The organism is Bradyrhizobium oropedii, from assembly GCF_020889685.1.
Classification (GTDB): domain Bacteria; phylum Pseudomonadota; class Alphaproteobacteria; order Rhizobiales; family Xanthobacteraceae; genus Bradyrhizobium; species Bradyrhizobium oropedii.
Genome location: NZ_JACMYO010000004.1, coordinates 1 through 57,671 on the forward strand (window position 1 = coordinate 1; position 57,671 = coordinate 57,671).

Below are 57,671 nucleotides of genomic sequence, written 5' to 3' on the forward strand. Positions count from 1 at the left end.
CGTGCCGAGCCAGATCCGGGTGTTTGCCGATTCCCAGATCGCCTCCGCCATGGATGCGCTCAAGCTGCCGTCGCTCCAGACGCCGCAGCTGCTGCCCTTCGCGCTGTCGTTGATTGCGCAGCGGCTCGCCGCGCCCTGGCAGATCATTCGCCTCGCCATCAAGATGGCGGCCTCCGACGACGAGTTGCGGGTTGCGGCAACGCCCTACGGCATCGCCGTCACGATCGCGCTGCATGATTTGTCGTTCGTCGCGGCCTGTCTCCGCACCGACATCAGGCGCGGCCATTTCGATTATGTCGGTGAGCAGCTCAAGACCCTGCATGACGGTGTCCGCGGCCTGCGCACCGAGCTCGACCTGCGCAACGACTCCACCTGGGGCCGTCAGCTGACGTCGGTGCGTGCCGATACCTCCAACGCGCTGCAATCGGAGATCGACAGCGTGCCGGGCCGGGTCCGCCGCATCCTGCGCCAGCGCGCCGACAAGGACATCACGGCCGGCGCCAAGATCGATCAGTCCGAGGTCGCGGATGCCGCCGCCCTGATCGATTTCGTCGCGGTGTGCCGCACCTATGCCAGCGAGCTCGCCATCAACGAGGTGACGCTGCGGACCTTCTCGGACCTGCAGCATTACGTCGAGCAGTCGACCGAGGGGCTGGTGCAGTCATTGCGCGGCGGCGACGCGCGGGTCCGGGCGTTCCGCCAGCAGCAGGTGAAGGCCGCGATCCGCTTCTGCGAGGTGCTGTTCGGCCATGACTACGCCTCCCTGATGAACCGGGCGGCTGAGAACGCCGTCACCGGCGAGCGCAAGTCGTCGCGCGCGGGGTAGCGCAGCCTGGGTACGGTTCGAATCGTGTTCGAGCGCTCCAAAATCCCACTTACCAAGTGGCTTGCTCTCTTCCTGATGACCGCTGAAATGGACCCCGTTTTTGGGACCGGAGGGTAAGTTGGAAAAGGGCCGCTCCGTTTGATAGACGGAGAGGGTCGTGCTCCGAGCGGAGCTTCAGAAGGAGCACGAATTGGTCGCTCCGGGAATCGTACCGTGCACTTGAGGTGCCCGGTGCGCACCCGTTAAAGAAGGCTCATGACGCGCTCGATGATGCTGTGCGCGAAGCTTATGGAATGACGAAGAAGGCGGGTGTTCTCGGTACGCTCTTGACCTTGAACAAAAAACCGTTGGCAGCAGAGGCAGCTAAGCAGCATGCGCGATAAGCCGTACCCGCAAAATGGGTCGACATACTTCTCGCAGATTTTCGGCTTGGGGTGGTTACTTACGGGGTGCTTTGCACTCGGCTTTCTCTTGCTCGGCAGCCTATACAACAGGAATCAAATCAGTCTTGAGCATGCGGTCGTAATTCTGCAAGCCTACTGGGTCGCATCTATTTTGTACTTTGCAAAAAGCATCTGCAATCATTTGCCGCGCTTCTACAGGGCGATACTCAAGAGAATGAGACTGTATACGTTCCTGAGGTGGTCCTTCCAATGGTACCTAGGATACACGCTGTTCTTCGGGTCATTTCTCATTTTTTTCTTTTCTTCGTTTAGGACCACCATCCCGCGCTTCATCGGGGATTACTCGATCAAGCTTCCTGCCGCCGCATATGGCCTCACTCTCCTCACGGTAGTGTTCCTGTTCACGATCGCGTGCAACGTTCTGGCCGAGTCGAGAGGGACGCGATGCTCGAAATAACGAGCAGTCGTCATCCTGACCGGATCACTTCCTTCACTGCGACGTAGTGTTCATGGCATTCGACGGTGAATTGGCTTCAGGCGAAGCGCCTGCACGATTTCGGAATAATGGAAGTGTGGCGCTGAGTTGCCCGACGTGTCAAGTCGTCATTCGCCTGCCGGCGGGCCGCCGGCTCCTTTGCATGGGGTTGTTTTCGATATTTTGGTCGCGTGCCTTCGCGACCGCCGGAACGGCACCGGAAAACCACCCGATTCCGACCTTCGGTCGATCCAGCAATTGTCAATTGCCGGGCTCGCCGCCGGTAGTGTAAAGCGATTCTAAGGCGGCTTGCCGGAAGCCGCCGTTCCATCCGGGAACCGCTTGATGACGCTGTGGTTTGTGTTCGCGCTGATGACGGTCGCGGCGATCTTTGCCGTGCTGTGGCCGCTCAGCCGCCGCGGGCGGGCGGATACCGGCGGCAGCGAGGTCGTGGTCTACCGGGATCAGCTCGCCGAAATCGACCGCGACATGGCCTCAGGGATCATCGGCGCCGCCGAGGCCGATGCGGCGCGGATCGAGATCAGCCGCCGGCTGCTGGCCGCCGCCGACGCGAGCGGACGTGAAGAACCGGTGCAGGGCAGTCTCAACCTGCGGCGCTCTGCCGCGATCGTGGCCCTGGTCGGATTGCCGGTCATTGCTTCGGGCTTCTATCTCGCGCTCGGCTCGCCGCGGCTCGGCGACTTTCCGCTCGCCGAGCGCAGCCGAGTGGCCGATGCCAACCAGCCGCTCGCCAATCTGGTCGCGCAGGTCGAGGCGCATCTGGAGAAGAACCCGACCGACGGCCGCGGCTGGACGGTGCTGGCGCCGGTGCTGTCGCGGCTTGGCCGCTACGATGATGCGGTCCGCGCCTATCGCAACGCCATCAATTATGCCGGAGACAGCGCCGATCGCCGCGCCGATCTCGGTGAGGCAATGATGGGGACCGCCGGCGGCGTCGTCACTGCGGAGGCAAAGGCGGAATTCGAGCGCGCGGTCGCGCTGAATGGCGACGATGCCAAGGGCAATTACTTTCTAGGCCTTGCCGCAGAGCAGGACGGCCGCAAGGCCGACGCCGCGGCGCTCTGGCAGAAGATGCTTTCGAAGGGGCCGCCCGACGCGCCGTGGCGGCCGCTAGTCCAGGCCGCGCTGGTACGGGTCGGCGGCACGGTACCCGCCGGCGTGGGCGCTCCGGCGCTGCCGGACGGTGCAATGGCCGCGGCGAAAGACATGAGCGAGGCCGATCGCGGCACCATGATCCAAGGCATGGTCGATCGGCTGGCGACGCGGCTGAAGACCAATGGCGACGATGTCGAGGGCTGGTTGCGGCTGGTCCGCGCCTATCTGGTGATGGGGGAGCGCGACAAGGCGATGAGCGCGCTCGCGGATGCCCGTCAGGCTGTCGCCAACGATGCGGACCGGTTGCGTCAGCTCAATGACGGGCTGAAGAATCTCGGGTTGGATGGATAGAGCATGACGCCGAAAAGTGCACCGCGGTTTTCGGATGATGCCATGCGCAAGGATAGGCCATGACCAGGAAGCAACGGCGTTTGACATTGATCGGCTGCGCGCTCGCCGTGCTCGCGATCGCCGCGGGCCTGGTGCTGAGCGCGCTGCGCGATTCCATCGTGTTCTTCTCGACGCCGTCGATGGTCGCCGAAAAGCATCTCGGCCCGGGCAAGCGCTTCCGCTTGGGTGGCCTGGTGGAACAAGGCTCGCTCAAGCGCGGCGACAATCTCGCCGTGACCTTCACCGTCGGCGACGGCGGCGCGACGCTGCCGGTCGCCTACAAGGGCATCCTGCCGGACCTGTTCCGCGAGGGGCAGGGCGTCATTGCGGAAGGCGCGCTCGATGGGTCAGGTGTGTTCCGCGCCGACACGGTGCTCGCCAAGCATGACGAGACGTACATGCCGAAGGACGTCGCCGACGCGCTGAAGAAGCAGGGCCATTGGAAGGACGATTACGGCGCCAAACCGGGCAACATGCCGAGCGCCTCCGCGGCGCCGACCCAGGGAGCCATGCGGTGATCGCCGAAAGCGGACATTATGCCTTGGTGCTGGCGCTCGCGCTTGCGCTGATCCAGTCCATCGTGCCGATCGTCGGCGCGCGCTGGCGCGATGCGGCGCTGATGAACGTCGCGCGCTCGACCGCGCTCGCCCAATTGCTGTTCGTCGCGGCGTCGTTCGCAGCGCTGGTGACGCTGCACGTCACCTCGGATTTCTCGGTCGCCAATGTCTACGAGAATTCGCATTCGCTGAAGCCGCTGCTCTACAAGATCACCGGCGTGTGGGGAAACCATGAAGGATCGATGCTGCTGTGGGTGTCGATCCTGGCGCTGTTCGGCGGCCTCGTCGCGGCCTTCGGCAACAATCTGCCGCTGTCGCTGCGCGCGCATGTGCTGGCGGTGCAGGCCTGGGTCGCCAGCGCGTTCTATCTGTTCATCCTGATCACCTCGAATCCGTTCCTGCGCATCGCCAACCCGCCGATCGAGGGACGCGATCTCAATCCGGTGCTGCAGGACATCGGCCTCGCGGTGCATCCGCCGATGCTCTATCTCGGCTATGTCGGTTTCTCGATCTCGTTCTCGTTCGCGGTCGCGGCGCTGCTGGAAGGGCGGATCGACGCCGCCTGGGCGCGCTGGGTGCGGCCGTGGACGCTGATGGCGTGGATCTTCCTGACGCTCGGCATCGCGATGGGCTCCTACTGGGCCTATTACGAGCTCGGCTGGGGCGGCTGGTGGTTCTGGGATCCGGTCGAGAATGCCTCGCTGATGCCATGGCTTGCCGGCACCGCGCTATTGCATTCGGCGCTGGTGATGGAGAAGCGCAACGCGCTGAAGGTCTGGACCGTGCTGCTGTCGATCCTGACCTTCTCGCTGTCGCTGCTCGGCACCTTCCTGGTGCGCTCCGGCGTGCTGACATCGGTTCACGCCTTCGCCACCGATCCGACGCGCGGCGTGTTCATCCTGCTGATCCTGTTCGTCTTCATCGGCGGCAGCCTGTCGCTCTATGCCTGGCGCGCGCCGGCGCTGAAGCAGGGCGGGCTGTTCGCGCCGATCTCGCGCGAAGGCGCGCTGGTGCTCAACAATCTGCTGCTGACCACGGCGTGCGCGACGGTGTTCATCGGCACGCTGTATCCGCTGGCGCTCGAGGTGCTGACCGGCGAGAAGATCTCGGTCGGCGCGCCGTTCTTCAATTTCACTTTTGCGCCTTTGTTCGTGCCACTGCTGCTCGCAGTGCCGTTCGGGCCGCTGCTGGCCTGGAAGCGCGGCGATTTGCTCGGCGCGGCGCAGCGGCTGATGGTCGCCGGCATCGCAGCGCTGGTTGCGATCGCGCTGGTGTTTGCGTGGACCTATGGCGGCGCGACCCTGGCGCCGCTCGCGATCGGGCTTGCGGCGTTCGTGATCATGGGTGCGCTGTGCGATCTCGCCGAACGCATCGCGCTGTTCCGGATTCCGCTGTCGCTCTCGCTGCGCCGCGCCCGCGGCCTGCCGCGCGCGACCTGGGGCACGGCCTTCGCGCATGCCGGCCTCGGCACAGCGCTGATCGGGATCGTCTGCGAGACCACCTGGAACAGCGAATATATCGGCTCCATGAAGCCGGACGACGTCGCCCGCGTCGCCGGCTACGAGCTGCGGCTCGACGGCCTGAACCCGCGGCAGGGGCCGAATTTCCGCGAGATGGTGGCGCAATTCACCGTGACCCGCGACGGCCAGACAGTCAGCGTGATGACCCCGTCGAAGCGCAACTTCACGACGCGTGGCGCCTCGACCACCGAGGCCGCGCTGCTGACCCGCGGCGCAAGCCAGCTTTACATATCGTTGGGTGATGCCTCGGCCGACGGCACGATCGCGGTGCGCATCTATCACAAGCCGCTGGTGCTGATGATTTGGTGGGGGCCGGTGCTGATGGCCTTCGGTGGCCTGTTGTCGTTGTCCGACCGCCGCTTGCGGGTCGGCGCGCCGAAGCCGGCCAAAGCCACCGCGCGCGCCTTGCAGGCGGCCGAGTGATGCGGTCGCGCGCGCTTGCAGCCGCCGCGCTTGCGGCAATTCTAATGCTCGGTGCGATGCCGGCCCGCGCCGTGCTGCCTGACGAGATCATGGCGGATCCGGCCAAGGAGGCGAGGGCGCGCGAGCTCTCCAAGGAGCTGCGCTGCATGGTCTGCCAGAACCAGTCGATCGACGATTCGGAGGCGCCGCTGGCGCGCGACCTCCGCCTGCTGGTGCGTGAACGCATCTCGGCCGGCGACAGCGACGCCCAGGTGATCGATTTCCTTGTGGCCAGATACGGCGAATTCGTGCTGCTGAAGCCGCGCCTCAACGAGCATACGCTGGTGCTGTGGCTGACCCCGCCGCTGGCGCTTTTGCTGGGCGGTTTTGCGCTCTGGCGCCTCGGCCGCCGCAAGGCAAATCCGGCCGCCGGCGGGGCTGATTCCGCGTCCGGATTGACGTCCGACGAGCAGGCGCGGCTGGAACGGCTGCTGGCGGCCGAATCCGCGCCGGACAAGCCGCTTTAGTTCCTTACTAAGTCATTTATTTGCCTGCGCTATTCTGCCGCAGCGCGGGTCGGCTCGATTACCAAAGTTTAATTCCGCAGCCAGCGCGCCGTAAGGCTGATGACCCCATGTTCAGACGCATCAGGTGCTTGCCCCGCACCGAATGATTCTGGCCCTGGAGATTTCAAGACATGACCGACCGTCCCGACCTCTCGACCCTGCCGTCCTACAAGGCGCCGAAGCGCTCGCTGTTCTCTGCCCGCAAACTCGCGCTGATGGCGTCGGTCGTGGCCGGCCTCGGAGCCGCCACCTACGGCCTCAGCCCCACGCACAATCCCGCCGACCTGTTCACGACGCCCGCACATGCGCAGGTCAACAACGAGGTCAAGAAGGTTCAGCAGCCGGTCGGGTTTGCCGACATTGTCGAGCGCGTGAAGCCGTCGGTGATCTCGGTCAAGGTCAACATTCGCGAGAAGGTCGCCAAGGACGACAGCGGCAATAACGAGGATTCGCCGTTCCAGCCGGGTTCGCCGATGGAGCGCTTCTTCCGCCGCTTTGGCGGTCCGGATGGCTTGCCCCCGGGTCTGCGCGGTGGACCGCGTGGCGGTGGCGTGGTGACGGGCCAGGGCTCCGGCTTCTTCATCTCGGCTGACGGCTTTGCCGTGACCAACAATCACGTCGTCGACGGCGCCGACAAGGTCGAAGTCACGACCGACGACGGCAAGACCTATTCCGCCAAGGTGATCGGCACCGATCCGCGCACCGACCTCGCGCTGATCAAGGTCGAGGGCGGCTCGAACTTCCAGTTCGCCAAGCTCTCCGACAGCAAGCCGCGCATCGGCGACTGGGTGCTGGCGGTCGGCAATCCCTTCGGACTCGGTGGCACCGTGACCGCGGGCATCGTCTCCGCCTCCGGCCGCGACATCGGCAACGGCCCGTATGACGACTTCATCCAGATCGATGCGCCCGTGAACAAGGGCAATTCGGGTGGTCCGGCGTTCGACGTGTCCGGTGAGGTGATGGGCGTCAACACGGCGATCTACTCGCCGTCCGGCGGCAGCGTCGGCATCGCGTTCTCGATCCCGGCCCAGACCGTCAAGAGCGTGGTTGCCCAGCTGAAGGACAAGGGTTCGGTCAGCCGTGGCTGGATCGGCGTCCAGATCCAGCCGGTGACCTCTGATATTGCCGACAGCCTCGGCATGAAGAAGGCCGAAGGCGCGCTGGTCGCCGAACCGCAGGCCAATGGCCCCGCGGCCAAGGCCGGCATCGAGTCCGGTGACGTCATCACCGCCGTCAATGGCGAGCCGGTGAAGGATGCGCGCGAACTCGCCCGCACCATCGGCGGCCTCGCGCCCGGCAATGCCGTGAAGCTGAACGTGCTGCACAAGGGTCAGGACAAGACCGTCAGCATCACGCTCGGCCAGTTGCCGAACAGCCTGGAAGCCAAGGCTGACACCGACAACAGCGACAAGGGCAATTCGTCCCGTGGCACCGACGTGCCGAAGCTGGGCCTCACCGTGGCACCTGCCAACAGCGTGGCTGGCGCCGGCAAGGAAGGCGTTGTCGTGACCGAAGTCGATCCCAAGAGTGCTGCCGCTGAGCGGGGCTTCAAGGAAGGCGACGTGATTCTCGAGGTCGCCGGCAAGTCCGTCGGCACCGCCGGTGAGGTGCGCGATGCGATCACCGCGGCGCGCAATGACAACAAGAACAGTGTTCTCATGCGCGTGAAGAGCGGCGGTTCGTCGCGCTTTGTGGCAGTGCCGCTGGCCAAGGGATAACTATCTATGAGTTGGAGAGCGTCGCCGGCATTAGTCGCCCCGCCGACGGCGCTTTCCGGGGGGCGGGCCCCTTGCTCGCTCCCTATGTTGCCTTTCGATGGAATATGCCCCCCTCCGTCGGAAGGTCTCAGGGCGGTGGAGTCCCCCAGCTTCACCGCCCACTTTTTCCCAACAATTCGAGAATACGCGCGGTCGTCTTGCATGTGCAGGCCGGCCGCGCCATGCTGACAGAGGGCCCATTCCCGTGACTGCAACCGCTCCGCAAATGCGTATCCTGATCATCGAAGACGACCGCGAGTCAGCCGACTATCTGGTCAAGGCATTCCGTGAAGTCGGCTATATCGCGGATCTCGCCTCCGACGGCGAGGAAGGGCTGTCGATGGCCGAATCCGGCGATTACGACGTGCTGGTTGTGGATCGCATGCTGCCGAAGCGCGACGGGCTCTCGCTGATCGGCAATTTGCGCGACAAGGGCAACCGGACGCCGGTCCTGATCCTCTCGGCGCTCGGCCAGGTCGATGACCGCATCAAGGGCCTGCGCGCCGGCGGCGACGACTATCTGCCGAAGCCTTATTCTTTCGCCGAACTGCTCGCGCGCGTCGAGGTGCTGTCGCGGCGCAATGTCGGGCCGGCCGAGGAGACCACCTACAAGGTCGGCGACCTCGAGCTCGACCGGCTGTCGCATCGCGTCGCCCGCGGCAAGGATGAGCTGACCCTGCAGCCGCGCGAATTCCGTCTGCTCGAGTATCTGATGAAGCATGCCGGGCAGGTGGTGACGCGCACGATGCTGCTCGAGAATGTCTGGGATTATCACTTCGATCCGCAGACCAACGTCATCGACGTCCACATCTCGCGGCTTCGCTCCAAGATCGACAAGGGTTTCGAGCGGCCGCTGCTGCATACCATCCGCGGCGCGGGGTATATGATCCGTGACGGCATTCGGTAAACTGATCCGGACCACGGCGTTTCGGCTGACGCTGGTCTACCTGTTCCTGTTCGCGCTGTTCGCCGCCTCGCTGCTGGCCTATTTCGCATGGAACACGCGGCGGCTGATCACCGAGCAGATCACGACGACCGTCAACGTCGAGATCGGCGAGATCACCGCCATCTATAATCGCCGCGGCCTGCACGGCCTGCTGACCACCATGGGCAATCGTGCGCTGCGGCCGGGCGCCAACCTCTATCTGTTGACGGCGCCGAACGGGCAGGCGCTGGCCGGCAATGTCGGCTCGCTGGCGCCTGGCGTGATGAGCGTCCAGGGCTGGAGCGAGACCGCCTATCGCCGGATCGACGACCAGGACAAGACCGATCACCGCGCGCTGGTGCGGGTCGCCGAGATGGACAACGGCTTCCGTCTGCTGGTCGGGCGCGACCTCGAGGAACGGCGGCGGCTGTTCGGCATCGTTGCCAAGGCCGCGCAGTGGTCGATCCTCGTCGTCGTCGTGCTCGGCATCGGCGGCGGTATCTTCGTCGCCCGCCGCGTGCTGCGCCGGATCGACGCCATGACCGGCACCACCAAGCGGATCATGGCGGGCGATCTGTCCGGCCGGCTGCCGGTCGGCCGCAGCGGCGACGAGCTCGACCGCCTCGCGGAAAATCTCAATGCCATGCTGGAGCGCATCGAGGCGCTGATGACGGGGCTGAAGGAGGTCTCCGACAACATCGCCCACGACCTCAAGACCCCACTGACGCGGCTGCGTAACCGCGCGGAGGAGGCACTGGCGCGGTCGGGCTCCGAGACCGACTACCGCGCGGCGCTGGAGCGGACGATCGAGGAATCCGACGGCTTGATCCGCACCTTCAACGCGCTGTTGATGATCGCGCGCGCCGAGTCCGGCCAGGCGCGCGGCAACATGGACGATTTCGACGGCGCCGACGTCGCCAACGGCATCCACGAACTGTACGAACCGCTGGCCGAGGACGACGGTATGACGCTGCAGGTGAAGACCGCGCCGGCACCGATTCACGGCAACCGCGAATTGATCAGCCAGGCGGTCGCCAACCTGGTCGAGAATGCCATCAAATATGGCAGGCCCGACGCGGGCGTCGAGCCGATGAAGGCCGATGCGCGCGAGATCCTGATCGAGGCGCGGCGCGAGGGCGATCAGGTCCTGCTCAGCGTCACCGACCATGGTCCCGGTATCCCCGAGGGCGACCGCAAGCATGCCGTGGAGCGCTTCGTCCGGCTCGAGGCGAGCCGGACCTTACCCGGTTCCGGCCTCGGCCTCAGCCTGGCCTCGGCGGTTGCCACGCTCCATGGTGGCGAGCTCAGGCTTGGCGATGCCCATCCGGGGCTGGTGGCGACCCTGGTGCTGCCGGCGCGGGCGGGCGGCAGTGACAGGCTTGCGGCTCAAACGCAGGATGTGCCACAGAAGGCGGCATGAATGCCGCCGCGCCGGGAAACGCGGACCGACATCGTCTGGCCGCGCGGTTCGCGGACGGGCCGCATGTCGCCGCTTCCTTATCCGCCGATCAGCGCCTGACCGACTGGTTCGCCGAGCTCGAGCCGGCGCAATCGGCCGCGCTCGCAGCGTTGCTGGAGCATCCGTTCGCGCGGGACATCCTGCGCGGCATCGCCGAGTTCTCGCCCTATCTGTTCGAGCTCGCACGCGCCGATGCCGCGCGGCTGATCCGGGTCCTGTCATGCGACCCGGAACAGCATCTTGCCGGCCTGATCGAGACGACCTCGCGCGAGGTGCTCGCCGCCGCCAGCGAAGCCGACGTAATGGTTCTGCTTCGCCGCATGAAGGCGGAGGCCGCGCTGATGATCGCGCTGTGCGACATCGGCGGCGTCTGGCCGGTGATGCGGGTGACCGCGGCGCTGACCGACATTGCAGTGAATTCGGTGCAATCGGCGCTGCGATATCTGTTCCGGCAGGAGGTCGCGCGCGGTCGCATGACCGCCGCCGACCCCGAACATCCCGAGATCGGCTCCGGCCTGATCGTGCTCGCGATGGGCAAGATGGGCGCGGGCGAACTGAACTACTCCAGCGACATCGACCTGATCGTGTTCTTCGATCGCGCGGCCACCTCGCTCGCCGAGGATATCGAGCCGCAGCCGTTCTTCGTCCGCGTCACCCAGGCGATGGCGCGGATGCTGCAGCAACGCTCGGGCGAGGGCTATGTGTTCCGGGTCGATCTCAGGCTGCGCCCGGACCCGGCCTCGACCCAGGTCGCGATCTCGACAGACGCGGCCTTGCATTATTACGAGCGCGAAGGCCGCACCTGGGAACGCGCCGCGATGATCAAGGCGCGGCCCTGCGCCGGCGATCCCAAAGCCGGCGAGGCGCTGATCGGCGAGCTCGCGCCGTTCGTCTGGCGCAAGCATCTGGACTTTGCCGCGCTGGCCGACGTCCACGACATGAAGCGGCAGATGCAGACCTATCGCGGCCAGAGCGAGATCTCGGTCGAGGGCCACAACGTCAAGGTCGGCCGTGGTGGCATCCGCGAGATCGAGTTCTTCGCCCAGACCCAGCAGCTGATCGCCGGCGGCCGCCATCCGGAGTTGCGGGTGCGGCCGACGCTGGAGGCGCTCAATGTGCTCGCCGACAGCAACTGGATCACCTTCGAGGCGCGCGACGAACTGACCACGGCCTACGAATTCCTGCGCCGCGTCGAGCATCGGCTGCAGATGATCGCCGACGAGCAGACCCATTCGCTGCCCGAAGCGCCTGAAGACGTCGAACGCTTTGCGCGTTTCTTCGGCTACGAGAATCGCGAGGCGTTCGCCAAGGACCTGCTTGGTCAGCTCAAGATCGTGCAGAACCATTACGGCAAGCTGTTCGAGGGCGACGATCCGACCGGAAGCGTGAAGCTGCCGGATGTCGACTACGGGGCGGGCCCCGAAGAGGGTCGCCTGATCGAGCATCTCGCCAGTCTCGGCTTCAAGAAGCCGGTCATGGTCGCCGGCACCGTGCAGCAATGGATCGAAGGTGATTATCGCGCGCTGCGCGTGGAGGCGACGCGTGCGGCGTTCCTGGAGTTCATTCCGGGCCTGATCGACGGCCTCGCGGATGCCGAGGAGCCGGACGATGCTGTCGCGGCATTCGACCGTTTCCTGGGCGCGTTGCAGCGGGGCGGGCGGCTGATCTCGCTGCTCAGCCAGAATCGCGATTTCGTCGCGCTGGTGGCCTTGATCCTCGGTGCGGCCCCGCGGCTCGGCGACATGCTGGCGCGGCAGCCGCAGATGATGGACGGCCTGGTCGATCCACGCTTCTTCGGCGCGATGCCGGACAAGAAGGAGCTGTCGGAGCGGCTTGCCGCCACGCTGCAGGACGCCTCGTCCTATGAGGACTTCCTCGATCGCCTGAGGCTGTTTGGCCAGGAGAGCCTGTTCCTGATCGGCACGCGGATCCTGTCCGGCACGGTGTCGGCGCAGCACGCCAGCACGGCCTTTGCCGATGTCGCCGAAGGCATCGTGCACACCGTGCATGGCCTCGTCACCGACCAGTTCGCCGCGCAATATGGCCGGATCAAGGGGCAGGAGACCGCGATCGTCGCGATGGGCCGGCTCGGCAGCCGCGAGATGACGGCGTCCTCCGATCTCGATCTGATCACGCTCTACGATTTCGACAGCGAGGCACCGGACTCCGACGGCGAGCGCTCGCTGCATGGCGCGCAATATTTCGCCCGCTTCACCCAGCGACTGATCAGCGCCTTCACGACCCGCACCAATTACGGCGTGCTCTACGAGGTCGACATGCGGCTGCGTCCATCCGGCCGCGCCGGCCCGGTCGCCTCGCGGATCGACGCGTTCGCCGACTACCAGGAGCGCGAGGCGTGGACCTGGGAGCACATGGCGCTGACCCGCGCCCGCGTGATCTCGTCGTCGCCGGAGTTTCGTGAGAGGATCGAGGCGATCATCCGCAGCGTGCTGACGAGACCGCGCGATGCGGCGTCGACCGCGGCCGATGTTGCCGACATGCGGCGCGCGATTGCGCTGGAGAAGGGCGAGGACGACGTCTGGGACCTCAAGCTCGCCGCCGGCGGGCTCGTCGACATCGATTTCATCGCGCAATACCTCCAGCTCGCGCACGCGTCAGCGAAGCCGGAAATCCTCAGCGTCTCCACGTTGCAGGTGCTCGAGCATGCCGCCAAGCTCGGCCTGCTCGGCCAGTCCGAAGCCGAGATATTGCGCTCGGCGGCGCGGCTGTATCATGACCTGACGCAGATCCTGCGGCTGTGCGTCACCGGCAAGTTCAATCCGGAGACGGCGGGCGAAGATCTGCTGCGTGTGATGGCGCGGGCCGGCGACACGCCGGATTTCTCCGCACTCGAAGCCCGCCTGCGCGAGACCCAAAGCGAGGTGCGCCGCGTCTTCAACGCGATCGTGGGCGGGGGGTAGGGCACCCAACGAACTGAATCCCGTCATCCCCGCGCAAAGGCTTCGCCTTTGTCGCTGGAGGTGCGAGCTCTTGCGAGCCTCGAAGGATGCACGGCCACCAGCCGGGCCGTCGACCCTTCGAGACGCCGCTCCGCGGCTCCTCAGGGTGACGGTGAAAGAGGGTTGCGCGCGTTGCTCGCTACGCCTGCTGCTTCAGCTTCTGCAGCGCGTCGAGCACATCAGGGTCGAGGCCGGCGCCGCCGGCGTCGAGATGGGCGAAGATCTGCTTGCGCATCCGCGGATCCCAGAACTTCCAGATGTGCTCGGAAATGCCCTGCACGGCGCGGTCGCGGCCCTGGCTGTGGAAGAACTTTCCGATCTGGTTCGCCATATAGACCAGTTTGTCAGGCGACGACGACATACGGGGACTCCTTGCCGGGCACCGCGCCTGTGACGCGTTCCGGATGCGTAAAGATTTCAAATCCATCGGCGCGGGCGATCGCGGCCAGCGTGATGCCGGCGGCATCTGCCATCCGTACCGCAAGCGCGGTCGGCGCCGACACGGCAGCAATCAGCGGTGCACCGATCGCGGCAGTCTTCTGCACCATTTCGACCGAGACGCGGCTGGTCAGCAGCACGATGCCGTCGCTCGCGTCGATCTTGTCGCGGGCCAGCGCACCGGCGAGCTTGTCGAGCGCATTGTGGCGACCGACGTCCTCGCGAAGCGCCACGATGCCGCGCGTGGCGGTCCAGAACGCGGCGGCATGTACGGCGCGGGTCTGGTGATTGATCTCCTGCAGCGGCGCGACCGCCGCCACCGCGGTCATCATCTCGCGCGGGGAGAAGACGCGGCCGGCAGGCACCACCGCGGCCGGCCGGACTGCTTCGCTGATCGAGTCCAACCCACAGAGGCCGCAGCCGGTCGGGCCGGCAATGTTGCGCCGCCGCTCGGCGATCCGCTCGGCCTTGTCAGGCTTGAGCCACATCCGCAGCTCAATGCCGTCGTCGAGCTCGACGATGTCGAGGGTCTCGATCTCGTCGGCCGACTGCACGATGCCTTCGCTCAGGCTGAAGCCGACGGCGAAGTCGCCGAGGTCCTCGGGCGAGCCCATCATCACGGCGTAGGTGCCGCCGTTATAGGTCAGCGCCAGCGGCGTCTCTTCCGGGATCAGGCGCGCGCCGTCGCTGAAGACGCCGTCGCGCCAGACTTTTCGGTTCGCCTTGTGGACGGGCTCGCGCATCGCTACTCCGCGGCTTCCACGACAGGCGCGATGCGGCGGGAGTGGCGTGCCTGCTCGTCATAAGCCTTCTGCCAGTCCGACGGACCGTTCGACGGCGAGATCTGCACGGCTGTGACCTTGTACTCGGGACAGTTGGTCGCCCAGTCCGAGAAGTCGGTCGTGATGACGTTGGCCTGGGTGTCCGGGTGGTGGAACGTGGTGTAGACCACACCCGGCGCCACGCGGTCGGTGATCTCCGCGCGCAGCGTGGTCTCGCCGGCTCGGCTCGCCAGTCGCACCCAGTCGCCGTTGCGCACGCCACGCTGTTCGGCGTCGTGCGGATGGATCTCCAACCGGTCCTCGGCATGCCAGACCACGTTCTCGGTGCGGCGGGTCTGCGCGCCGACATTGTACTGGCTGAGGATGCGGCCGGTGGTGAGCAGCAGCGGATAGCGCGGGCCGGTGCGCTCGTCGGTCGCGATATATTCGGTGATGATGAACTTGCCCTTGCCGCGCACGAAGCCGCCGATATGCATCACGGGCGTGCCTTCCGGCGCCTTCTCGTTGCAAGGCCACTGCACCGAGCCGAGTTCGTCGAGCCTCGCATAGGAGACGCCCGCGAAGGTCGGCGTCAGCGCAGCGATCTCGTCCATGATCTCGGACGGATGGCTGTAGTTCATCTCGAAGCCCATCGCCTTGCCAAGCATGATCGTCACTTCCCAGTCGGCATAGCCGTTGAGCGGCGTCATCACCTTGCGGACGCGCTGGATGCGGCGTTCGGCATTGGTGAAGGTACCGTCTTTCTCGAGGAAGGTCGAGCCGGGCAGGAAGACGTGGGCGTAGTTCGCGGTCTCGTTCAGGAACAGGTCGTGGACGATGACACATTCCATCGCCGACAGCGCCGCCACCACGTGCTTGGTGTTGGGATCGGATTGCAGGATGTCTTCGCCCTGCACGTAGAGCCCCATGAAGGTGCCCTCTATCGCGGCATCGAACATGTTGGGGATGCGCAGGCCCGGCTCATTGTTGAGCTTGACGTTCCACATCGCCTCGAACTGCTCGCGCACCGCGTCGCCGGCGATGTGGCGGTAGCCGGGCAGTTCGTGCGGGAACGAGCCCATGTCGCAGGAGCCCTGCACGTTGTTCTGGCCGCGCAGCGGGTTCACGCCGACGCCGGGCCGGCCGATATTGCCGGTCACCATCGCGAGGTTGGCGATCGCGATCACCGTGGTCGAGCCCTGGCTGTGCTCGGTGACGCCGAGCCCGTAATAGATCGCGCCGTTGCCACCGGTGGCATAGATCCGCGCCGCCTCACGCAGGGCCTTCGGATCGACGCCGGTCATGATCGCGGTCGCTTCCGGGCTGTGCTTCGGGTCCGCGACGAAGGCAGCCCAATCCTCGAACTCGCTCCAGTCGCAGCGCTCGCGGACGAAGGCCTCGTCGACGAGCCCTTCGGTGACGATGACATGGGCGAGCGCGGTGAGTACGGCGACGTTGGTGCCGGGCATCAGCGGCAGATGCAGCGCCTTAACGTGCGGCGATTCCACCATCTCGGTGCGGCGCGGATCGACCACGATCAGCTTGGCGCCCTGGCGCAACCGCTTCTTCAGCCGCGAGGCGAACACCGGATGGGCCGAGGCCGGATTGGCGCCGATGATCAGCACGACGTCGGTGTCCTCCACCGAATCGAAATCCTGCGTGCCGGCCGAGGTGCCGAAGGTCTGCGACAGGCCGTAGCCGGTCGGCGAGTGGCAGACGCGGGCGCAGGTGTCGACATTGTTGTTGCCGAAGCCGCCGCGGATCAGCTTCTGCACCAGATAGGTTTCTTCATTGGTGCAGCGTGACGAGGTGATGCCGCCGACCGCGTCGCGGCCATACTTCTGCTGGATGCCCTTGAACTTCGCCGCGGCGAAGTTGAATGCCTCGTTCCACGACACTTCCTGCCAGGGGTCCTCGATCCGTTCGCGGATCATCGGCTTCAGGATGCGCTCCTTGTGGGTGGTGTAACCCCAGGCGAAACGGCCCTTGACGCAGGAATGGCCGCGGTTGGCCTTGCCGTCCTTCCACGGCACCATGCGCACCACTTCCTCGCCGCGCATCTCGGCCTTGAAGGCGCAGCCGACGCCGCAATAGGCGCAGGTGGTGACCACCGAATGCTCGGGCTGGCCGATCTCGATCACCGATTTCTCGGTCAGCGTCGCGGTGGGGCAGGCCTGCACGCAGGCGCCGCAGGACACGCATTCGGAGCCGAGGAAGCTCTCGTTCATGCCGGGCGAGACACGGCTGTCGAAGCCGCGGCCGGAGATCGTCAGCGCGAAGGTGCCTTGCACTTCCTCGCAGGCGCGGACGCAGCGCGAGCAGACGATGCACTTCGAGGGATCGTAGGTGAAGTACGGATTGGATTCGTCCTTCGGCATCCAGTTGTCGTTTTCGCAGCCGTGCGCTTTGGCGAAGACGTGGTTCTCGCCCTCATAACCGTAGCGCACGTCGCGCAGGCCGACGGCGCCCGCCATGTCCTGCAATTCGCAGTCGCCATTCGCGGCGCAGGTCAGGCAGTCCAGCGGATGGTCGGAGATGTAGAGCTCCATCACGCCCTTGCGCAGCTTCTTCAGCCGATCGCTCTGGGTGTGCACGACGAGGCCATTCATCGCTGGCGTGGTGCAGGACGCCGGCGTGCCGGCGCGGCCCTCGATCTCGACCAGGCAGAGCCGGCAGGAACCGAAGGCGTCGACCATGTCGGTCGCGCACAGTTTTGGAATCTGGGTGCCGGCTTCCATCGCCGCGCGCATGATCGAGGTGCCCTCGGGCACGGTGATCTGATTGCCGTCGATGGTCAGCGTGACCATCGTCTCGGATTTGGATTTGGGCGTGCCGAAATCGGTTTCCTGGATCAGCGACATCGTGATCTCCTGTTATTCCGCGGCCTGCAATGTGGCCGGTGCGGGACCTAAATCTCCGCCGAAATCTTCCCGGAAGTGTTTGAGGGCGCTCATCACGGGGTAGGGCGTGAAGCCGCCGAGTGCGCACAGCGAGCCGAACTTCATGGTGTTGCAGAGGTCCTCGACGACCGCGAGGTTCTCCGCCACGCGCTCGCCGTTGATGATCTTGTTGATGGTCTCGACGCCGCGGGTCGATCCGATCCGGCACGGCGTGCACTTGCCGCAGGATTCGACCGCGCAGAACTCCATCGCGAAACGCGCCTGCTTGACCATGTCGACGGTGTCGTCGAACACCACGATGCCGCCATGGCCGATCAGGCCGTCGCGCGCGGCGAACGCCTCGTAGTCGAACGGCGTGTCGAACAGCGCGCGGGGGAAGTAGGCGCCGAGCGGCCCGCCGACCTGCACCGCGCGCACCTCGCGTCCGGTGATGGTGCCGCCGCCGATCTCGTCGACGAGCTCGCCGAGCGTGACGCCGAACGCGGTCTCGAACAGCCCGCCGTACTTGATATTACCGGCGAGCTGGATCGGCATCGTGCCGCGCGAGCGGCCCATGCCGAAATCGGCATAAGCCTTGGCGCCGTTGTCGAGGATGAAGGGGATCGCTGCGAACGACAGCACGTTGTTGATCACGCTCGGACGGCCGAACAGGCCCTTGTGCGCCGGCAGCGGCGGTTTTGCGCGGACGATGCCGCGGCGGCCCTCGAGGCTCTCCAGCAGCGAGGTCTCTTCGCCGCAGACATAGGCGCCGGCGCCGACACGTACTTCGAGATCGAACTCATGCGCGGAGCCACCGATCCACTTGCCGAGCAAGCCGGCGCTGCGGGCCGCGACAATGGCCGCGTTCATCGCCTCGACCGCGTGCGGATATTCCGAGCGGATGTAGATGTAGCCCTTGGTGGCGCCGACCGTGATACCCGCGATCGTCATGCCTTCGATCACGACGAAGGGGTCGCCTTCCATGATCATGCGGTCGGCGAAGGTGCCGCTGTCGCCTTCGTCGGCGTTGCAGACGATGTATTTGCGGTCGGCATTCGCCTGCGCCACGGTCTTCCACTTGATTCCGGTCGGGAAGCCGGCGCCGCCGCGGCCGCGCAGGCCCGACGTGGTGACATCGGCAAGGATCTGGTCGGAGGTCAGCGTCAGCGCCCGTTCGAGGCCCTTGTAGCCGCCATGGGCGCGGTAGTCGTCGACCGAGCGCGGATCGACCACGCCGCAGCGAACGAAGGTCAGCCGGGTCTGGCGCTTCAGCCAGGGAATCTCGTCCGTGACACCAAGCCGCAGCGCGTGCTGGCCATTGCCGGCCATCGCATCGAGCAGGGCAGGGACGTCAGACGTGGTCACCGGGCCGAACGCGATGCGGCCCTGCGCGGTCGAAAGCTCGACCATCGGCTCCAGCCAGCACAGTCCGCGCGACCCGTTCCTGACGATCTCGATGGCTGCGCCGCGCGCGGATGCGGCCTGCGCGAAGGCGAGGGCGACATCGTCGGCGCCGACGGCGACCGCCGCGGCATCGCGGGGAACGTAAATTCGCATCGTCATCGCTGCGCCTCCGCGACCAGCGCGTCGATCCGCGCTTCATCGAGCCGGCCGACCACGCGGCCATCCAGCATCGCCGACGGCGCGGTGGCGCACAGCCCGAGGCAGTAGATCGGCTCCAGCGTCACGCGCTCGTCCGCCGTGGTATTGCCCAGGGCAACGCCGAGCTTGGCCTCCGCGCGCGCCGCAAGCCGATCGCCGCCGGCAGCCTGGCAGGCCTCGGCGCGGCAGAGCTTGAGGACGTGGCGTCCGGCGGGCGCCTTGCGGAAGTCGTGGTAGAAGGTGAACACGCCGTGCACCTCGGCGCGGGACAGGTTGAGCGCCTCCGCGACCATCGGGATCGCGGGCTCCGGCACATAACCGAACGCCTCCTGCAGCGCGTGCAGGATCACCAGCGTGGCGCCTTCAAGCCCGGCATGCTCGGCGATGATCTCAGCGCCGCGCGCCTTGTCCCAAGGTTCGTATCCCACCGTCATCAGCGCTTCTCACGATCAGTTTTTTGCTTCGCGCATGAGAATTGGAATCCTCCGAAACATCAATAAAGCTGTCTCATGCGGCGATTGCGAAACGCGATTAATAGCGTTGCCAAATCGGTCGATCCGGGATCGCAATAATGTTCTGAAATCACGCACTTCCGGGCTGCTTTGGATTTCGGGATCGCACCCTGATCGTGCTACCTATGGACACGCCGGGCTGCCATTTGGGGCACCGTTTTCCGAGGGGGTTTGAACCTTGATCGACAAGCTCGAACTTCTGCTGGCGCTGGCCAAGGAACGGCATTTCGGCCGGGCTGCGGAGGCCTGCGGCGTCACCCAGCCGACCATGTCGACCAGCCTCAAGCAGCTCGAGGAGATCCTCGGCGTCATGCTGGTGCAGCGCGGATCGCGCTTCCAGGGCTTCACACCGGAAGGCGAACGGACGCTGGACTGGGCGCGGCGCATCGTCGGCGATGCACGGGCGATGAAGCAGGAGATCAACAGCCTCAAGGACAAGCTGTCGGGCGAGATCCGGATCGCCGCGATCCCGACCGCGCTCGGCATGGTGGCCTCGCTCACCACGCCATTCCGCGCGCGCCATCCCGACGTGCGCTTCCGCATCCAGTCGTGCACGTCGGCAGACGTGCTCGGCCTGCTCGAAAATCTCGAGGTCGATGCCGGACTGACCTACATCGAGAACGAGCCGATCGGCAAGGTCCGCACCATCCCGCTCTACAATGAGAGCTATCGTCTGCTGACCGCCCCCGATGCGATGTTCGGCGACCGCAAGCAGGTGACGTGGAAGGAAGTCGGCACCGTGCCGCTGTGCCTGCTGACGCCCGACATGCAGAACCGCCGCATCATCGATCGCGCGCTGACCTCGGTCGGCGCGGAAGCGACGCCGTCGCTGACGTCGAACTCATTGCTCGTGCTCTACACCCATGTGAAAACCGGACGCTGGGCCAGCGTGATGCCGGCCAAGCTCGCCGAGACGCTGGGCCTCGCCGATGCCGTGCGCAGCATTCCGATCGTCGATCCGGTGGTGGACTACAGCATCGGCCTGGTGATCCCGCAGCGCGATCCGATGACGCCGCTGATCGCAGCCCTGGTGCAGGTCGCGCGCGAGGTCGCGCCGAAGCTGGAGAGCGCGTAGCGCGGGGCTAGGCCGCTTCGGGCAGCCTGGTTTGCAAGGAGCGGGGATCGCGGGGCAGGGTGATGCGGACGACGGTGCCGACGCCGAGCTTGGAGCGCAGCTTCATCGAGCCGCCATGCAGGTTGGTGAGCGAGCGCGCGATCGCAAGTCCGAGGCCCGAGCCCTGGTAGCTCTTGGTGAGCTGGCTCTCGACCTGCTCGAACGGCTTGCCGAGCCGCCGCAGCGATTCCGGCGCGATGCCGATGCCGCTGTCGGCGATCAGCAGCACGATCGAGTCGTCCAGCATCTGACCGCGCACCAGCACGCGGCCGTTGTCGGGCGTGAACTTCACGGCGTTGGAGAGCAGGTTGACGATGATCTGCTTGACCGCGCGACGGTCGGCGACGACCGAGATCGTGCTTTCGATATCCGATTCCAGCGACAGCCCCTTGTGCTCGGCGCGGCCGGAGACCACCCGCAGCGACTCCGCGAGGATGCCGGAAAGGTCGAGCGGCTCCATGTCGAACTTCATGCGGCCGGCCTCGATCTTCGACATGTCGAGAATGTCGTTGATGACCTCGAGCAGGTATTTCCCTGATGTCAGGATGTCGTGGCAGTACTCCGCGTACTTGTCCGAGCCGAGCGTTCCGAACAGACCGCTGCCCATGATCTCGGAGAAGCCGATGATGGCGTTGAGCGGCGTGCGCAGCTCATGGCTCATATTGGCGAGGAATTTCGACTTCGCGGCGTTGGCGTCCTCGGCGCGGGTCTTTTCCTGCGAGTACTTCTCGGCGAGGTCGGCGAGCTCGACGGCCTGCCGCTCGAGCTCGGATTGCGAGCTCTGCAGGTCGATCACGGTGGCGCGCAGGCGCAGATCGTTGTCGACCAGCTTCTGCTCGTGCGCCTTGATGCGGGTGATGTCGGTGCCGACGGAGACGTAGCCGCCGTCCTTGGTGCGGCGCTCGCTGATATGCAGCCAGCTGCCGTCGTCGAGCTGGGCTTCGAAGGTGCGGGCGCCGGGCGCCGGCACGCCGCTTTCGTGCAGGCGGGTGCGCACCTCGGGCATGCTGCCGACCTCGATCACGGTCTCGTAGGAGGTGCCGGGGCTGACGGCGCTATCAGGCAGCTTGTGCAGCCGCTGGAAGTGCGAGTTGCAGAGCACAAGGCGGTCGTCGGAGTCCCAGAGCACGAAGGCTTCGGGAATAGTCTCGATCGCGTCGCGCAGCCTGAGGTCGGCTTCCACGGACTTTTCGGCGAGGCTCTTCTGCTCGGTGATGTCGACCGCGATGCCGATCAGATGCAGGCCGCTGTCGGCGGCGGCGTGGCTGAGCTCGCAACGCACGCGCAGCCAGATCCAGTGGCCGCCGACATGCCGCATCCGGAAGCTCTGGTCGATGTGATCGATCCTGCCCGAGATCAGCTGGTCGGCGATGTCGAACAGGTTGATGTCGTCGGAATTCACCAGCGCGTTGACCTCGCCGAAGGTGAGGAGGTCGTTGCGGGTGTCGAGGCCGAGCAGGGTGAACATCGACTGCGACCAGAAGATCCGGCCGCGCGACAGGTCCCAGTCCCACAATCCGCAACGGCCGCGATTGAGCGCGGTGTCGATCCGGCCGCGCACGGCGTCGTTGATCAGGTCGCCCTCGCGGGCGCGGGTCGATTGCCAATGGAAGGCGAAGCCGAGGATCAGCACCACGAAGCTCGTGGTCGCCGACAGCGTCACCGAGAGCGCGGCGTCCGATCCCCAGATCGGCTCGTTCATCTCCTGGATCACGACGACCTGGCCGGGCAGCGACTTGACGAGCTGCGAGATCGCCAGCGCGCCGGTGCCGCCCGGCAGCGTCATGTCATTGACCGCACCCTGCTGGCCCGGTGCGATCAGGAGCTGCGCGGTGGAGACGATGTCGAGGACGCGGTCGTTCTCGCCGGCGCCGTCGATCGGCACACGCGCCAGCACGCGATGATCGGCGCTGGTGATGATGACGTGGCGGCCGTAGGCGATGCCCCAGGACGGAATGAGATCCGGCAGCAGTTCCTGCATTCGCTCGATGTTGGCGAGCCGGTCGCGACGCACCGAGGTCAGGCGATCGAGGCGTTCGGCGAGGATGTCGGAGAGCGCGGCAAGGTCGCGCTTCATCGCGCCGCGCTTCTGCCGGTTCTGATCGATCACCTGGACGAAGGCGCCGAGGCAGATCGTGATGAGGAAGGCGATGATGAGGGTCGGCACAGCGCGGCGCAGTGCAGGCTCGGCCGTCAAGAGCCTGTGATAGGCCGGTTTCGCGATCGACTGCGCCAATCCTTTGATCGAATCGGATTGGACGCACGCGTTCGCTGCATGCGCGCGCGCCATGCCTTAGACCCCCGCTCTAAGCTGATTTTTACCCGGTTCGGATGCTCCCCACGATGCATCCGAATCATGATGATTTGAATCCAGATTTCTCGGGCTGTCGAGAGTCAACGATTCGTTAATGCGAAATAATTCTTGTCAAAAATAGAATCGGGATGCGCAAAGTGAGTCCGAAAGGGGAACGGCTCCGTAGAATTACGCGCGCTCGGGCTCTGCGTGACTGATCACACGTTTCACGGTCGGAAATGCGCGGCGCATCTTGCGTTCGATCTCGTCGACGCCTTCGTGCACCTTGATCACACTCATCGTGGGCGCGGCGCGGCAATGGAAGTTGACGATCTCGCCGGCGTCGGTGTTGCGGACCCGCACATTGTGGATGTCATGGATCGCGCCGCCATCGGCAAATCCGGTCAGCGCGGTCTTGATGGCGTCGACGCGGTCGGGCGCGGCGTCGGTTCCCCACGGCAGTTCCGGCTCGAGCGGTTCGATATGGGTGTCGACCTCGACATCCTCGCCAAAGTCCTCGCGGATCGCGCGCTCGAGCTCGTGGGCGATGTCGTGCGCGGCGTCCAGCGCCATGTCGCTGTCGACCTCGAGGTCGATGCTGACGATCAGCTTGCCGCCGATATCGTGCACCGTGACGTGGTGGATGGCGAGGCCGGAATTGCGCGCGATCACCATGATGCGCTCGCGCACGCTCTCATTGTCGCGCGCCACCGGCACCGCGGTGAAGGTGAGATCGGCGTCGCCGAACGCCTTGGTCACGGCCTCCTGCGCCCGGCGCTTGATGTCCTCGACACGGTCGATCGGATAGGTGCGCGGCACGGCGGCGATGGCGTCGATGAAATGCGTTGCGCCGACCATGCGGACCCGCAGGCGCTCGACGTCGACCACGCCAGGCACGGCCTTGATGGCGGCGGTGGCTTTCTCCAGCGCGCCTTCGGGCGCGCGGTCGAGCAGGGTCTCGACCGTCTCCCGCGCCATGCGCAGGCCGAGCAGCGCGATCATCACCGCGACCGCAATCGCCGCCGCGGCGTCGCCCCACCAGAAGCCGAGGCCCGCCAGCACCAGCCCGACGATGACGGCGGCCGAGCCCATCACGTCGGAGGCGAAATGCAGCGCGTCGGCGGCCAGCGCCTGGCTCTTGGTGTCGCGCGCGGCGCGATGCAGCGCGCGGGCGCGCCACAGATTGACGCCGATATCGATCACGAGAACGATGAAGGGAATGGCCGAAATCGATGGCGGCGGCGCGCCTTCCCGCAGATGGCTGTAGGCCTGCACCAGGACGCCGCCGGCAAGCACATAGAGCAGGGCGATGATGAAGAGCGCCGAGACGCTCTCGAACTTGCCGTGGCCGTAATGATGCTCGGCGTCGGCCGGCTGGTCCGATACCCGCACCACCGCCCAGGTGATGATGGTGGCGACCAGGTCGATCGTCGAGTGCAGCGCCTCTGATATCAGCGCCAGCGATCCGATCGCGATGCCGACGACGAATTTTGCCAACGCCATGGTGCCGCTGGCGAGGATCGAGATCGCGGCGACGGAGGTCTTGGAGGAGGGTGCGCGGGTCTTGGAAGAGCTCATGGGCGGCGGTTTAGCAGGGAGTCCGTGAACATCAAGTGTCACGCGTCGTTCGCCTTGCGCAATCGCAACTCACTTGCAAGAGCGCGTCTCAGCCGCGGAGTTCTTGCGAATTATTCCGAGTCTCAAGACGTGCCGCGCAAGTCCATCAGTCGCATTCAAACATCGATCCGCGTTCCTGCGGCGCATTTCGCCCGAGCTATCCACCCGTCATTCCGGGACAGCCCGCAGGACTGAGCCCGGAAACCACTGAGCTGCGTAACGAGTGGCGGAATAACGGAAGGCGAGGTGGTCCGCCCAGAACACGCGCTTCGCTTGACCCGTCACCGGCTACGGGCCGCCCGCCCGACGGGGACTTGCAATTTCAAGACCGATTGGTCTATATATCGGTAATGAGCCGCCAGATGCCCGTGCAGCCTTCCCGTGGCCGTCCTCGAAGCTTCGACATGGAAGCCGCAGTCGAGCGCGCGATGAATGTGTTCTGGTCGCGCGGATATCACGCCACGGCGCTCCCGGACCTGCTTCGTGCGACGAAGCTCTCGCGCGGCAGCCTTTATGCCGCTTTCGGCGACAAGCATTCGCTGTTCCTGCGCGCGCTCGATTGCTACATTGCCGATGCCCTGGCCCGGATCGACGTCGAGCTCGATCCCCGGCGAGCGCCCGTTGACGGCCTGCGAGCTTACCTCGCTGGCTACGTGGAGCGGACGCGCGGTGCCAATGGCCGGCGCGGATGCCTATTGGTGGCGACAGCGATGGAGCTGGCCGGCCAGGATGCTGAAGTCAATCGTCGCGCCGCGGGCTTTTTCAGAGCCATGGAGGCCAGGATGGCAGACGCACTGTCCCGGGCGGAGGCCGCGGGAAAATTGGCCGATGGCGTCGAGCCTGCAAGCGCCGCTCGAATTCTGGTCTGTTTCGTCGAAGGGCTGCGCGTGGTCGCCAAAACCGCGTCGACACAGACCACGTCGCAAGCCACCGCTGACGCGCTGCTCGACCGCTTCATCAGATAAGTGAGGTTAGAACGTCCTTGTTTGGACGGTTCTACGGTTGGCGTCTCGATATATGGACCGATCGGTCTTGAAAGGAAGGATACCATGTCTGCCATCCAGATCGTCTGCGCGTTGGCCGTTCCCTTGCTCTGGGGTTATCAGTTCGTGGTCATTAAAGTGGGCGTGACGGAATTTCCGCCGCTGTTCTTCCTCGCGCTGCGTTTTTTGGCGATGGCGCTGCTGCTTGTCCCGTTCGTCAAAACGCCGACGCGCCAACAACTCGGCCCGATCGCGGTCATCTCGCTCTTTCTCGGCGGGCTGAACTTCGGGTTGTTTTATGTCGGCCTCCGGCTCGGCTCGGGAAGCATGTCGGCCATCGCCTATCAACTCGCGCCGCCCTTCACCGTGCTGCTGGCCTGGCCGCTGCTCGCGGAGCGGCCGTCGCTCGTCACATCTGCCGGTGTGGTGCTTGCGTTCGCCGGCGTGGTGCTGACAGCGGAGCCCGGCCCGTCCGCGAACGCCTTGCCGCTGCTGCTTGTGGTAGGAGCCGCCTTCGCATTCGCGGTGTCCAACGTCCTGACCAAACGCTACGGCCCGTTTGATCCGCTGATGTTGATGGGGTGGTCGTCGTTGCTCACCGTGCCGCAGGTGATGCTGATGTCACTGCTGCTTGAGTATGGACAAGCGGCGAGCCTTGTCACGGCGGATGGACGCGGCTGGCTGGCGCTCGCCTACACCATCTTCATCGGCGGGATTGTCGGGTTCGGCCTCTGGTTCTGGTTGATCGCGCGATGCTCGATGGACCGCATCGCCCCCTTCGGCTTGCTGATTCCTGTGTTCGCCTTGATCTCGAGCGTGTTGTTTCTTGGTGACCGCGTGACGCCGAAGCTGGTCGTCGGTGGGCTGCTCGCGATCTCTGGCGTCGCCATTACACAGGTAAGACCGAGTCGAGCGTGAGGCGGGTTGGCCAACCGCGTCCGCGCGACGCGCGGCCCGATGACAGCTCCGGCGTAATCGTCGGCGAATTTGTAGATCAGGTCGATCAGCGGCTGCAGCTTGCGCGCTTCGACCGCGGGCCAGATGTCATTGCGCACCTCGTCGAAGATCGTGCGGATCTCCTCGATCGAGCGGGTGCGGAAAGTGACGCCGAGTCACTGTAGACGCGCTGTCGAAGACCTTCTGTTCAGTCATGTTGCTGACGCATTCTCTGTCTTAGTCGGGCGAGAACTAAAAACACTGTGTGGGACCGCTGCGGTTCCCACAATGGTTCCGTCGCCGGAATTGGCACGAATCCGCAAAGAACTAGCCCGAGTTAACGCCTCCACGTTCACTCGACCATGTTTTGCGGAATCGGGAACCGAACGATCGAGAAAAATCAGTCAAGGAGTTGTGATGCTGTTCGGCTCGAGCGCCGTAGTTTGCGGCGCCGTAGTTGCGCTCGCCATTTTTGGCCCGGCTGCTGGAAGTGAAATTGGTGCGGTTCATTCAAGCGAGGTCGTCAATGCCGCTTGTGGGGATGCGATCGTTGGCGCGGCATCCATGTACAATCCGTTCGAGCCCGGCAAGGAAGAGGGCGGTCCGAGCACAGCCTCCGGCGAGCGCTATGATCGCTCGGTCTGGTCGGCAGCCATCAAGACAAGCCTGCGTCGGAAATTTGGTGGGGTCCAATTCGGCGCGAGGCCGAAATATGCCCTGGTCGAGGCTGTCGGCAAGAAGGTCATCGTGAAGATAAATGATGTGGGGCCGCTCAGGCCAGGCCGCATCATTGACCTCAATGAGCGGACGATGCGCTATTTCGATCCAAGCCTGGAGCTCGGAGTCATTAGCGATGTAAAAGTCAGTCCGCTTGCGGGGGATTATTGGGTTCCCGGACCGGTCGGCTGAAGATCGCACGCGGAAGAGGCGGGCGGATGAACGCTGCGCTAATCCGCCCTCCGCACCGCCCGGCTACAGCGTTACCACGATCTTGCCGAGGTGCTTGTTGGCTTCCATGTGTTCGAATGCCTTGCCGATGTCGGCGAATTTGTAGACCTGGTCGATCGGCAGCTGCAGCTTGCGCGCTTCGACCGCAGGCCAGATGTCCTTGCGCACCTCGTCGAAGATCGCGCGGATCTCCTCGATCGAGCGGGTGCGGAAGGTGACGCCGATATACTGGATGCGGCGCGCCGCGTGCAGGTCGAAATTGAAATCGCCATGGGTGCCGCCGAGCCGGCCGACATTGACGATGCGGCCCTTGACCCTGGTCGCCTTCAGATTCTGGTTCGCGACTGGCCCTGAGACCTGATCGACGATCAGATCGACGCCTTCACCATTGGTCGCCTGCAGCACCTGATCGACCCAGCCGGGATCCTTGGAATCAACAGCGAGATCGGCGCCGAATTCCTTCAGCCGGCCGCGGCGCATCGCGTCCGTCGATGATCCCACCAAGAGCTTGGCGCCCTTCAGTTTTGCGATCTGCATTGCCATCAGGCCGACGCCGGAGCTCGCGCCCTGGATCAGCACGGTCTGGCCCGGCTGCAACGCGCCATTGGTGACGACGGCGTTGTGCATGGTGGCAAGCGCGACGGGAAGCGTAGCGGCTTCGTCGAAATTCATGTTCGATGGGCTGCGAAACAGCCGGCCGTGATCGGCGAGCGTGTATTCAGCGAACGCCGCGCCGCCGGAGCCCATGATCTTGTCGCCGACCTTGACGCCCTTGGCATCGGGACCGAGCTCGGCGACCTCGCCGGCCCATTCCATGCCGAGCACAGTGCCGACGCCGCCGGCCGCGCCGTGGGCGTGGCCCTTGGTCATGCCGAGATCGGCGCGGTTCAGGCCGCAGGCGTGAACCTTGACCAGCACCTGGGTGCCCTTCGGTGTGGGCTTCGCGACGTCGGCGATCTCAGGTCCGTTGGCGCCGTATACGTAGGCTTTCATGGGCTTCTTCTCGTTTGTGTCGTCTGACGCGAGATCACTCTCAGTTCCGTCATCCCCGCGCAAAGCCCAAGCCTTGGCGGGGATGACGGATAACATTCGTTCTCCGGGCCGCTTATTCCGCAGCCTGGCGCTTGGCGCCGGCCGTCATGCGTTCCAGCCGTTCGCGGATGATCGCTTCCGCCTCGCCGACGATGCGCGAGATGAGTTCGGCGCAGGACGGAATGTCGTGGATCAGGCCCTGCACCTGGCCGGCCGACCAGATGCCTTCGTCGGCATCGCCGGTCGCGTAGACCATCTTGCCGCGGGCGCCGGCAACCAGTTCGCGGACGTCCTCGAACTTGGCGCCTTCCTTCTCCATCTGCACGACCTTGGTCGAGATCACGTTCTTGGCGACGCGCGAGGTGTTGCGCATGGTGCGGAAGATCAGCTCAGTCTCGCGCTCGTCATTGGCGACGATGCGTTCCTTCACGAGCTGATGGATCGGGCTCTCCTTGGTGCACATGAAGCGCGTGCCCATGTTGATGCCTTCGGCACCGAGCGCGAGCGCGGCGACCAGGCCGCGGGCATCGCCGAAGCCGCCCGAGGCGATCATCGGGATCTTCACCTTGTCGGCGGCGGCCGGAATCAGGATCAGGCCCGGGGTGTCGTCCTCGCCGGGATGTCCGGCACATTCGAAGCCGTCGATCGAGATCGCGTCGGCGCCCATCCGCTCGGCGGAGAGCGCGTGGCGGACGCTGGTGCATTTGTGCAGCACCTTGACGCCGTGCTTCTTGAACTCGTCGACATGCTCCTGCGGCTTGTTGCCGGCGGTCTCGACGATCTTGATGCCGCTCTCGATGATGGCCTCGCGATACTCGGCATAGGGCGGCGGCTTGATCGCGGGCAGGATGGTCAGGTTGACGCCGAACGGCTTGTCGGTCAGCTCGCGGCAGCGCGCGATTTCCTTGCGCAGATCGTCCGGCGTCGGCTGCGTCAGCGCGGTGATCATGCCGAGCGCGCCGGCATTGGCGACGGCGGCAACGAGCTCCGCGCGGCCGACCCATTGCATGCCGCCCTGCACGATCGGGTGGTCGACGCCGAACATTTCGGTGAAGCGTGTCTTGATCATTCTGCCCTCGTTTCCATCAGGATTTTCCGTGTCGCGGACGGCAGCGCACGGTGTTGTTATGGGATGTCGAGGAGAAGGATGCCGTCCGGTCAGGCAAATGTCTACCAGCGACCTGGGGCGCGCCCATGCGGAAATGACGGGGCGCGGCGGTCAGGCGAGGGCGGCGCAGACAGTTTCGGTCAATTGCTCAGGCGCTGCTGATCGAGCACGCAGCGCCTGGCTGAGAGCGTAACGGATATCGAGCTGCGTGTTACGCCGGCACGGCTTGCCTGTTCAACGCGGAGGTCTCCTCGTCGAACGCGGCCGCGATGTCGCGCATGCTGACGACGCCGATCAGGCTGTAGTCGTCGATCACGGGCACATGCCGAATGTGGTGCTTGGTCATGAGATGGCGGATGTGCTCGAGTGTGTCGCTCGATGTGCACGACACCAGCTGCTGTACCGAGACGAACTGCGACACCTTCATGCTGGCGCCGGCTGCACCGTGTTCGGCGATCGCGCGCACCACGTCGCGCTCGGTGAACATGCCGGCGCAGGTGTTGCCCTCGGTGCGAACGACGTCCTTGACCACGAGCGCGCTGATATTGCTGGCACGCATCAGTTGCGCGGCGATCGCGACCGTCTCGTTCATGCGAACCGTGGCGACGCGAGGGGTCTTCTTGCGCAGGATATCTCCGACTTGCATGGCAACCTCCTTGGGGTCATCGATGAAGCGAGTCTGGTATACAAAATGCCAATTGTCAACGGGCTGTCATGGAAATCTACCACCGGGGAACAGCTTAAATAGGCAGGTTTGCTGACGTTTCGGACGATTGTGAGCGGATTTGAGCGGTCGGCTGGACCGACCATCTGTTGCGAATTGGTATCTGGTATGCCTGCGTGCGACAAAAAGAAAGAGGCGCACCGAAGTGCGCCTCTTTGGATTCAGCATGAAGATATCGGGATCAGGCGGTCTTATCAGGCTGTCTTATCAGGCTGTCTTGGCGCCCGGCGCGGTCTCGGCGGCGGCAGCCTCGTTGCCGTGGATGAAGGCGCGGCGCATCGGCTTGATCACGAATAGCGCCATCAGCGCCGCGGTGGCATTGAGGGCGACCGCGATCACGAACACCGCCTGCCAGCCATAGCTGGCGGCGACGATGCTGGCGGCCGGCACCAAGAGCGCAGCGGTGCCCTTCGCCGTGTAGAGCATGCCGTTGTTGGTGGTCGCGAACTTCGAGCCGAAGGTATCGCCGCAGGTCGCCGGGAACAGCGAGTAGATCTCGCCGAACACGCCGAAATAGACCGCAGTCGCCAGCACGAACACCAGCGGATTGTGGCCCCAGGTCGACAGCGTCAGCAGCATCAGCGCGCCGGTGCCGAACGCGATGAACATGGTGTGCTCGCGGCCGATATTGTCGGAGACCCAGCCGAAGAACGGCCGTCCGAACCCGTCGAAGATGCGGTCGAGCGAGATCGCGAAGGTCAGCGCGGCCATCTGGAAGCCGGCGAGCGAGACCGGCGTCGTCGCGATCTTGTAGTCGTGCGCGATCGGCGCGATCTGCGCCGCCGCCATCAGGCCACCGGAGGCGACCATCACGAACACCAGATACATCACCCAGAAGATCGGGCTGCGCAGCACCTGCGGCGGGGTGAAGTCGATCTTGGTCTGCGGGAGATTGAGCTGCTTCTTCTTCGGCGGGAGCGTCACCGCGGGCTTCTGGATGAAGAAGGCGAGCAGGAACACGATCAGGCCTTGCCCGATGCCGAAATCGAAGAACGCGGTCTGATAGCCGCTCGAGGCGATCATGTTGGCGATCGGCACCACGGTCAGCGCAGCACCCGCGCCGAAGCCGGCAGCAGTTGCGCCGGCGGCGAGGCCGCGGCGATCGGGAAACCATTTCAGCGCATTGCCGACGCAGGTGCCGTATACCGAGCCGGCGCCGATGCCGCCGACGACAGCCGCGGCATAGAGCACGGTGAGTGAAGAGGCGTAGGAGTTCAGCACCCAGGCGAGCGCGATCATGACGCCGCCGAACATGATGACGATCCGCGGACCGTATTTGTCGACGAACCAGGCCTCCACCGGCACCAGCCAGGTCTCGGTCACGACGAAGATCGTGAAGGCGAACTGGATTGACGCGCGGCCCCAGTGATGCGCGCCGTCGATCGGATCGACGAACAGCGTCCAGCCGTACTGCAGGTTCGCGATCATCGCCATGCAGACGATGCCCATGACGAGCTGCAGCCAGCGGAAGCCACTGGACGAAGGTTGAGCTTGTGTGACGGCAGTATTGCTGGAAACCATCAAATCCTCCCGAGCGCGCCTGGTCTTCGTGAGACCCAGTGTCGCAATTATTGTGGCGTATCGTCGCAAGCGCTTCGGCGGAGCTTGGTATACTATATTCCAGAAAGCAAGCCGATCTTTCTGTTGCGTCGCAACAAATCTGGCATGCTTTGGGTCGATCCGGGTTCGTGGTGGATGCCGAAAAATGAAAAACGCCCGGCGTTTGGCCGGGCGTTTTCGTCAGCGAGAGAAAGGCGACTTGCTTACGCCGGCGCCGATTTCGCGACCACGATCTTGCGCCACGGTTTGAGCACGGCGATCGCGAGTAGCGAGGCGAGGATGTTGGCGCCGGCTGCGATGATGAACACGTTGTCCCAATTGCCCGACGACTGCTGCATGTAGTTGGCGATCGGCACCAGGAGCGCGGCGGTGCCCTTCGCGGTGTAGAGCAGGCCCGCATTCGTCGTTGCGAACTTGGCGCCGAACGTGTCGGTGCAGGTCGAGGGGAACAGCGAATAGATCTCGCCCCAGGCGAAGAACACGAAGCCCGAGAGCAGCACGAACCACACCGGGTCGTGGCCCCAGAGGTAGAGCATCCAGATGCCGAAGCCTTCCATGCCGAAGGCGATGAACATCGTGTTCTCGCGGCCGATCATGTCGGAGATCCAGCCGAAGAACGGACGCGTCAGACCGTTGAGGACGCGGTCGATGGTGGCCGCGAAGGTCACGGCCGTCATCGTCACCGCCATCAGCGTGACCGGCACGCTGTCGACCTTCCAGTCGACCGCGATCGGCTTCAGGTTTGCCGTCACCATCAGTCCGCCGGCGCCGACGATCACGAACATGAAGTACATCAGCCAAAAGATCGGCTGCCGCAGCACTTCGGTCGGCTGATAGTTGCGTCGGGTCTGGATGATGTTGGCGTTCTGCACGACGGCCGGGACCTGCCCGGCCTTCGGTGAGAGCAGGAAGAAGGCGAGCAGCACGATGATGATGCCCTGGCCGAGACCGAAATAGAGGAAGGTGGTCTGGAAACCGGAGTCCTTGATCATCGCCTGGATCGGCGCAACCGTGAGTGCCGAACCCGCGCCGAAGCCGGCCGCGGTGATGCCCGCGGCAAGGCCGCGCTTGTCGGGAAACCATTTCAGCGCATTGCCGACGCAGGTGCCGTAGACGCCGCCGGCGCCGATGCCGGCGATGATCATGCCGAGATAGTAGCCGTTGAGCGAGGTCGCGTGCGCGTTGATCGTCCACCCGATCGCGCAGAGGATGCCGCCGATCAGCACGACGAGGCGCGGACCGTATTTGTCGACGAACCAGCCTTCGACCGGCACCAGCCAGGTCTCGAACAATACAAAGAGCGTAAAGGCCCACTGGATCGACGCGCGATCCCATCCAAACTTCTTCTGGATGTCGGGGACGAAGAACGTCCATCCGTATTGATAATTTGCGATCATCACCATCGCGGCGACGCCGATCGCGAGTTGCGTCCAGCGATAGGTGTCGCTGACCCGTGCGGCCGCGGGGGCCGCAGTTGCCTGAACCATGTCCGACATTAATCCTCCCAGTGCGCGCTTTGTCGTCATTCTGGTTTTGGCGCGCGCGCGCGATCATCTTGGTATCCGATATGCCAACGTTCAAGCTGTCGCAGGGTCTGCGTGCGCTTATGCCGCAGAAGTCTCGCATGTGTGCGCACGCTGGTTCAGCGCGCAAAAAAATGGCCCCGAAAAATCGGGGCCATTGGTCGAAGGTTTAGTGTCAGGTCGCATCTTGCGCCGGAACAGTCTCGGCGGAGTGCGTCTGGAATCCTTGTGCCTTAGAGGCCGACGCGCGGCAGGTCGCCATTGCGGTTGGAGATCTCCGCGCTCTTCATCAGCAGGCGGTCGATCGAGGCCAGCAGGCGGCCGAGCAGGGTGGAGGAGGGCGCGAGCGCGAATGCGGTGGTCTTGGACATTGGTGTCCCCTTTCACTGGAGGGCCAGCAATGGGCCGGCTCATCATCTGCAGCCAAACTATGTATACCAGATGCCAGATACAATGAGTTTGTTTGCATGGCAGCATAGGCGACTGTGCAATGCAGCAAAATGGGCGGATTGGTATCCCAGATCACGGGTAAGGCCCTGAATCCGGGTCCCGGACCGGTCGCGGGCCTCCGGTCGATCGGCGCGTTCACCAGCCCGGGAATCCCTGTGCTCAGACGGGAGGGCGGCCGGGTCGGCAGGGCACGGCCGTCATAAAGAAGGCCGCCCAAATGGGGCGGCCTTGAGTTAACGGGTTTGCTTTTCTTCTTGGCCGGAGAAGGGTCGGGGCCAGATCCCTTCACCGCGTCCAGTCTTCCCCCGCGCACAGCGTTCCCATGCAGCCGCGCACGTTCAGCGTGCCGGCTGAAACCAGCGTTACCGAGCTCTCATAGGTCTTGCCGTCATCGGCGTTGTATATCCGGCCGGCCCATTTGTTCGGGCCCGCGGGCTGCATGTTGATGAAGAGCGAGATGCCCATCACCGGCCGCGTCCGCTGCGCGGGATCGGCGTTCTTGTCGTCGGGCTGCGGCTTGCCGGTGGTCTTGTCGGTCGGCTCCTTCAGCCAGACGACGCGGCCGCACAGCGCGCTGCCGCAGCGGTTGACCTTGATCCTGGCGTCGCCGGATTGGGTCAGCCAGACGCCGGCCGGATCGCTGGCCTTGTCGGTGGCTTTGGCGGCATCGGCGGCACTGCCGAGCAGCGGGATGTGGAATGCTGCCACGATCAGGCGGCGCGTCAGGTGAGCGCGGATCAACTGCTTCAGGGCCTTACGAAGGCCGTCTTGGTCTGGGAGTGCCGTCATCATCCACCTTCTTCATGAAAAATTTCATGATAAACAGGAAATAAATCACGTTTTAGGTTGAGTCAACAACATTACCGCAGCATGATGCAGCGCGGCCGTAACGGCCTTGTTCGGCAAAAATTTTTGGATGGATGTGATGGTGAGATCGGTTCGTGAGCAGCGCCAGCTTTGGTTTCGCCGGCTCGATCGGGCGTTCTGGATGATCTGGGCCGCATTGCCGGTCGTGCTGTGGCTGGCCTATTACCGCACCACCACCGCCTCGGCCGCGATCGCTGAAAGTCTGATCGGCGAGCAGGCCAAGTGCGCCAGCATCGTCGCCAACCCGCTCACGATGTCGACCTTGGGCAAGATGCTGTTCTGGTCGCTGTTCGCGCCTGGGGTATCGTTTTACGCCGTGCTGATCGGCATCCTTCATCGCATGGTCAACCGATTCGCCAACGGGCGGATCTTCGTGTCCGAGACGTTACAGGGTGTCTGGTGGATGGGGATCTTTCTGGTGGTCTGGCCGTTCGTCGATACGATCACGACCAATGCGGTGCTCTATGTCTTGTATCGAACCGGCGACATCAAATTCTTTCTGCCGAGCTACAATGTCGACGTCGGCACCATCGCAGGCGGCGTTTTCCTGATGGCACTGAAATTCGCGCTCGATCACGCCATCCTGTTGCAGTCCGAAAACGACCTGACGATCTGAGGGTGATGCTCGTGCCCATCGTGGTGAACCTCGATGTCATGCTCGCAAAGCGCAAGCGCCGCCTCGGAGATCTTGCGGACGCGATCGGCATCTCGATCCAGAACCTGTCGATCCTGAAGACCGGCAAGGCGAAGGCGATGCGCTTCTCGACGCTGTCGGCGATCTGCCGCGAGCTGGACTGCCGGCCGGGAGACATTCTGGAGTACGTGCCGGGCGATGAGGGCGGCGAAACCGAGAGCGGCGAGGGCGGTTGATCAGAGGCGCGATCCAGTAACGCGGACCGCCCGGCTCAATTCATCCAGCGCGGCAGCGGCAGATTTTTCTTGCGCAGGAAATCCGCATTGAAGAGCTTGGACTGGTAGCGTTGGCCGCCGTCGGCGAGGATGGTGACGATGGTTTTGCCGGGACCGAGGTCGCGTGCAAGCCGCATGGCTCCCACGATGTTGATCGCGCTCGAGCCGCCGAGCACCAATCCCTCATGTTCGATCAGGTCGAACAGGACGGGGAGCGCCTCCTGATCCGTGATCCGGTAGGCGATGTCGATCGGCGCGCCCTCGAGGTTCTTCGTGATGCGGACCTGACCGATGCCCTCGGTGATCGATTCGCCTTCTGTCGTCAGCTCACCCTTCGTGAACCAGTTGTAGAGGGCGGCGCCCATGGGATCGCTGAGCGCGATCTTCACATCGGGATTGCGTTCTTTTAGGGCGCGCGCAACGCCACCCAAAGTCCCGCCGCTGCCGACGGCGCAGGTGAAGCCGTCGATCTTTCCGTCGGTCTGCTGCCAGATCTCGGGGCCGGTCGTGCGATAATGGCCATCGCTGTTCGCGATATTGTCGAACTGGTTGGCCCAGAATGCTCCCAGTTCCCCAGCGAGGCGGCCGGAATAGCGCGCATAGTGGCGAGGATCGGAATAGGGCACGGCGGGGACCAGGCGCAGATCGGCGCCGTAGAGCCGCAGCATGTCCTGTTTCTCCTGACTTTGCGTGTCGGCCATCACGATCACGGAACGATATCCGCGCGCATTTGCCACGAGCGCAATGCCGATGCCGACGTTGCCGGCGGTGCCTTCCACGATGATGCCGCCCGGCTTCAGTTCGCCACGCTGCTCGGCGTCGTTGATGATCGCCAGGGCCGCGCGATCCTTGATCGAGCCGCCCGGATTGAGAAATTCGGCCTTGCCGTAGATGTTGCAGCCGGTGGCTTCCGACGGTCCGCGGAGCTTGATCAGCGGCGTATTGCCGATCGCTTCCAGAAGACCCGAGCGAACGTTCATGGTGCCCCACCCTTTGTTTTCACGACGATCTTACGCCGGGCCGGTCAGCATGTTGGTGCTGTTATTGTGGTGATTTGGGAAGCGTCCCTATCGTTTGCGTGGCGACGCCGGCGATTTCGTTCTTTTTGAAGGGGCGGGAGTCACGCGAGCAGAGGGCAAGCCAGGCGCCATAGCTCCAGACGGAATGCCGCCGTTCAAGCGGCGGCATTCCGCTGCTCGCGTGCTATTTCAGCTTATAGGTGCCGGCCTGGTGATTGCAGTCCTGAAATGTTCCGGCCTTGATGAGCGGAAAGGGCCCGAGCGGCTGGACCGTGCCGCTTGCAACCATGCCTTCGTATTTTCCGGTGCCGACGACATTCTCGCGGGTGACCTTGCCGTCGCTCCCGAGAGCAAAGGTTGACAGGCGCTTGTCACCATCTGCATCAATGGCCTCGCACACCGTGGATCCGGTGTTCTTGCCGTCGAGCGAAGCATTCATCCCAACGCAGCGGAACGTATGCTTGTCAAACATGCCGCCGGGCGTCGTGCTTCGGATAGCACCCGTCATTTCGTAGCTTGCTGCGGTGTGGGTCTTGGAGAAGGTGATCATATTGTTCGTGCCGGACCAGCACGCGGTGTAGTCGTAGTTACCTTCCTTCGGCACTTCGGCCGCAAACGCAGACGAGACCGAGGTGACGATCAATAGGGGTAATACGTAAGTTCGCATGGCATTCCCCTCCTGAAAATGGATTCAAAATATCTGTCCCACGAAAACGGGACAGTGAAGGGTAGCACAGTGATCGGGGGTTTATGAGGGGGCAATTGTTGCAACGCGCCAGCGCCGTCCATCGGCCGGCTGCCGCGTCGGTTGATTGTGCCCCCTTAAAGGCAGCTCTCCGAGCGTGCACGTGCCATCGTACGAGCGTTGAAATGCCTAACAACGAGATCGATTTATCGCCTTCATCGCGCGACCTGGCCCGTACCATCCGAGAAACTCAAGCTCCTTCTTTTTGAGTGCATCCGTCGCGGTGAAGAACTTCTCCAGTTCGTCAATGGCTCTCGCTGGAAGGCTGCGGATGTCCGGCAAGTTACCAACAAACGGCGAGCGTCCCGGGACTGCGAAAATCCGATCGTTTCTCTTCCTCTTGCGCCCGGTGACCTGAACGACTTCGAGAATACCGATGGGCTTACAGCGAAGCACCGTGCCGGGATACGTTGCTGCATCGTGGATCATCAGCACATCCAGGGGGTCTCCGTCATCGGCCTTCGTCGAAGGAATGAACCCCCAGTCGTAGGGATAGGCCAGTCCGGTCATCAAGGGCTTTGAGAGTATGAATGCGCGCAGCTTGCCATCGAACTCTAATTTGCAGCAACTCCCGCGAGGGGTCTCGACGACGGCGTGGATGTGCCTTTTGTCGGCCCAGGTCGGCAGCTTGAAAAGATTGGTCATCGCCCTTTGCACTCGCAACGGTTTCTTCGCTCGACGTCTTTAGAACCCGGACGCTGTTGCGAATGTTCCAACTCGAAGTGGGACGATAGATCGCAGAGTCTCCGATCGCTGCTTCTGGCCGTTGGCCGATGTGGGCGTCGATTTCATTGATGTCCGTCGCCAACGGCGAAATCGGGTGTCAGGCCCCCGCGGCGTTTCCGTCAAGCAAACAAAAATGGCCGCGGTCGCCCGCGGCCATTTTGTCGTGTTGCTTGAGCGCTGCCCTTACTCGGCCGCCTGTTTGCGCGGCGGGTCGAGGGCGCCGGAATCGTGGATCTCGGCGACCTGGTGATCTGAGAAGCCGAGCACCTCGCGCAGGATCTCGTCGGTGTGCTCGCCGAGCAGCGGCGAGCGGGCGACCTCGCTCGGCGAGTCTGACAGCTTGATCGGGTTGCCGACCGAGATGTACTTGCCGCGAGTCGGGTGATCGACCTCGACCACGGTGCCGGTCGCGCGCAGCGACTGGTCTTCGGCGATCTCCTTCATCGACAGGATTGGGCCGCAGGGGATGTCGTCCTTGTTGAGGATCTCCATCGCCTCGAACTTGGTCTTGGTCATCGTCCACTGCTCGATGCGGGCGAAGATCTCGTTGAGGCGCGGCAGGCGGGCCGGCGGCTTGGCGTAGTTCGGATCGGTCTTCCAGGTCGGCTCGCCGATCACGTCGCAGATCTTCTCCCAGACCGGGGCCTGGGTGATGAAGTAGATGTAGGCGTTCGGGTCGGTCTCCCAGCCCTTGCACTTCAGGATGCGGCCGGGCTGGCCGCCGCCGGAATCGTTGCCGGCGCGCGGCACGGCATCGCCGAACGGAATGCCTTCGCCGAACTGGCTGTATTCCTTCAGCGGGCCGTGGGCGAGGCGCTGCTGGTCGCGTAGCTTGACGCGGGCGAGGTTGAGCACGCCGTCCTGCATCGCCGCGGTGACGCGCTGGCCCTTGCCGGAATGGGTGCGGTGATAGAGCGCGGTGACGATGCCGAGCGCGAGATGCAACCCGGTGCCGCTGTCGCCGATCTGCGCGCCGGTGACCAGCGGCAGGCCGTCGCGGAAGCCGGTGGTCGAGGCGGCGCCCCCGGTGCACTGCGCGACGTTCTCGTAGACCTTGCAATCCTCATACGGACCGGGGCCGAAACCCTTGATCGAGGCGACGATCATCTTCGGGTTGATGGCCTGGATCTTCTCCCAGGGGAAACCCATGCGGTCGAGCACGCCGGGGCCGAAATTCTCGACCAGCACGTCGCACTGCTTGATCAGCGCCGTGAGCACTTCCTTGCCCTTCGGGTTCTTGGTGTCGAGCGTGATCGAGCGCTTGTTGTGGTTCAGCATGGTGAAATACAGGCTGTCCACGTTCGGGATGTCCTGCAGCTGGCCACGCGTGATGTCGCCAACGCCGGGGCGCTCGACCTTGATCACGTCGGCGCCGAACCAGGCCAGCAATTGCGTGCAGGTCGGACCCGACTGGACGTGGGTGAAATCGAGAATGCGAACGCCCTTGAGCGCCTTGGTCATATCTTTTGCTCCGTACTCTGTCTGCCCCTGCACCCGCAGGGAGTGATGGGGTTTAAGGGGTTACTTCTTCTTCTGCAGAACGCTCTGCGGATTGAGGTTGCCGATGCGGCCGCTCTCCGAGCCCGCCGCCGGATCGATCACGGCGTTGATCAGCGTCGGCTTGCCGGAATCCAGCGCCGCATTGACCGCACGCTTCAGCTCGTCCGGCGAGGTGGCGTTGACGCCGATGCCGCCGAACGCTTCCATCATCTTGTCGTAGCGCGAGCCCTTGACGAACACGGTGGTCGCCGGATCGTCGCCCGCGCTGTTGACGTCGGTGCCGCGATAGATGCCGTCATTGTTGAAGATCACGACGCAGATCGGCAGCTTGTAGCGGCAGATGGTCTCGACCTCCATGCCGGAGAAGCCAAAGGCGCTGTCGCCTTCGACCGCAAGCACGGGGAGGCCGGTCTCGACCGCAGCCGCGATCGAATAGCCCATGCCGATGCCCATCACGCCCCAGGTGCCGACGTCGAGCCGCTTGCGCGGCTTGTGCATGTCGACGACGCCGCGGGCGAGATCGAGCGTGTTGGCGCCCTCGTTGACGAAGATGGTGTCCGGACGCTCCGCGATGATCGTGCGCAGCGCGCCGAGCGCGCCGTGATAATCCATCGGCGAGGCGTTGCTCATCAGCTTCGGCGCCATCTTGGCGACGTTGTCGTCGCGCTTCTTGGCCACGGTGGCGAGCCAGTCGCTCGGTGCGGCAGACCAGTTCGCGCCCATCGCGTCGAGGAACGCGGAGACGCAGGAGCCGATATCGCCGACCACGGGGGCGACGATCTCGACATTGGAATCCATTTCCTTCGGCTCGATGTCGACCTGGATGAACTTCTTCGGGGCCTCGCCCCAGGTCTTGCCCTTGCCATGCGAGAGCAGCCAGTTGAGCCGGGCGCCGATCAGCATCACGACGTCGGCTTCCTTCAGCACGGTCGAGCGCGCCGCGCCTGCGCATTGCGGATGCAGATCGGGCAGCAGGCCCTTGGCCATGCTCATCGGCAGGAACGGCACGCCGCTCTTCTCGACGAAAGTCTTGATCGCCTCGTCGGCCTGCGCATAGGCGGCGCCCTTGCCGAGGATGATCAGCGGGCGCTTTGCGCTCTTCAGCACATCCAGCGCGCGCTTGACGGATGACGGGGAGGGGATCTGCTCGGGTGCTGCGTCGATCACCTTGACCAGCGACTTCGCCCCGGCGTCGGCGTTCATCACCTGCGAGAACAGCTTTGCGGGCAGGTCGAGATAGACGCCGCCCGGACGGCCGGACACTGCGGCGCGGATCGCGCGCGCCAGGCCGATGCCGATGTCCTGGGCGTGCAGCACGCGGAACGCCGCCTTGCACAGCGGCTTGGCGATCGCGAGCTGGTCCATCTCCTCATAGTCGCCCTGCTGCAGGTCGACGATCTCGCGCTCGGACGAGCCCGAAACCAGGATCATCGGGAAGCAGTTGGTGGTGGCGTGGGCGAGCGCCGTGAGGCCGTTCAGGAAGCCGGGTGCCGACACCGTGAGGCAGACGCCGGGCTTCTTGGTGAGGAAGCCGGCGATCGATGCCGCATAGCCGGCATTCTGCTCGTGGCGGAACGAGAGCACGCGAATGCCCGCCGCCTGGGCCATGCGGCCCAGGTCCGTGATCGGGATGCCCGGCACACCGTAGACGGTGTCGATGCCGTTGAGCTTGAGCGCATCGATGACGAGATGGAAGCCATCGGTCAGTTCCTGCTCGGTGCCCGGTGCCTCGGACTTCGTAGCGGTATTCAGCATCGGCATCGTCTCCCTGATCGTTCTTGTTCGGACGATCTGATCGTCGTCTGAAGCGTGAGTGGACTCTAAATCCTAAGTAAACAGTTCTTGACCGTGCGCCTCGACATAGGCGGCAAGGCCAAGCGTGTGATCGCGCGCGCGCTTTTCGGCGAGCTCGGTGTCGCGCGCCTCCAATGCCTCGATGATTCCAAGATGCTCGGGCAGGGAGGTCGCGGTGCGGTCCTTGCGGCCGATCGTGAGCTGGCGATAGCCGCGCACATGCAGCAGCAGGTCGTTGGTGAGATCGACCAGCACAGGCGATTCCGACAGCGAGATCAGCGCCTGGTGGAAGGCGATGTTGGCCTTGGAATACTCCTCGACGTGATCCTGCGGCAGGCGATCGTCGCTGAAGTCCTTGAAGAAGTCGCGCAGCGCCGAGATGTCCTTCTTGCGCGCGGTGGTCGTGATCAGTCGCGCGGCCATGCTCTCGAGCGCGGCCCAGGCGCGAATCATGTCGACGATCTCCGACTTGGTGCGGCGGACCACGATGATGCCGCGGCGCGGCACGGTCTTCACGAAGCCGTCCTGCTCAAGCATCGCGATGGCTTCGCGGATCGGCGTGCGGCTGACGCCGAGGCGCTCGGACAGTGCGCGTTCGTCGAGCATCACGGGCTCGGGCGTCGCGTAGATGTCCATCTTCAGGATGGCTTCCTTCAAGGCCTCATAGGCCTTGTTCTTGAAGCTTGTCTCCGGCGCGATCCGGACGATGGCGATATCTGTGTCAGCCATGGTGGGCGACGCCTTGGTCTGTTTCGGGTCAGGCACGACTCGTCTCCTCCTCTTGGAGACGTCTTCTTAGCAGAAGAAATTACCTTAGATTTTTGGCATGCCAAATACCAGAATGTCAAGCGACCTATATTTTTCGGTATTTTTGAGCACCCGGTGAGCCTGCGAGCTTGACAATTGCGTTTCTGGCATACCAAATGCCATAAAATTTGTCCCAGGAGGAAGCCGATGTCAAATTCAAAGGATGCGGTCCGCAAAGTTCTCGATGCGGTCAAGGCCGACAAGCGCACGAGCCTCACCGCGCCCGAAGGCAAGGTGGTTTGCGACGCCTATGGCATCCCGGTGCCGAAGGAAGGCGTTGCCAAGTCGGCCGCCGAGGCCGCCCGGATCGCCTCCGACATGGGCTTCCCGGTCGTGATGAAGATCGTCTCGCCCGATATTCTCCACAAGACCGAGGCGGGCGGCGTGGTGGTCGGCGTCAAGAGCGCAGCCGACGCCGAGAAGAGCTACGAGGCCATTCTCGCCAACGCCAGGAAGTACAAGGCCGATGCCAAGATCGACGGCATCCAGGTCCAGCAGATGCTGGGCGGCGGCACCGAGGTGATCGTCGGCTCGATCACCGACGGCTCGTTCGGCAAGCTGGTCGCTTTCGGCCTTGGCGGCGTGCTGGTCGAGATCCTCAAGGACATCACCTTCCGCCTCGCGCCCGCGACCAGGGACGATGCGCTGTCGATGCTCGACGGCATCCAGGCCCATGAGATGCTGAAGGGCGTGCGCGGCGGTGAGCCCGTCAATCGCGAGGCGCTCGCCGACGTCATCGTCAAGGTGTCGCAGCTGGTCAGCGATTTCCCCGAGATCGTCGAGCTCGACCTCAATCCGGTGTTCGCCACCAGCAAGAACGCGATCGCGGCCGACGTCCGCATCGTCGTCGACTTCGACTACAAGCCGCGCCCGGCGCCGCGTCCGACCGAGGAGATCGTCGCGGCGATGAGCCGCATCATGCAGCCGAAGGGCGTTGCCGTGATCGGCGCCTCCGCCGAGGACGGCAAGATCGGCAACTCGGTGATGAAGAACCTCATCAACGGCGGCTACAAGGGCGAGATCTATCCGATCCACCCGAAGGCCGAGGAGATCCTCGGCTACAAGGCCTACAAGAGCGTCAAGGACGTGCCCGGCGTGATCGACACCGCGGTGTTCGCGATCCCCGCGAAGTTCGTGGCCGGCGCGCTCGCCGAATGCGGCGAGAAGAAAATCCCCGGCGCGGTGCTGATTCCCTCGGGCTTTGCTGAAGCCGGCGCGCCCGAATTGCAGGCCGAGATCGTCGAGGTCGGCAAGAAGTACAACATCCGCCTGATGGGGCCGAACATCTACGGCTTCTACTATACGCCGGCCAATCTCTGCGCCACGTTCTGCACCGCCTACGACGTCAAGGGTCACGCCGCGCTGTCGTCGCAGTCGGGCGGCATCGGCATGGCGATCATCGGCTTCTCGCGCTCGGCCAAGATGGGCGTGTCGGCGATTGTCGGCCTCGGCAACAAGTCCGACATCGACGAGGACGATCTGCTCGCCTTCTTCGAGCAGGATCCCAACACCAACCTGATCGCGCAGCACTGCGAGGATCTGAAGGACGGCCGCGCCTTCGCGGAAGCCGCCAAGCGCGTCTCCAAGAAGAAGCCGGTGGTCGTGCTCAAGGCCGGCCGCACGTCTGCCGGTGCGAAAGCCGCGTCGTCGCACACCGGTGCGCTCGCCGGCAATGACAAGATCTACGAGGACGTGTTCAAGCAGTCCGGCGTGATCCGCGCGCGCTCGCTCCGGCAATTGCTGGAATTCGCCCGCGGCGTGCCGGTGCTGCCGACGCCGAAGGGCGAGAACGTCCTGATCATCACCGGTGCCGGCGGCTCCGGCGTGCTGCTGTCGGACTCCGTGGTCGACAACGGCCTGTCGCTGATGCAGATGCCGCCGGATCTCGATGCCGCGTTCCGCAAGTTCATCCCGCCGTTCGGCGCGGCCGGAAATCCTGTGGATATCACCGGCGGCGAGCCGCCGATCACTTACGTCAACACCGTGAAGCTCGGCCTGTCGGATGAGCGCATCCACGCGCTGATCCTCGGCTACTGGCACACCATCGTGACGCCGCCGATGGTGTTCGCGCGCAACATGGTCGAGGTGAAGAAGGAGATGGAGGCCAAGGGCTTCGTGAAGCCGATCGTCGCCTCGCTCGCCGGCGACGTCGAGGTCGAGGAGGCCGCCGAATATCTCTACCAGAACGGCATTCCGGCCTACGCCTATTCGACCGAACTGCCGGTCGAGGTGCTGGGCGCCAAGTACAAATGGGCGCGCGGCGCGGGCCTGTTGTGACCTGATCCAGCCGTAATCTGAGCCAACAAACGATGCCGCTTCGGATGCCTCCCGAAGCGGCATCAAGACCCGGTTAACGGCATCCGAGAAATCGGGGCCTAACGGATAATCCGGCTTTAACGGGGGCCGATTAAACGTCTCGTGGCTGCACGGAGGCGTTTTCCCCATATGTCAATTCAGGTCGATTCGGATTTTGCGAGCGACGATCGCGCCAGGGCGCAGATCGGCGCGGCGGTGAGCTTTTTGCTCAGGAACACGAGCGGCGTCGGCCGCGAACATGCCGTCGAGCTGATTGTCGAGATGGTGCGCGATGTGGCAAGCCGGCCGGCCGGTCCGGAAGCGCCATCGATCCAGCCGCTGATGAGCGGCGTCACCTATCGGGACTTCGTCATCGATGCCTATCGGCGCGATGTCGATCGTTGGCGCGCGACCATCCGCCGATCGAACGGCAAGAAGATCCGGATCGCGTCTCCGCCATCGGTGCGCGATGAGGCGACAACGACAGCGGACGCGATCAACGCCGAGAAGGCCATCGAGTTCGCAAGGCGGGCGATCGACCTCGGCGAGGTGATCTGACCCCGCGCAGCCGGAGGGCTGCCGCAGCGGCGAACGTCCGTCCGACCGCTGCCGAGTCTATGCCTGGGACGCGCGATGTGCTCCGATGCGGCGGCCGTGCCGGTTCCGGAGCCGTCTGCCGGAATCTTGTTCCATCGTGTCCCAGCCGAGAAATGCCATGCCATCCGAACTCCGTTCGCCCCGTCTCGCCGTCCTGATCGACGCCGACAACGCATCCGCAAAGATCGCCGACGGGCTGTTCGAGGAGATCGCCAAGATCGGCGAAGCCAGCGTACGCCGCATCTATGGCGACTTCTCCAACCCGCGATCCAGGGCATGGGCCGACATCCTGTCGAAGCATGCCATCATCCCGCAGCAGCAATTTGCCTACACGACCGGAAAGAACGCATCGGACATCACGCTGGTGATCGACGCCATGGACCTGCTGCACAGCGGCCGGTTCGACGGCTTCTGCCTGGTGTCGTCGGACAGCGATTTCACCAGGCTTGCCGCCCGCATTCGTGAGCATGGCATCGACGTGTTCGGGTTTGGCGAACAGAAGACGCCGGAGAGTTTTCGGCAGGCCTGCCGCAGGTTCGTCTATACCGAGAATTTGCGCGGCGGCGTGACGAACAATCAGGGCACGACCGCGCGCCCCCAGCCGTTGCAGCCGCCCGAGGCGGCCGCGCCCATCATCAAGAAGGTGACCAGCCAGATCGCAAGCGAGGATGGCTGGGTCACTCTTGGTGAGGTCGGACGGCAGCTTGCCAATGTTGCGTCGGATTTCGATCAGAGGACCTACGGCTTCCGCACGCTGGGCGAACTGGTACGCAGGACAAACGCCTTCGAGATCGATAACCCGAAGGGCGGTGCGATGCGGATCCGCATCAAGCCGGAGGCTGCATCGCCACCGAGCCGGCCAGCTTCACGACGGCGCGCACCGAGACCGCGAACCGATCAAAAGGCGCCGGATTGAGCGGCGCGCGGCGCGGGCCTGCTCTGAGCCAACCCTGAATCTGAACCAGCCGTGAATGCCGCTTCGGGCATCATCCGAAGCGGCATTTTCATTTTGTGCGGGAACTCAGGCGAGTTGCGGCGGAACTGGAATTTGCGCGCAAGTTGCCGCGCTGGAACTGGAACGTCTCGTTTCCAGCGATGTTGAAGGGGCGTCTTGCAACTCGGAGGAGGACAATGATGAACAAGCGTTTTGCCGTTTCCCTTGTCGCTGCTGCGTCGCTGCTCGTATCCGGTTCGGCCTTCGCGCAGTCCACGACTGCAGCGGGCGCCGCCAACGGTGCGCGGACCGGTGGCGAGATTGCGGGCCCGGTTGGCGAGATCGTCGGCGGCACGGTTGGTGCTGCGGTCGGCGCCGGCCTCGAGATTCCGAATGCGGTGATCACGTCGATCCCGCGCGGCGAGCCGTCGGTGGTGGTGCGCGAGCGTGTCGTGGTCGGCGAGCCACTGCCTGACACCGTCGTGCTGCGCCCGGTGCCGCGCTACACCGAATATCGCTATGCCGTCGTCAATGACCGCCGCGTGATCGTGGACGCGCGCACCCACCGGATCGTCAGGATCGTCGACTGATCGCGTCGAGATTCCTGACTGCGGACATCCTCGCGGGTCTGTTGCCCGCGGGGATTTTCGTGGGTCCCATGAATACCGGCATGGCATGGGCGCGCTTTTTTCATGCGGTGGCCGGTTGGCCTGACGGTCCGATCCCCTAGACTGGCCGGCAACGGACGCAGCAAGCGTCTGCCTTAACGACAGGGGTTGGAAGATGGGTCGGAAGATCGCGATCGTCGGGGCGGGTGCGGTCGGCGGCTACGCCGGCGCGCACATGGCGCAGGCGGGTGAGGACGTCACCTTCATCGATCCCTGGCCGGAGCATGTCGCGCACATGCGCAAGCACGGTCTGCGAGTCACCCACGCGATGGACGTTGCGGAATTCTCGGTGCCGGTGCGCGCGCTGCATGTCACCGACGCGCAGCAACTGGCGAAAGAGAAGCCGGTCGATATCGCCTTCGTCTGCATGAAGTCCTACGACACGGCCTGGGCCACGATGCTGATCCGGCAATATCTGGCGGCCGACGGCTATGTCGTCTCGTTGCAGAACTGTATGAACGAAGAGACCATCGCCGGCATCGTCGGCTGGGGCAAGACGCTCGGCTGCATCGCGAGCAGCATCACCGTCAATCTGCCGGAGCCTGGCCATATCCATCGTGGCACCGGCAAGGGCGGGGCGGCGCACACCGTGTTTCGCGCAGGCGAGGTGCACGGCCGCATCACCGCACGGGCGGAGGAAGTTTGCCGGTTGGTTGGCTTCTCCGACAGCGCCAAGGTGACGTCCAACCTCTGGGGCGAGCGTTGGTCCAAGCTCGTCGCCAACGTGATGGGCAACGGGCTCTCGGCCTGCACGGGTCTAGCGGGCGGCGAGGTGCTGCAAAGCGAGCCGCTGCGCCGCTTCTCGACCCGGCTCGGCAGCGAGGCGATCCGTGTCGGCCAGGCGCAGGGCTATCAGCTGGAAGAGATCCTGCATCTGCCGCCGGAGACGATCGCCCGGGCCGGCGAGGGCGACGAGGCCGCGACCCGCGCCTGCGACGAGCAACGCTTTAACGACAGCAAGCGTACCTCATCGGCACAGCGCCCGTCGATGGGCCAGGACATCCAGAAGGGCCGGCGCACCGAGATCGAGTTCCTCAACGGTTTCGTGGTGCGCGAGGGCGAGAAGGTCGGCCTCGCCTGCAATGCCAACGCCGCGCTGACCGACATCGTCAAGCGCGTCGAACGCGGCGAGCTAAAGCCGGATCCCCGGCACATCACCGAGTTGCGGGTGAATTGAGCGGCGTATGTGGTGCGACTGTTCGCGCATCAAAGGCGGATGGCTGGAAGCGGCCAGGTCGTCTTCAGGACGAGAATGTACAGGGCGAAGGTCGCGATCGTGCCAATTGCCAGCATGATCCCGTCGTGAAGGGTCAGCCGCTCGAGCTCCATGGTGCGACCCCCGCTGAGGTAGCGCTGCAGAGCGAACAGCATGAAGGGAATCCCGATCAGGAAGGATTGCAGGTAGACGGCCAGGGCGAGGCCGATCAGGATTCCGATCCAGCCCACGATCAGCGCGGACCTCCGGTTCACCGAGCCGACGAGGGCGTTGAGGATCAGCCCGCCATCCAGAGGATAGAGCGGAAGCAGGTTGCTCGCGTTGACGATCGCGAACAGCTCGGCCAGCTTCGCAAGATAGAGTTGGCCGGTGGCCTGGTAGGCGGCGAACAGGCCGAGTGTCGGAATGATGCTCAGGCCCGGACCCATCAGCGCGATGAAGCCGAGCCGGCCTTCGGTCCGATAGGCCGTCCTGGGAACGGCCGCCCCGCCGAAGAAGGGCACGAGGTAGATACCGCGCACGCCGACACCGGCCATCAGCATCGCCACGGCGTGACCGGCCTCGTGCAGGACGATGACCACGGTCAGGAGCAGCGCCGCCTTCCAGCCTACGAGATACCAGAAGCTCAGGAGGGCCACGACCGACAACAGCCATCCGTTGTTGCCGATGGCGGCGAGCCGGTCGCGGCTTCCGGCCTCCTTCTCGCACTGCCGCTTGATCAGGTTCGCCATCCGACGCTGGCCGAGCCGATAGATGATGCGATCACGCAGCGAGCGCGGGGTCAGTTCGCCGAAACTCGTGAGCCTGGTGCCGCTGTCTGTCGCCTCGACCGTGATGCCCGACTCGATACTGCGGCCGTCATCCGGCGGCATCGACAGGCGGTGCTCTACGGTCTGGCTCCGGAGGATGCCCCTTGTCTCGTCGCGTTCGAGCTCGCGCGAGACGATCTGCATTCGGAGCTGGCCGTTGATGGATACGCACGTCAGCCACAACCCGATATCATCGGGCACCGGCTCGTGCGATATCTCCATCACTGGCGGCCCATCGAAGACCATGCGACTGGCGGAATTGAAGCGCCAAACGACCTCGGGTGGCGCATTGATCTGCACCGCGTATTCAAAGCGAAGCCGTTTGTGCCCGCGTAGCGCATCGGCGATGCCCTGCACCGCGTAGCAGGCGATGCGCAAGAGCTCGATAGGGAGTGTCAGCAGTGCGAGCATGGTAAGGCAAACCTACGCTGACTGATGCCGCTTCGGCAGGTCAGAACGATCGACGAATTCCGGTGGATATCTTTCGCCGGTGTCGATACAATACCATCATAGGTTGTCACAAGGTAAATCGCCGGTCAGCAACCCGATCCGTCACTTTACCGCGTGGCGGAGCATGCGGTCCGGTCTCTTTGATTTTGGCATTGCGCCGTGTCGCTACAGCAGCTGCCGCACGCCCATGCCATGCATGAAGCGCTCGCGGATCTGCACGGGATCGCGCCTTGTGGTGCCGGTGCCGGGCTTGTCGTCGATGCGAACGCCGATCAGCGTGGGGCCGGCCGCCCGTTTCGACTGCGCGATCAGCCGCTCGAAATCGTCCTCGTCGGAGGCCCACGAGCTGTTGGCGAGGCCGCAGGCGATCGCGACCGCGACGATGTCGGTGTGGCCGGCGGCCGGGGTCGGCTGGCTGCCGGTGATCTGGTAGATGCCGTTGTCCATCACCATCATGGTGAGGTTCTTCGGCGCCAGCGTCGCGATGGTCGAGAGGCAGCCGAGCTGCATCAAGAGCGAGCCGTCACCTTCGAGCGCGAACACCCGCCGCTTCGGCTGCGCCAGCGCGACGCCGAGCGCGATCGGAAACGCAAGTCCCATGCTGCCCAGCATATAGAAATTCTGCGGGCGGTGGCCGGCGGCCCACAGATCGAAGTTGGTGTTGCCGATGCCGCCGATCACGGCCTCGTCCTTCAGCCCGGCGACGAGGCGCTGGGTGAGATCGAAACGGTTCATCACCTTGGTGTTGCGCGCGGGAGTGTTGGTCATGGCTGATCTCACTTGTCGAAGGTCTTGCCGCCGGTCAGCAGCGGCGAGAGGATCAGCGCCACCGGCGCCTGGGTGGTGACGGCCTGCTTGATCGAGCGGTCGGCGATGAATTCGAGCTCGTCGAGTCTTGTGATGGTGTGATGCTCCATCGCAAGCGAATCCAGCACCGGGCGCATGGTGCGGCAGACCAGCGCCTGGCCGTAATTGAACTCACCGAGCGTGCCGCGCTCGGAGACGAACATGATCAGCGGGATCTGGTAGGGCACCGCGAGCGAGGCCAGCACGTTGGCGAGCGTGGCGAAGCCCGAGGTCTGCATCAGCACCGCGCCGCGCATGCCGGCCATCCAGGCGCCGGAGACGATGCCGACGGCCTCTTCCTCGCGCGCAGTCGGAAATGTCGTGAAATACGGATCGGCGTGCAGGTCCTTGATCAGCGTGGTCAGCACCCGGTCGGGCACATAGGGCACCAGCTTGATCTCGTTCCGCTTCAGCGTCTGCAGCACGATGCCGTGCCAGGTGGTCGCCGCATCCTGGGACTTATCCTTGGCTTTATCTTTGGACGAGGCTTGTTCCGCGGCCGCCATCCTGCTCTCCCTGCTCGCGCGACGCTGACGGTCGCTTGCCGGTCGAAGCTTGACGCTGACCATGTGATTGTCAACATGTCGCGTCCGCAACGCGACCTGCGGAATTCGGCCATCGCAGCGCCGAACCGCCGTGCGATACAGGCGGTAACGATAGAACGATCAAGGGACGGGAGGCGTCAATGGCCGGATGGGTCTGGCGGACCGCCATTGCGGCAGCGGCCACGCTTGTGGCCGGCCTCGCGTCCGCGCAGCCGTACCCGGCAAAGGCCGTTCACATTCTCGTTCCATATCCGCCCGGTGGCGGCGTCGACGTGCTGACGCGGACGCTCGCCGAAGCGGTGTCGAAGACCTGGACACAATCGATCGTGGTCGAGAACCGGCCCGGCGCCGGCGGCGTGATCGCCTCGCAGGCGATCGCGAGCTCCGCGCCCGATGGCTACAACCTGATCATGGTGGCGAGCGGCCATGCCACCAATCCGTTCCTCTATCCAAAGCTGCCCTACGACACCTTCAAGGATTTTTCACCGATCTCGCTGCTGGCGTCGTCGCCCAACGTACTGCTGGTGCGCGCGGACTCGCCGTTCAAGTCGGTCGGCGACGTCATTGCGGCGGCGAAGGCAAGGCCTGGCACTCTCTCGTTTGCCCATGCCGGCAACGGCACCTCGACCCATCTGGCCGGTGAGCTGCTCAACAATCTTGCCAAGATCGATCTCAACGCGATTCCGTACAAGGGCGGCGCGCCGGCGATCAACGATCTGCTCGGTGGACAGATTCCGATGTCGTTCAACAACGGGCCGGAATCGGTCGGGCAGTTGCAGGCCGGCACGGTCCGCGCGCTGGCGGTGACCACGGCGTCACGCGCGCCGTTCCTGCCTGATGTGCCCAGCATGTCGGAGAGCGTGCCGGGCTACGACACCGAGGTGTGGTGGGGGCTGCTCGGTCCCGGCAACGTGCCCCCCGATCTCGTCGCGAAGATCTCGCATGATTTCGTCGCGGCGGTGAACACGGATGCGGTGAAGGAGCGTCTCGGCAAGCTCGGCGCTGTCTCGATCGGGAGCACGCCGGAAACATTCGCCGCCAAGATCAAGGCCGACTACGACAAATGGGGGCCGATCACCAAGGCCGCCGGCATGAAGGCGGAGTAGGAAGATGGCTACGTCAGAAATTCCTGCTTGCCTGCCGCCGCGCCCGGTGACGCCGCCGCGGGAGAAGCTGCCGCCGAAGGCCTGCGATACCCATGCGCATGTGTTCGGACCGGCGGATCGCTTTCCCTATGCCGGCGATCGCAGCTACACGCCGCCTGACGCACCGCTTGCGAGCTATCTCGGCATGCTCGATGCGCTCGGGTTCACCCGCGGCGTGCTGGTGCAGGGCAGCGCGCATGGCCACGACAATTCGGCGATGCTGGATGCGTTGCAGCGCGAGCCGGCGCGGCTGCGCGGCGTTGCGGTGGCCGATGCCGAAGTCGCGGCGGGCACGCTGCGGCAATGGCATGTGCTCGGCGTTCGCGCGTTGCGCTTCAACCATTTTTTCCGCGGCGGCCAGCTGCACTATCGCGGCGGCATTCCCTTGGGTGTCGCCGAGATGCATGCGCCTGTCATGGCCGAGCTCGGCTGGCACCTGCAGCTCTGGATCGACGTGAAGGATCTGCCCGACACGGTCCCGACGCTGAAGGCGCTCGGTCTTCCGGTGGTGGTCGATCACATGGGCCGCACCGATGCCGGCGCCGGGATCAACACCGCGGGTTTCCAGAGCCTGCTGCGCGCGGTCGGCGAGGGCTGGTGCTGGGCCAAGCTGTCAGGCGCGCATCGCCTGAGCCGGCGCGCACCGGATTATCCGGATGCGCGGCCGTTCCACGAGGCGCTGGTCGCGGCCAACCCTGAGCGGCTGGTGTGGGGCGGCGACTGGCCGCATCCGCGCGTCGAAGGCGAAATGCCCAACGCCGGCCATCTGCTGACGCTGTTCCAGGAGTGGACGCCGGATGCCGCGACCCGGCACCGCATCCTGGTCGACAATCCCGCACGACTCTATGGCTTCCCAAACTGAAGGCTGCTCGAAGACATGACCGTCAACAACAAGCGCGTGTTCTACGTCAAATACCTCGCCCACGAGATCTACGTCGACATCCTGAAGAAGCGGCCGGATGTCCGGCTCGATCGATTGGAGAACGAGACGCCGGAGACGACGTTCGCGCCCGTGCTCGCCGACGCGCATGCCTATCAGATCGGTGCCGCGCGCGATGAACTGGCGCCGCACTTCCACGCCCATGCCGAGCTGTTGAAGCGCGCGCCGAACCTTCTGATCGTGTCCTCGAACGGCGCCGGCTTCGATCCCGTCGATGTCGATGCCTGCACCGCGGCGGGCGTGCTGGTGGTCAACCAGTCCGGCGGCAACGCCAACTCGGTCGCCGAGCACGCGCTCGGCATGATGCTGACGCTGTCGAAGCGCATCATCCAGTCCGACCGCCGGCTGCGGCGCGAGGCCAACGTCAACCGCAACGATCTGATCGGCAACGAGCTGAAAGAGAAGACCGTCGGCATTGTCGGCCTCGGCAATGTCGGCCGCCGCATTGCCGAGCTGTGCAAGGGCCTCTTGCACATGAAGGTGATCGCCTACGATCCCTATCTCACCGCCGAGGAGATGGCGAAGCGAGGCGGGGAGAAGGTCGAGCTCGACGATCTCCTGCGCCGCGCGGATTTCGTCTCGATCTCTTGTCCGCTGGACAGCAAGAGCCGGGGCATGATCGGCGCGCGCGAATTCGCGCTGATGCAGCCGCACGCCTACTTCGTCACCACCGCACGCGGCTTCATCCATGACGAGAAGGCGCTGGAGGATGCGCTGCGTGACAAGCGCATTGCCGGTGCCGGCCTCGACGTCTGGGCCAAGGAGCCGCCGCCGCCGGACCATCCGCTGCTGCAGTTCGACAATGTGCTGGCGAGCCCGCATACCGCGGGCGTCACCCGCGAGGCGCGCATCAACATGGGCCGGATCGCCGCCGAACAGATCCTCGATGCCCTCGACGGCAAGCGCCCGCCGCGCATCATCAATCCCGAGGTCTGGCCGGTGTATGCGAAGCGGTTCGAGAAGGCGTTCGGGTTCATGCCGGGGTAGGTGGCGCTGAAGCCAGCCGAGATCAACGCGTTGGTCAGGCCTCCCCTTGCGGCGGCTGCGGCTGCGCGCGGCCAAAATATCGAAAACAACCCCATGCAAAGGAGCCGGCGGCTGCCGGCGTTCCGACCAGGCGACTTGACGCGTCGGGCAACTCAGGCGTACATTTCCAATATTCCGAAATTGTGCAAGTGCCCGCCTTGCGGGGAGAGATACCGCAAGGGTGGAGGGAACCCGTCCGCCGGTGCGTCCCTTACGCAGATGGCGTGCGTACGAGTGTTGTGCGCTCGAAAACACCGGAGAAAATCTGCTTCGCCAACACCTCAATCCGGGCAACAAACCCACTGCCGAACCGCAGCCCGGCAACACGTCCGTTGTTATTTTCCCTGAGATATCGACGGCTTAGCCCGAAGTCGCCATTTTCGCGATGTGCCCGACCATTCCGGGCACCGAAGGAAAACGTACCATGCGACGAGTCCAGTTATTGCTCCGCAACGCGCCCGCGAAAATCGGCCGCCGTCTTGCGCAGATCGTCGCGATCGCTGCCGCCAGCCTGCCGCAGGCCGGCGCGTAGTTTTCCCGCTGCGAACAATCGCACGCGCCCTTCCGAATTAACTCACCCCTATTTCGCGTTAGTGCTAGCGTGGTACCCCCGGCTCTTCCGGTCCAGCGGGGAGGGTTCCATGTCACGCTTCGTCGTTCATTTCATGAAGGACGTGCTTGGCGGCAATGGCCGCCAGCGCGAGGTCTGTCAGGGCGCGCTCGAGATCGACGCCTTGAGCGAAGGCCAGGCCAGCGAGATGGCCAAGGCCAAATTCTGCCAGGAGCAATCGCTGTGCGACTGGTCACTGCATGCCGACCGCATCCGGATCGAGGCGGCCGACTTGCACGTGAGCTGACGCCTCCGCGCGCCGCGCGGTTCTACTCCGGCAGGATGCGCACCGCACCCTTCGCCGCGCTGCTCGCGAACGCCGCATAGGCCTTCAGCGCAGTCGAGACGGCGCGCTTGCGCGGCGCCGCCGGCTTCCACGCCGCATTGCCCTTGGCTTCCATCGCAGCGCGACGGCGCGTGAGTTCTGCATCGTCGACCCTAAGGTTGACCTTGCGGTTCGGAATGTCGAACTCGATGATGTCGCCTTCCTCGACCAGGCCGATCAGGCCGCCTTCGGCGGCTTCCGGCGAGACGTGGCCGATCGACAGGCCGGACGATCCGCCGGAGAAGCGGCCGTCGGTGATCAGCGCGCAGGCCTTTCCGAGCCCCTTCGACTTCAGATAGCTGGTCGGATAGAGCATCTCCTGCATGCCCGGGCCGCCGCGCGGACCTTCGTAGCGGATCAGCACGACATCGCCGGCCTTGACCTTGTTGCCGAGAATGGCATCGACCGAGGCGTCCTGGCTCTCGAAGATGCGGGCGGGACCTGAGAACTTCAAAATGCTCTGATCGACGCCGGCGGTCTTCACGATGCAGCCGTCTTCCGCAAGATTGCCGAACAGCACGGCGAGACCGCCATCCTTGGAATAGGCATGCTCGGCGTTGCGGATCACGCCCGTTTCGCGGTCGAGATCGACCTCGTCGAAGCGGCGGTCCTGGCTGAAGGCTTCCTGGGTCGGCACGTTGCCCGGCGCGGCGCAGTAGAAGTTGCGCACCTTGTCGCTCGTGGTCCGCACCACGTCCCAGCGGTTCAGCGCGTCGTTCAATGTCGCGGCGTGTACGGTCGGGCCGTCGGTCGTGAGCAGCTTGGCGCGGTCGAGCTCGCCGAGGATCGCCATGATGCCGCCGGCATGATGCACGTCCTCCATGTGGACGTCCGGCACCGAGGGCGCGACCTTGCAGAGCACCGGCACCTTGCGGGAGAGACGGTCGATGTCGGTCATCGTGAACGGCACCTCGCCCTCGCGCGCGGCGGCGAGCAGATGCAGCACGGTGTTGGTCGAGCCGCCCATCGCGATGTCGAGCGTCATCGCGTTCTCGAACGACTTGAAGTTCGCGATGTTGCGCGGCAGCACCTTGGCGTCGTCCTGCTCGTAATAGCGGCGGGCGAGGTCGACGATCAGATGGCCGGCCTCGACGAACAGGCTCTTGCGGTCGGCATGGGTCGCCAGCACCGAGCCGTTGCCGGGCAGCGCGAGGCCGAGCGCCTCGGTCAGGCAGTTCATCGAATTCGCGGTGAACATGCCGGAGCAGGAACCGCAGGTCGGGCAGGCCGAGCGCTCGATCACCTCGACCTCTTCGTCCGAGACGTTGGAATCGGCTGCCGCAACCATCGCGTCGATCAGGTCGACGGCGCGCTTCTTGCCCTTGAGCAGGACCTTGCCCGATTCCATCGGGCCGCCCGAGACGAACACGGTCGGGATGTTGAGGCGCAGCGTCGCCATCAGCATGCCGGGCGTGATCTTGTCGCAGTTGGAGATGCAGACCATCGCGTCGGCGCAATGCGCATTGACCATGTATTCGACGCTGTCGGCGATCAGCTCGCGCGAGGGCAGGCTGTAGAGCATGCCGTCATGGCCCATCGCGATGCCGTCATCGACCGCTATGGTGTTGAACTCTTTTGCCACCCCGCCGGCCTTCTCGATTTCCCGCGCCACCAGCTGGCCGAGGTTTTGGAGATGCACATGCCCGGGCACGAACTGGGTGAAGGAATTGACCACCGCGATGATCGGCTTGCCGAAATCCTCGTTCTTCATGCCGGTGGCGCGCCAGAGGCCGCGTGCACCCGCCATGTTGCGGCCGTGGGTGGTGGTGCGGGAGCGATAGGCGGGCATCGTAAATCCTTGGGCTATGGCCATTTTTTAGGGGAGATGGCAGCCCTTATGCCCGCCCGCAGCAGCCGATTCAAGCGCGGAACCGCATGGCTGAACCCCGCTACGCGATCCCGATCTCGGGAGTTTCCGGAGGGCCTGTCCGCGTGCTCCCTTTACCTCTCCCGCTTGCGGAGGAGGGAGCTCAGCTTGCTCGTGGCGGATGCTATGCCTCGAACCTGAACCTGAAGGCCTCGCCATGCCTGACCACGCGGCCTGCGGTCGGGGCGGGGAAGTGCCCGGTCAGCAGATAGCTCGGCGTATCCGCCAATTCCTCCAGCAGCGTCACGCGGGTGGCGAGCGCCGCCGCGGGATCGGCGTCGGCGGCATTCGACAGCCACGGCTCCGCGCACTGGATCGGATGATGGATCACGTCGCCTGACATCACGGCATGGTCGCCACGGCCGTTGAGGTGGATCTGCATGTTGCCGGCGGTGTGGCCCGGCGCCGGCGCAAAGCGCAGGCCCGCGTCGCGGTCGTCGAACAGCAGGTGATCGGTCTCGACGAATTCGGCCTGGCCGGCCGCGACGACCGGCAGCACCGAATCCTCGAACGAGCCGTGATTGACCGGCGTCGGCGGGTTCGCCCGGTGCGCGGCCTCCCAGTGCCGGAACTCGGCGCGTCCCATCAGATAGCGCGCCTTCGGAAAGGTCGGCACCCAGCGCCCGTTGATCAGCCGCGTGTTCCAGCCGACATGGTCGACATGCAGATGCGTGCACATCACGAAGTCGACCTGTTCGGGCCGCACACCGAGCGCGGCCATGTTTTCCAGATAGGGCTGGTTGAGATTGTTCCAGGCCGGCACGCGCGGACGTGGCTTGTGATTGCCGCAGCAGGTGTCGACGACGGCGGTCCAGCGCGGCGTCCGCACCAGATAGGAATGGTGGCTCAGGATGAAGCGGTCGGTCTCCGGCTCGATATAGCGGTGATCGAGCCAGCTTCGGTTCGCGGCGATCACCTCGTCGGTGACATTGGCGAACAGCCATGTCTTGTCGAAGGCAAGCGAGGGGATCTCGACCAGCCGGTCGATCCGCATGCTGCCGATCGTGATCTGGCGCATGCGGTGCTCAGTTCTTGATGAGGTCGCCGAACGGTACCCAGCGCGTGCCGTCGTAGCGGATCAGTTGCAGGCTGGTCATCGGCGTATACCGCTCCGGCGAATTGCTGACCGCGGTGCCGTTGATCAGCATCGGCAGATGCAGATCCCTGATGCTGGTCGCCTGCTTCATCACATTG

49 protein-coding genes and 2 pseudogenes (1 of these 51 running past the window's edge) are annotated in these 57,671 nt (G+C 64.5%); 24 read left to right on the forward strand and 27 right to left on the reverse strand.

Annotated features, from left to right (window positions below):
• From H8A95_RS02325 to H8A95_RS02365, 9 genes and pseudogenes are all read left to right on the forward strand, one after another.
• Positions 1–826 (forward strand): annotated as a pseudogene (locus H8A95_RS02325) (hypothetical protein); the annotation flags it as partial.
• A 1,224-nt stretch (positions 827–2,050) separates the two neighbouring features.
• Positions 2,051–3,172, forward strand: coding sequence for a c-type cytochrome biogenesis protein CcmI (ccmI, locus tag H8A95_RS02330; RefSeq protein ID WP_229181611.1), 1,122 nt, complete (start codon positions 2,051–2,053; stop codon positions 3,170–3,172).
• A gap of 59 nt (positions 3,173–3,231) precedes the next feature.
• Positions 3,232–3,729 (forward strand): cytochrome c maturation protein CcmE, encoded by a 498-nt coding sequence (ccmE, locus tag H8A95_RS02335; RefSeq protein WP_229181612.1) that lies wholly within the window; start codon positions 3,232–3,234, stop codon positions 3,727–3,729.
• Complete coding sequence (locus H8A95_RS02340) at positions 3,726–5,711, forward strand: heme lyase CcmF/NrfE family subunit (RefSeq protein ID WP_229181613.1); 1,986 nt, start codon at positions 3,726–3,728, stop codon at positions 5,709–5,711. The genes ccmE and H8A95_RS02340 overlap by 4 nt, the downstream gene beginning before the upstream one ends.
• Entirely contained in the window at positions 5,711–6,217 is a 507-nt protein-coding gene (locus tag H8A95_RS02345; protein ID WP_229181614.1) for a cytochrome c-type biogenesis protein, read from the forward strand. The genes H8A95_RS02340 and H8A95_RS02345 overlap by 1 nt, the downstream gene beginning before the upstream one ends.
• 170 nt (positions 6,218–6,387) lie before the next feature.
• Positions 6,388–7,974, forward strand: a complete 1,587-nt coding sequence (locus tag H8A95_RS02350; protein ID WP_229181615.1) for a Do family serine endopeptidase — start codon at positions 6,388–6,390, stop codon at positions 7,972–7,974.
• Positions 7,975–8,239: 265 nt separating this feature from the next.
• On the forward strand, positions 8,240–8,920 hold the full coding sequence (locus tag H8A95_RS02355; RefSeq protein WP_229181684.1) for a response regulator transcription factor: 681 nt from the start codon (positions 8,240–8,242) through the stop codon (positions 8,918–8,920).
• Complete coding sequence (locus tag H8A95_RS02360) at positions 8,904–10,358, forward strand: sensor histidine kinase (RefSeq protein ID WP_229181616.1); 1,455 nt, start codon at positions 8,904–8,906, stop codon at positions 10,356–10,358. The genes H8A95_RS02355 and H8A95_RS02360 overlap by 17 nt, the downstream gene beginning before the upstream one ends.
• On the forward strand, positions 10,355–13,318 hold the full coding sequence (locus tag H8A95_RS02365; protein WP_229181617.1) for a bifunctional [glutamine synthetase] adenylyltransferase/[glutamine synthetase]-adenylyl-L-tyrosine phosphorylase: 2,964 nt from the start codon (positions 10,355–10,357) through the stop codon (positions 13,316–13,318). The genes H8A95_RS02360 and H8A95_RS02365 overlap by 4 nt, the downstream gene beginning before the upstream one ends.
• Positions 13,319–13,496: 178 nt before the next feature.
• Here H8A95_RS02365 and H8A95_RS02370 read toward each other — a convergent pair whose 3' ends face one another.
• The 5 genes from H8A95_RS02370 to H8A95_RS02390 are packed head-to-tail and all read right to left on the reverse strand — an operon-like array spanning position 13,497 to position 19,471.
• Positions 13,497–13,718: a formate dehydrogenase subunit delta gene (locus H8A95_RS02370; RefSeq protein ID WP_229181618.1), complete on the reverse strand. Its 222-nt coding sequence runs from the start codon at positions 13,716–13,718 to the stop codon at positions 13,497–13,499.
• Positions 13,702–14,538 carry a formate dehydrogenase accessory sulfurtransferase FdhD gene (fdhD, locus tag H8A95_RS02375; RefSeq protein ID WP_229181619.1) on the reverse strand — a complete coding sequence of 279 codons (837 nt, stop codon included), beginning with the start codon at positions 14,536–14,538 and terminating at the stop codon, positions 13,702–13,704. Before fdhD ends, H8A95_RS02370 begins: the two co-directional genes overlap by 17 nt.
• A 2-nt stretch (positions 14,539–14,540) precedes the next feature.
• A complete protein-coding gene (fdhF, locus tag H8A95_RS02380) occupies positions 14,541–17,417 on the reverse strand; it encodes a formate dehydrogenase subunit alpha (RefSeq protein ID WP_229181620.1) in 2,877 nt (958 codons plus the stop codon).
• 12 nt (positions 17,418–17,429) lie between these two features.
• Complete coding sequence (locus H8A95_RS02385; protein ID WP_229181621.1) at positions 17,430–18,998, reverse strand: NADH-ubiquinone oxidoreductase-F iron-sulfur binding region domain-containing protein; 1,569 nt, start codon at positions 18,996–18,998, stop codon at positions 17,430–17,432.
• Entirely contained in the window at positions 18,995–19,471 is a 477-nt protein-coding gene (locus H8A95_RS02390) for a formate dehydrogenase subunit gamma (protein ID WP_229181622.1), read from the reverse strand. Before H8A95_RS02390 ends, H8A95_RS02385 begins: the two co-directional genes overlap by 4 nt.
• 256 nt (positions 19,472–19,727) lie before the next feature.
• Between H8A95_RS02390 and H8A95_RS02395 the strand changes: the two genes are divergently transcribed.
• On the forward strand, positions 19,728–20,624 hold the full coding sequence (locus H8A95_RS02395) for a LysR family transcriptional regulator (RefSeq protein WP_229181623.1): 897 nt from the start codon (positions 19,728–19,730) through the stop codon (positions 20,622–20,624).
• A 7-nt stretch (positions 20,625–20,631) separates the two neighbouring features.
• On the opposite strand, the gene H8A95_RS02400 is transcribed toward H8A95_RS02395, so the two are convergent.
• Together H8A95_RS02400 and H8A95_RS02405 are read right to left on the reverse strand one after the other, a co-directional pair.
• On the reverse strand, positions 20,632–22,953 hold the full coding sequence (locus H8A95_RS02400; protein ID WP_229181624.1) for a sensor histidine kinase: 2,322 nt from the start codon (positions 22,951–22,953) through the stop codon (positions 20,632–20,634).
• A gap of 192 nt (positions 22,954–23,145) precedes the next feature.
• Positions 23,146–24,534 (reverse strand): cation diffusion facilitator family transporter, encoded by a 1,389-nt coding sequence (locus tag H8A95_RS02405; protein WP_229181625.1) that lies wholly within the window; start codon positions 24,532–24,534, stop codon positions 23,146–23,148.
• Between the two features lie 443 nt (positions 24,535–24,977).
• Here H8A95_RS02405 and H8A95_RS02410 point away from each other — a divergent pair, with 443 nt between their 5' ends.
• Positions 24,978–25,538: a TetR/AcrR family transcriptional regulator gene (locus H8A95_RS02410; protein ID WP_229181626.1), complete on the forward strand. Its 561-nt coding sequence runs from the start codon at positions 24,978–24,980 to the stop codon at positions 25,536–25,538.
• 84 nt (positions 25,539–25,622) lie between these two features.
• Positions 25,623–26,474: a DMT family transporter gene (locus H8A95_RS02415; RefSeq protein ID WP_229181627.1), complete on the forward strand. Its 852-nt coding sequence runs from the start codon at positions 25,623–25,625 to the stop codon at positions 26,472–26,474.
• 59 nt (positions 26,475–26,533) lie between these two features.
• Here the strand turns inward: H8A95_RS02415 and H8A95_RS02420 are convergent.
• Positions 26,534–26,668, reverse strand: a pseudogene (locus H8A95_RS02420) (quinone oxidoreductase); the annotation flags it as partial.
• 241 nt (positions 26,669–26,909) lie between these two features.
• Between H8A95_RS02420 and H8A95_RS02425 the strand changes: the two are divergent.
• Entirely contained in the window at positions 26,910–27,401 is a 492-nt protein-coding gene (locus H8A95_RS02425) for a septal ring lytic transglycosylase RlpA family protein (protein WP_229181628.1), read from the forward strand.
• A gap of 63 nt (positions 27,402–27,464) precedes the next feature.
• On the opposite strand, the gene H8A95_RS02430 is transcribed toward H8A95_RS02425, so the two are convergent.
• The 7 genes from H8A95_RS02430 to H8A95_RS02460 form a co-directional block, all read right to left on the reverse strand.
• A complete protein-coding gene (locus H8A95_RS02430) occupies positions 27,465–28,433 on the reverse strand; it encodes a zinc-binding dehydrogenase (protein WP_229181629.1) in 969 nt (322 codons plus the stop codon).
• Positions 28,434–28,545: 112 nt separating this feature from the next.
• The gene (locus tag H8A95_RS02435; protein WP_229181630.1) at positions 28,546–29,541 is read right to left on the reverse strand and encodes an NAD(P)H-dependent flavin oxidoreductase; all 996 of its coding nucleotides are present in this window, start codon (positions 29,539–29,541) and stop codon (positions 28,546–28,548) included.
• A gap of 250 nt (positions 29,542–29,791) precedes the next feature.
• Positions 29,792–30,226, reverse strand: a complete 435-nt coding sequence (locus H8A95_RS02440; protein WP_229181631.1) for a CBS domain-containing protein — start codon at positions 30,224–30,226, stop codon at positions 29,792–29,794.
• 285 nt (positions 30,227–30,511) lie between these two features.
• Entirely contained in the window at positions 30,512–31,825 is a 1,314-nt protein-coding gene (gene oxlT / locus H8A95_RS02445) for an oxalate/formate MFS antiporter (RefSeq protein WP_229181632.1), read from the reverse strand.
• A gap of 242 nt (positions 31,826–32,067) precedes the next feature.
• Complete coding sequence (oxlT, locus tag H8A95_RS02450; RefSeq protein WP_229181633.1) at positions 32,068–33,360, reverse strand: oxalate/formate MFS antiporter; 1,293 nt, start codon at positions 33,358–33,360, stop codon at positions 32,068–32,070.
• Positions 33,361–33,620: 260 nt separating this feature from the next.
• Positions 33,621–33,758, reverse strand: a complete 138-nt coding sequence (locus H8A95_RS02455; RefSeq protein WP_229181634.1) for a hypothetical protein — start codon at positions 33,756–33,758, stop codon at positions 33,621–33,623.
• A 364-nt stretch (positions 33,759–34,122) separates the two neighbouring features.
• Positions 34,123–34,629, reverse strand: a complete 507-nt coding sequence (locus H8A95_RS02460; protein ID WP_229181635.1) for a DUF2147 domain-containing protein — start codon at positions 34,627–34,629, stop codon at positions 34,123–34,125.
• Between the two features lie 136 nt (positions 34,630–34,765).
• On the opposite strand from H8A95_RS02460, the gene H8A95_RS44050 reads away from it, so the two are divergent.
• A complete protein-coding gene (locus H8A95_RS44050) occupies positions 34,766–35,320 on the forward strand; it encodes a DUF2975 domain-containing protein (RefSeq protein WP_229181636.1) in 555 nt (184 codons plus the stop codon).
• 11 nt (positions 35,321–35,331) lie between these two features.
• Positions 35,332–35,574 carry a helix-turn-helix domain-containing protein gene (locus H8A95_RS02470; protein ID WP_175068453.1) on the forward strand — a complete coding sequence of 81 codons (243 nt, stop codon included), beginning with the start codon at positions 35,332–35,334 and terminating at the stop codon, positions 35,572–35,574.
• 35 nt (positions 35,575–35,609) lie between these two features.
• Here the strand turns inward: H8A95_RS02470 and H8A95_RS02475 are convergent, their stop codons facing one another.
• From H8A95_RS02475 to H8A95_RS02500, 6 genes are all read right to left on the reverse strand, one after another.
• A complete protein-coding gene (locus H8A95_RS02475; RefSeq protein WP_229181637.1) occupies positions 35,610–36,593 on the reverse strand; it encodes a cysteine synthase A in 984 nt (327 codons plus the stop codon).
• Between the two features lie 223 nt (positions 36,594–36,816).
• Positions 36,817–37,299, reverse strand: a complete 483-nt coding sequence (locus H8A95_RS02480) for a hypothetical protein (RefSeq protein ID WP_229181638.1) — start codon at positions 37,297–37,299, stop codon at positions 36,817–36,819.
• 207 nt (positions 37,300–37,506) lie between these two features.
• The gene (locus H8A95_RS02485; protein WP_163160253.1) at positions 37,507–38,022 is read right to left on the reverse strand and encodes an inorganic diphosphatase; all 516 of its coding nucleotides are present in this window, start codon (positions 38,020–38,022) and stop codon (positions 37,507–37,509) included.
• A 264-nt stretch (positions 38,023–38,286) separates the two neighbouring features.
• Positions 38,287–39,564: a formyl-CoA transferase gene (gene frc, locus H8A95_RS02490; protein WP_092125280.1), complete on the reverse strand. Its 1,278-nt coding sequence runs from the start codon at positions 39,562–39,564 to the stop codon at positions 38,287–38,289.
• A 60-nt stretch (positions 39,565–39,624) separates the two neighbouring features.
• On the reverse strand, positions 39,625–41,358 hold the full coding sequence (gene oxc, locus H8A95_RS02495; protein ID WP_229181639.1) for an oxalyl-CoA decarboxylase: 1,734 nt from the start codon (positions 41,356–41,358) through the stop codon (positions 39,625–39,627).
• 72 nt (positions 41,359–41,430) lie between these two features.
• Entirely contained in the window at positions 41,431–42,126 is a 696-nt protein-coding gene (locus H8A95_RS02500; protein WP_163160266.1) for a GntR family transcriptional regulator, read from the reverse strand.
• A 225-nt stretch (positions 42,127–42,351) separates the two neighbouring features.
• Here H8A95_RS02500 and H8A95_RS02505 point away from each other — a divergent pair, with 225 nt between their 5' ends.
• The 5 genes from H8A95_RS02505 (at position 42,352) to H8A95_RS02525 (ending at position 47,875) form a co-directional block, all read left to right on the forward strand.
• Positions 42,352–44,481, forward strand: a complete 2,130-nt coding sequence (locus tag H8A95_RS02505) for an acetate--CoA ligase family protein (RefSeq protein WP_229181640.1) — start codon at positions 42,352–42,354, stop codon at positions 44,479–44,481.
• Between the two features lie 168 nt (positions 44,482–44,649).
• On the forward strand, positions 44,650–45,057 hold the full coding sequence (locus H8A95_RS02510; RefSeq protein WP_229181641.1) for a hypothetical protein: 408 nt from the start codon (positions 44,650–44,652) through the stop codon (positions 45,055–45,057).
• Between the two features lie 157 nt (positions 45,058–45,214).
• Entirely contained in the window at positions 45,215–46,012 is a 798-nt protein-coding gene (locus H8A95_RS02515) for an NYN domain-containing protein (protein WP_229181642.1), read from the forward strand.
• A gap of 218 nt (positions 46,013–46,230) precedes the next feature.
• Positions 46,231–46,620: a DUF1236 domain-containing protein gene (locus H8A95_RS02520; RefSeq protein ID WP_229181643.1), complete on the forward strand. Its 390-nt coding sequence runs from the start codon at positions 46,231–46,233 to the stop codon at positions 46,618–46,620.
• A 193-nt stretch (positions 46,621–46,813) separates the two neighbouring features.
• Positions 46,814–47,875: a ketopantoate reductase family protein gene (locus H8A95_RS02525; protein WP_229181644.1), complete on the forward strand. Its 1,062-nt coding sequence runs from the start codon at positions 46,814–46,816 to the stop codon at positions 47,873–47,875.
• A gap of 29 nt (positions 47,876–47,904) precedes the next feature.
• Here H8A95_RS02525 and H8A95_RS02530 read toward each other — a convergent pair whose 3' ends face one another.
• The 3 genes from H8A95_RS02530 to H8A95_RS02540 form a co-directional block, all read right to left on the reverse strand.
• The gene (locus H8A95_RS02530) at positions 47,905–49,080 is read right to left on the reverse strand and encodes a metalloprotease (protein WP_229181645.1); all 1,176 of its coding nucleotides are present in this window, start codon (positions 49,078–49,080) and stop codon (positions 47,905–47,907) included.
• 258 nt (positions 49,081–49,338) lie between these two features.
• Complete coding sequence (locus H8A95_RS02535; protein ID WP_229181646.1) at positions 49,339–49,941, reverse strand: thiamine pyrophosphate-dependent enzyme; 603 nt, start codon at positions 49,939–49,941, stop codon at positions 49,339–49,341.
• Between the two features lie 8 nt (positions 49,942–49,949).
• Positions 49,950–50,525, reverse strand: coding sequence for a thiamine pyrophosphate-binding protein (locus tag H8A95_RS02540; protein ID WP_229181647.1), 576 nt, complete (start codon positions 50,523–50,525; stop codon positions 49,950–49,952).
• Positions 50,526–50,704: 179 nt separating this feature from the next.
• On the opposite strand from H8A95_RS02540, the gene H8A95_RS02545 reads away from it, so the two are divergent.
• From H8A95_RS02545 to H8A95_RS02560, 4 genes are all read left to right on the forward strand, one after another.
• Complete coding sequence (locus tag H8A95_RS02545; protein ID WP_229181648.1) at positions 50,705–51,670, forward strand: Bug family tripartite tricarboxylate transporter substrate binding protein; 966 nt, start codon at positions 50,705–50,707, stop codon at positions 51,668–51,670.
• A gap of 4 nt (positions 51,671–51,674) precedes the next feature.
• Positions 51,675–52,571, forward strand: coding sequence for an amidohydrolase family protein (locus H8A95_RS02550; protein ID WP_229181649.1), 897 nt, complete (start codon positions 51,675–51,677; stop codon positions 52,569–52,571).
• A 15-nt stretch (positions 52,572–52,586) separates the two neighbouring features.
• Complete coding sequence (locus tag H8A95_RS02555) at positions 52,587–53,636, forward strand: hydroxyacid dehydrogenase (protein WP_229181650.1); 1,050 nt, start codon at positions 52,587–52,589, stop codon at positions 53,634–53,636.
• A gap of 680 nt (positions 53,637–54,316) precedes the next feature.
• Positions 54,317–54,532 (forward strand): hypothetical protein, encoded by a 216-nt coding sequence (locus H8A95_RS02560; protein WP_229181651.1) that lies wholly within the window; start codon positions 54,317–54,319, stop codon positions 54,530–54,532.
• A gap of 22 nt (positions 54,533–54,554) precedes the next feature.
• On the opposite strand, the gene ilvD is transcribed toward H8A95_RS02560, so the two are convergent.
• The 3 genes from ilvD to H8A95_RS02575 all read right to left on the reverse strand — a co-directional run.
• Complete coding sequence (gene ilvD / locus H8A95_RS02565; RefSeq protein ID WP_229181652.1) at positions 54,555–56,399, reverse strand: dihydroxy-acid dehydratase; 1,845 nt, start codon at positions 56,397–56,399, stop codon at positions 54,555–54,557.
• Positions 56,400–56,601: 202 nt separating this feature from the next.
• Complete coding sequence (locus H8A95_RS02570; RefSeq protein WP_229181653.1) at positions 56,602–57,495, reverse strand: MBL fold metallo-hydrolase; 894 nt, start codon at positions 57,493–57,495, stop codon at positions 56,602–56,604.
• A gap of 7 nt (positions 57,496–57,502) precedes the next feature.
• Positions 57,503–57,671 carry the final stretch of an ABC transporter substrate-binding protein gene (locus H8A95_RS02575; protein WP_229181654.1) on the reverse strand. 1,043 nt of this gene lie beyond the right edge of the window, so the window shows 169 of its 1,212 coding nt (coding positions 1,044–1,212); the start codon falls outside the window, past its right edge; the stop codon is at positions 57,503–57,505.

Excerpts from the sequence above, each read along its gene's own strand:
- ccmI (WP_229181611.1), top strand. The coding sequence starts at position 2,051 with ATGACGCTGTGGTTTGTGTTCGCGCTGATGACGGTCGCGGCGATCTTT.
- ccmE (WP_229181612.1), top strand. The coding sequence starts at position 3,232 with ATGACCAGGAAGCAACGGCGTTTGACATTGATCGGCTGCGCGCTCGCC.
- H8A95_RS02345 (WP_229181614.1), top strand. The coding sequence starts at position 5,711 with ATGCGGTCGCGCGCGCTTGCAGCCGCCGCGCTTGCGGCAATTCTAATG.
- H8A95_RS02350 (WP_229181615.1), top strand. The coding sequence starts at position 6,388 with ATGACCGACCGTCCCGACCTCTCGACCCTGCCGTCCTACAAGGCGCCG.
- H8A95_RS02355 (WP_229181684.1), top strand. The coding sequence starts at position 8,240 with ATGCGTATCCTGATCATCGAAGACGACCGCGAGTCAGCCGACTATCTG.
- H8A95_RS02365 (WP_229181617.1), top strand. The coding sequence starts at position 10,355 with ATGAATGCCGCCGCGCCGGGAAACGCGGACCGACATCGTCTGGCCGCG.
- H8A95_RS02370 (WP_229181618.1), bottom strand. The coding sequence starts at position 13,718 with ATGTCGTCGTCGCCTGACAAACTGGTCTATATGGCGAACCAGATCGGA.
- fdhD (WP_229181619.1), bottom strand. The coding sequence starts at position 14,538 with ATGCGCGAGCCCGTCCACAAGGCGAACCGAAAAGTCTGGCGCGACGGC.
- fdhF (WP_229181620.1), bottom strand. The coding sequence starts at position 17,417 with ATGTCGCTGATCCAGGAAACCGATTTCGGCACGCCCAAATCCAAATCC.
- H8A95_RS02385 (WP_229181621.1), bottom strand. The coding sequence starts at position 18,998 with ATGACGATGCGAATTTACGTTCCCCGCGATGCCGCGGCGGTCGCCGTC.
- H8A95_RS02390 (WP_229181622.1), bottom strand. The coding sequence starts at position 19,471 with ATGACGGTGGGATACGAACCTTGGGACAAGGCGCGCGGCGCTGAGATC.
- H8A95_RS02400 (WP_229181624.1), bottom strand. The coding sequence starts at position 22,953 with ATGGCGCGCGCGCATGCAGCGAACGCGTGCGTCCAATCCGATTCGATC.
- H8A95_RS02405 (WP_229181625.1), bottom strand. The coding sequence starts at position 24,534 with ATGAGCTCTTCCAAGACCCGCGCACCCTCCTCCAAGACCTCCGTCGCC.
- H8A95_RS02410 (WP_229181626.1), top strand. The coding sequence starts at position 24,978 with ATGGAAGCCGCAGTCGAGCGCGCGATGAATGTGTTCTGGTCGCGCGGA.
- H8A95_RS02415 (WP_229181627.1), top strand. The coding sequence starts at position 25,623 with ATGTCTGCCATCCAGATCGTCTGCGCGTTGGCCGTTCCCTTGCTCTGG.
- H8A95_RS02425 (WP_229181628.1), top strand. The coding sequence starts at position 26,910 with ATGCTGTTCGGCTCGAGCGCCGTAGTTTGCGGCGCCGTAGTTGCGCTC.
- H8A95_RS02430 (WP_229181629.1), bottom strand. The coding sequence starts at position 28,433 with ATGAAAGCCTACGTATACGGCGCCAACGGACCTGAGATCGCCGACGTC.
- H8A95_RS02435 (WP_229181630.1), bottom strand. The coding sequence starts at position 29,541 with ATGATCAAGACACGCTTCACCGAAATGTTCGGCGTCGACCACCCGATC.
- H8A95_RS02440 (WP_229181631.1), bottom strand. The coding sequence starts at position 30,226 with ATGCAAGTCGGAGATATCCTGCGCAAGAAGACCCCTCGCGTCGCCACG.
- oxlT (WP_229181632.1), bottom strand. The coding sequence starts at position 31,825 with ATGGTTTCCAGCAATACTGCCGTCACACAAGCTCAACCTTCGTCCAGT.
- oxlT (WP_229181633.1), bottom strand. The coding sequence starts at position 33,360 with ATGTCGGACATGGTTCAGGCAACTGCGGCCCCCGCGGCCGCACGGGTC.
- H8A95_RS02455 (WP_229181634.1), bottom strand. The coding sequence starts at position 33,758 with ATGTCCAAGACCACCGCATTCGCGCTCGCGCCCTCCTCCACCCTGCTC.
- H8A95_RS02460 (WP_229181635.1), bottom strand. The coding sequence starts at position 34,629 with ATGATGACGGCACTCCCAGACCAAGACGGCCTTCGTAAGGCCCTGAAG.
- H8A95_RS02475 (WP_229181637.1), bottom strand. The coding sequence starts at position 36,593 with ATGAACGTTCGCTCGGGTCTTCTGGAAGCGATCGGCAATACGCCGCTG.
- H8A95_RS02480 (WP_229181638.1), bottom strand. The coding sequence starts at position 37,299 with ATGCGAACTTACGTATTACCCCTATTGATCGTCACCTCGGTCTCGTCT.
- H8A95_RS02485 (WP_163160253.1), bottom strand. The coding sequence starts at position 38,022 with ATGACCAATCTTTTCAAGCTGCCGACCTGGGCCGACAAAAGGCACATC.
- frc (WP_092125280.1), bottom strand. The coding sequence starts at position 39,564 with ATGACCAAGGCGCTCAAGGGCGTTCGCATTCTCGATTTCACCCACGTC.
- oxc (WP_229181639.1), bottom strand. The coding sequence starts at position 41,358 with ATGCTGAATACCGCTACGAAGTCCGAGGCACCGGGCACCGAGCAGGAA.
- H8A95_RS02500 (WP_163160266.1), bottom strand. The coding sequence starts at position 42,126 with ATGGCTGACACAGATATCGCCATCGTCCGGATCGCGCCGGAGACAAGC.
- H8A95_RS02505 (WP_229181640.1), top strand. The coding sequence starts at position 42,352 with ATGTCAAATTCAAAGGATGCGGTCCGCAAAGTTCTCGATGCGGTCAAG.
- H8A95_RS02510 (WP_229181641.1), top strand. The coding sequence starts at position 44,650 with ATGTCAATTCAGGTCGATTCGGATTTTGCGAGCGACGATCGCGCCAGG.
- H8A95_RS02515 (WP_229181642.1), top strand. The coding sequence starts at position 45,215 with ATGCCATCCGAACTCCGTTCGCCCCGTCTCGCCGTCCTGATCGACGCC.
- H8A95_RS02520 (WP_229181643.1), top strand. The coding sequence starts at position 46,231 with ATGAACAAGCGTTTTGCCGTTTCCCTTGTCGCTGCTGCGTCGCTGCTC.
- H8A95_RS02525 (WP_229181644.1), top strand. The coding sequence starts at position 46,814 with ATGGGTCGGAAGATCGCGATCGTCGGGGCGGGTGCGGTCGGCGGCTAC.
- H8A95_RS02535 (WP_229181646.1), bottom strand. The coding sequence starts at position 49,941 with ATGACCAACACTCCCGCGCGCAACACCAAGGTGATGAACCGTTTCGAT.
- H8A95_RS02540 (WP_229181647.1), bottom strand. The coding sequence starts at position 50,525 with ATGGCGGCCGCGGAACAAGCCTCGTCCAAAGATAAAGCCAAGGATAAG.
- H8A95_RS02545 (WP_229181648.1), top strand. The coding sequence starts at position 50,705 with ATGGCCGGATGGGTCTGGCGGACCGCCATTGCGGCAGCGGCCACGCTT.
- H8A95_RS02550 (WP_229181649.1), top strand. The coding sequence starts at position 51,675 with ATGGCTACGTCAGAAATTCCTGCTTGCCTGCCGCCGCGCCCGGTGACG.
- H8A95_RS02555 (WP_229181650.1), top strand. The coding sequence starts at position 52,587 with ATGACCGTCAACAACAAGCGCGTGTTCTACGTCAAATACCTCGCCCAC.
- H8A95_RS02560 (WP_229181651.1), top strand. The coding sequence starts at position 54,317 with ATGTCACGCTTCGTCGTTCATTTCATGAAGGACGTGCTTGGCGGCAAT.
- ilvD (WP_229181652.1), bottom strand. The coding sequence starts at position 56,399 with ATGCCCGCCTATCGCTCCCGCACCACCACCCACGGCCGCAACATGGCG.
- H8A95_RS02570 (WP_229181653.1), bottom strand. The coding sequence starts at position 57,495 with ATGCGCCAGATCACGATCGGCAGCATGCGGATCGACCGGCTGGTCGAG.